Below are 57,671 nucleotides of genomic sequence, written 5' to 3'. Positions count from 1 at the left end.
TGGAAGAAATTGATATTACGAGAATTGCATACGAAAATAATACCTTTGATGTTATTTTATGTAGTCATGTATTAGAACACGTGCCTGACGATGAAAAAGCAATGCGAGAATTATATAGGGTACTAAAGCCAAATGGATGGGGAATTATTCAAGTGCCAATCGCAATGAACGTAGATTTTATTATAGAGGATAAATCTATTGTAACGCCATTATTGAGAAAAATAGCCTTTGGTCAAGAAGATCATGTTAGGATTTATAATCGATCGGGATTTATTCAACGATTAACAGATGTGGGCTTTAAGGTGGAATTGTATAACTTAGCTCAGAAACAAGGAATAGAAATTGCTAGGAAATTCGGATTATCTGAAACGGATATGCTCTATATTGTTCGAAAATGATAGAAAGGAATAGATGCATATGGAGAATATTCCTTTTTTACGTGCGTCAATTGTACCTGCAAAAGAGTACTTAGATGAATTAGAGCGAATTGATATCTCCCACATATATACAAATTATGGACCTATAAATCAACGTTTTGAAGAAACCATTATGTCGGAATTTTTTCAGAACAGGGGAGCAGTTACAACAGTAGCAAACGCAACGTTAGGGTTAATGGCGGCAATTCAATGTAAGAAAAGAAAAAAAGGAAAGTATGCGCTTATGCCTAGTTTTACATTCCCTGCTACTCCATTGGCAGCTATTTGGTGTGGCTTGGAGCCTTATTTTATTGATATTTCATTAGATGATTGGTGTATGGATAAAACGGTACTTTTGGATAAGATTGATGAATTAAAAGAAGAGGTTGCAGTTGTTGTTCCATATGCAACATTCGGATCATGGATGGACTTGAAAGACTATGAAGAATTAGAGAAAAAGGGTATTCCGGTTGTTGTAGATGCGGCACCAGGGTTTGGATTAATGCATGAGGGTATACATTACGGTCAGAATTTTAGTGGTATGATTGTATATAGCTTTCATGCAACAAAGCCTTTCGGAATTGGTGAAGGTGGTATGATATATAGCCATAATGAGGAAGAGATAAATCAAATTAAAAGAATGGGTAATTTTGGATTTGATCATAATCGTGAATGTACGATGATGGGGTTTAACTGTAAAATGACTGAATATGCAGCAGCTATTGGGATTACAACGATAAATAAATGGAATCAAAAAGTGCAAGAACGAAATCGTATCTCTGAATGGTATAAACAGTTATTACAAAGTACGGGATTAATAAAAAAAGGCTGGCAAGTTCAAAAGACAAAAGCAGTTATTCATCAATTTATGCCTATTCTTTGTTCAGAAAAAATTAACAATATGCAGGTAATAGAAGAGTTAAAAAAGCAAAAGATAGAAGCTAGATCATATTTTTCACCATCTTGTCATCAACAAGATTTCTTTAAAAAATATAAGTCTACGGATTTAACAAATACAAATAAAATAGAAAAACGAATAATTAGTCTACCTTTATGGGAAGGGATGACAAAAGAAATCGTAGAGAAAATTATAATGTGTTTAATGCAGAAGGTGGTGTCCACAGATGAATAGTTTTTATAGTCAAGAAGAGTTGAGCGAAATTGGCTTTTTATCTGTCGGGGAAAATGTATTAATAAGTAAAAAAACCAGCATATATAATCCAGGTGCTATCTCTGTTGGAAACAATGTAAGAATCGATGACTTTTGCATTTTAAGTGGCAAAATTACAATTGGAAGTTATTCGCATATAGCGGCATATACAGCGTTATATGGAGGAGAAATGGGGATTGAAATGCATGATTTTGCAAATATTTCATCAAAAACAATTGTATATGCAGCAATTGATGATTTTAGCGGAAATACATTAATGGGACCGACTATTCCACATCAATATAAAAATGTGAAAGCTGGAAAAGTTATTTTAAAAAAGCATGCCATTGTTGGTGCGCATTCTATTATCTTTCCAAATGTAGTAATAGGAGAAGGAGCGGCAGTTGGTGCGATGAGTATGGTAAAAGAAAGTTTAGATGATTGGTATATGTATGCTGGGGTACCTGTAAGAAAAATAAAAGCTCGTAAACAAAAGATAGTAGAATTAGAAAATGAATTTTTAAAAAGCATTAATTCCTGAGTGTTTAAAAGATTTTGTTGCAGCATTTCTCAAAAAAATAAAAAAAGACATGTATGAGGGGATATTATGGTGATTACTGTATTATTTATGGGGCTATCTTATAGTTGTCTTTTTGTAGTAAAGAGGGTTGTTGTAACACATTGCTATCCCCTTAAACATTTCCAATGTCCCAAAGTAAAAAAACGTTATTCTTTCTAGATAAGCTAAATAGGAAAGGAGGACGTTTTTTTATGAATTTCTCGATTGAATCACCTTATATGATTCAAGTAACAAACAATTATAAAAAATTGTTTGTTACTTGAATGTATTTTGATTTGTATAGAGTTAAGTTTCACCTTCTAGTGTTGCGATATATAATCTAAGCTTCTATTTTTTAGTTGCAGATAATACCTTATAACAATGTCTAAAATAACAACAGCCATAAGAAGTAAATTCAATACATACAAATATACGTATCTAGAAAAAAATCTAATGTAATTTATGTTAAAAGAAGGGTGGTAACTTTAAAAATGGAAAATGAAACAAAGTTACTGGAGGATGAGTTGAAAAAACTTTTGATTGCAAATATAAATGATCCTGAGACACTATTAAAGTTAGGTGAGATTTACTACTCTAGTGGTCGACTATATTTAGCAGCAAATTATTTATCCTATGTTATGAAAATGACTAACAATATTGATTTATCCAACAAAGCAAATCAATTATTGTTTTTAGCAGAACGTGCAATCCAAATTAACATTAACGATAATATGCATTCTACTTCTGGATTTTTAGATACACTTATAATGGAACTTCTTAATTGCTTAAAGAACCATTATTACTATAATATCGATATTGGTTTATTTGAACTTATGCATGTTCGTCCCTCCATTGATTCAATTGTTGTAAATATCCAAAATGAAAAAGAAGAAATTCTGAAGCACCTACAAGGACTTGAAGAACTATATTTCAAACTGAACGATCCCTTTTCCAAAGAGTTATTAATTAAACTCTTGTCATTTCGATTATTAGGGAATCATAAAGTAAAGTTACCTTTAAATACTATTAATTATTGGAATCAAAGAAAATCTATTCAAAACCTCATTCATTCTACAGAAACACTTCAAACTAATTATCATAATTGGACGCTACAATTGTTTGATTTAACTCCTTTAAAGTATAATTTGCGGTTATTTTATGTTTCGATGGGAATTAGTGCAACTTTTTTAGATAAGCAGTATGAATACAATAAAGTTTCACCCGCAATAAAAGTAAAAGAAGGAGACATTGTTATTGACGCAGGTGGATGTTTTGGGGATACTGCTCTTTATTTCGCCCATGAAGTAGGAGAAACTGGCCATGTTTATACAATTGAATTTATACCAAGCAATTTAGAAATTATGTCGAAAAACATCAATTTAAATGAAACACTTCAAAATCATATTACAATTGTTAAACACCCTCTTTGGAATGATTCAAATACTTCGCTATATTATAAAGATCAAGGTGCTGCAAGTTTTGTATCATTTTCTGAAGAATCAGGTGTTACAGATAAAGTTAGTACCATCACTATAGATAATTTGGTGATAGAACAAAAACTTCATAAATTGGATTTCATTAAAATGGATATTGAAGGTGCTGAAATGAATGCATTAAAAGGTGCTATCCATTCTATAACTACATTTCGCCCTACGCTTGCTATTGCGATTTATCATCAAATCAGTGATTTTGTTAATGTTATGAAATTTATTAACGATTTAAATTTGGGATATCAATTTTATTTAGGCCACTATACTATTAATGCTCAAGAAACAATTTTATTTGCGGTTGCAAGAGAGAAGATGGAAGTGAGTGGTTAAAAATGAAGAATAAATCTCAAAGACGTCTTGCGGTAATTGATACCAAATTCCCTTGGAAGTTAAGTGGATTTCGTTATTGGGAGAATTACCAAATCTATAAAGAACGACCTGATACTCTTTACTTTGCTACTGAGGTATATACGGATGATTTTCCAACAAAAGTACATGATTTTCAATTATTTAATAAGATAGCGAAAGAAGAAGGAATTACCGATATATATTGTGTTTTTTTAAATTTCGTGTTGAGTTTATTAGGCACTTGTTATCTTCCTGACGGGACACAAATGCCAGGAGCAAATCCCCAACATAATATAGCTACTTTTTTAAAGAAAAATCATATTAACATTCATACTACATTATATCCAGGTGGGGGATTGGATCCTTATACTTCTGTTGAATTTTTAAATATAGTATCTAAACATTGTAAAACAGTATTCTCTAATGCAAATGAGGTATTAAATACTATTCCCAATAGTATTTATGTCCCAGGAGTGATTAATACAGATTTTTATCATTATAATCAAAAGGTTATTTCTAAGCCAATACAGATCATATTTGCGGCTCACAATGCAGAAAGAAAAGGATTTCCTTTATTAGCGCAAGCATTTAATAAACTTGATGATCAATTTCATTTACATATTGTAGGAAACTGGGAAGGTAGCTTACATCTATTAACAAACAAGAATTATACTTTTTGGGGCATATTAGATTTCGAAAGACTAAAACACTTATATGAACAATCTCATATATTTATCTGTTGTAGTACAAAAGATAACTTTGCTATTGATGGATTTCCAACTACTGCTGCAGCTGATGCAATGGCGACAGGGTGTATTTTAGTTTCAACGAATCACCGAAACGATGATCATATACTTAAACATGGTGAGGACTATCTGAAGATAGAAGAAGATAGCAATTCCATATTAAACAACTTATTATGGATTAAGATGAATTTTGAAAAAGCATTAGAGATTGGAAAGAGTGGTTCATTTAAAATGGATAAATATTTTAACTATAAAACAAATGTAAATTTCAAGCTATCTCATATATTTTATGTTTAATGACAATAAAGTTGTTGAATTGATAATAAAGTCATTTGAAAAAAAATAAAGTTGTTTAAAAATGAAAAACGTTTTAATTCTTCACGCTTTTGGGATGGAGCAAGTTTTATACCATTTAACCATTGATCTAGTTCTGATTCATTTCTTTCCCCCTCGGTATCAAAAGCTCTCCCTAAAAGAAGATTAGTAGATACTTAATTTTTTTCCCCTGGTTCAAATAGATTTAATCTTATAGCTATACTCATTACATAATCGTTTCGTAGTCGGGTGAATACATGACAAACCAACAAAATGACACAAAACACAAGTTAAAAATATTTTGATCAAAAGAATGCCGATTTTTATATTCAACATATTGCATAAACTTAAACCTTAGTTATGGTTTTAAGTCTTTTTTGATGAAACACAAATGTAAAAAGTAAAGTGTTTTAAAGGTGTTGGCATATTTTCGATCGAATATTTATATTTAAAGGAGGTTAAGAGTCTATCAGGAAATCTATGTTAGTAAGAATTCTATATTTTAGCTCTATATTTTTGATCTGCCTATAACTATTAGATGTATCAAAAGTGACTTGACTTAATATTTGATATCATTTTTAAAATTAGGGGGAGCATGCATGTATAAATATAGTATGATATTTATGTTAAGTATTTTATGTATACTTTTTGGAGTATCTCATATAGCTTCAGCTGATAAATTATCTTATCCAGGGGATAGAATTGATATAACTACAAATTACATGAACAATGAAAACATTAACTTTGATCCATATAGTGGGAAATATATGGGAGATGTTTATAAAGTTACAAATGGAAAATTAGAAAAAGTTAACTTTCAAGAGTATTTAAATGATCAAGCAAAATCTAATGCTACTGTAAAAATGACAGAAGAAATGAAAAATCAAAATCAATCCATTAATAAATTAAATGATATTTCACCTATGGAGGTTAATTATCGTTGGTATGAGTTTGAGCGTACTGGCCAATATGAGTTTCACGCAGGGTGGGAGAGAGTGAGTGCGACGATTATGTGTCCATCGGCATCTGTAAACTGTAGCATAGCACAACAATATTCTCTTACTAAATCTCAAAGTTGGAATGCAGGTTTTGGTATAGATTTAACAAAAAAAATAAAGACTAATGCTGGGTTCACATGGACCGATTCTGCTACTGTGTCGTCAACATATACTTTTACTATAAAACCTGGGGCACAGGGGTATGTGGCTTTTAATCCTCGATACAATCAAACTGTGGGTTGGGCAAAAACGTATGATTCTATTCGAGGACTTGTAAGTAAGGATTGGGTTGATGCACGATCTCCTTATAAACTTAATAATGGTCAATTGGATGGATGGGTTACATTCTTTTATGAGTGATTTTATAATTGGTGCCCTTTGCTACATAAAATCCAATAGAGTAAATAAATATGCCTCTCATGGTAGGCAATAGATTTTACTAAGCTTGCATAATTAGTGTTATAAACCGCCAGAGATGGCGGTTATTTTTATTTTCTGTAATGGATATACTAATCCAGTGTCTACAATAACTAGGTGCAAAAGTACTATGGAAATTTATAGTTTGTTATTTCTGAATTAGCTGTAGAGCTTTCATCTGTTCTAAAAGAATTAAATTGTTTTGTTCAATCATCTTTGCCACAGCTTCAAAGTGAGCTTGATTCTCAAAAACCTCAATCTGCTTCTCTTATAGAGAGAAGTGTCTAAGTAAGTTGCTTTTATAGATGAAATAGTGGAGCGTATGAAATTAAAACATGTTAAAGCAAATATAAGAGTGATCTCGATAGGTTAGGCTTAGAAAGTGGCTATTGAATTCGAAGAAGTTAAAATGTGAAAAGTTTCACTTATGTTAATCTGAATATCTATTACTTATTTACTCTATATAAAAAAGTAGCTGCACAAAAGTACAGCTAGTCTTCTTCACAAATTTATATGGCTTTAATGACGAATTGAGATTGAGGTATATATAGTAATTGAGCTGCCAAGGAAGTTGTTGTATTAGCAAATGGGTATGCTTCCTTATAAAGAAAATTACTATACACTATTTCATTGATTTCATAGGTCGTACACAGTTTTTTTAGGATTTTTTGAGAAATTTTATTTGTACAAGCAGCAATAAAATCATAATCTCTTTTACTTATTTCTTGAATGGCATGTGAAAGAAGGGTAGTGACTATACCACTTCCCATCCAATCTGGATGACAAGCGCCCATATCTAGATAGACCAATTTTTCTTTATCTAAATGAGAAAACTCAATAGATTCTGTCTCTAATGTATCTAAAAGTTGAAAAATAGGTTCCATTTGCGGGCATAGTTCAATCGCTTTCTCTGTATCTATTAGTGGCTGAGTTACTTTTTTTGTTAAAAGAACTCCAACAATTTGAAAATTTTCTATTGCTACAAATGACATAGCTTGAGATACAGCTTGTTTCATCATTTCTTCGCACATTTTGTGAAAAGGAGCAAAAGGAATTTGTAAACTGCTTACAAGAGGTTCGTTATTCACAAAGGAATGTGCAAGTAAGTGTGCTGCATCTTTCACGTGGTGTGTATCTAGTAGTTCTATATTCATATGTTTTTCCTCTTTTCCTGATATAGTAATTAAAAGTATTATTTAATTTAGTTAAGTTTAATTATTAAAGCGCTTGCCAAAATGATTATTAAACATATGAATAAATCTGTTTAGTAGCAATCGAAATATGTTCATAAAGAAATGCTACAATCTCATCTATACATTCAACAGTTGTATATGGAGAGATAGAAAAGAATTTTAATGTGGAAATTGAATTTCTACCACAACTGTTTATTGCATCTACTACACAAGAACGAGTTGTATCACCAAAAAATACTTGATCGCGATTTTTTCCTAGGTAATTAAATAGTTCTATATTTAATCGGTTTGTATCCTCAATCTCTTCTTTTGTTGCAAGGCCTATTCGTTCTTTTTCCCAATTTTCTTGGCCATCTCCATTCATATAGAAACGGAAAGTTGTAATTGGCCCAAATGTAAAATCATTTGTGATTGCGACTTGAGGCAGGGCCTTGCGCAACTTCTCTCTAAATAATAGATTTACACGAATATAATTTGCTAATAATTTTTGATATCCATCAATTCCAAAGGCTAATAGATTGATATACATTGGAATAGCACTACCAGCTCGTGAACATTCTAAAGTATAGCCTGTATGATAACTCCCATATGATCTATTACCAAGATAAGGTGTATCATCTTGGTCAATGTCCATCAGTTGTAAATCAGTATGACTTTTTACGATTAAAATACTTGAGGCATAAGGTGTTTGTCCTAATTTATGAAAATCAAAACATACACTATCTGCAAGAGACATATATTGCATTTTATCTTGTACGTATTGTAAGGCATTTTTTACATTAGGTTCAAATGAAAGTGGATTTTCTTCAAAATTATAATTGTTAAAGAAGCTATAGAATCCGCCCATTGCAGAATCAGCATGGATATAAATAGGCTTTAATTTATATTTTTTCTGTATTGTTTCAGCGCTCTCTTTAATTTTTTTTATATCATCAATGGTAAATGTATCTGTGGACCCCATAGTAGCTAGAATATAGAGGGGGATACCGCCATTTTTAATAACCTGTATCATTTTATTCTCTAAATCTTCTATATCCATAGAATTTGTATAAGGATCAGTTTTTACTTTTATTAAGTGATTTGACCCGATGCCAGTTGCTTCAGCTGACTTTAATAAACTATAATGTGCATTTTCAGAAGCAAAGCAATATACATTTTGTGGAGCGCCATGTTCTTTTGCTGATGGGAATTGTTTAGAAATTGCTAAGCGCAAGCTCGAAAACACGCATCCTTGTCCACCCCATGTTGTATAGCCACCGCTATTATGTGGATTATAACCAATCAGTTTTGAAAGCATGGATACAACTTTTACTTCTGCTTCAGCTGCCCCTGGACCATATACATCCCAAACACCATTACCATTTAAAAGGGCCATGGTTATTACACCTAATAGTGAAGGTATACTTGGTAGTGGTACAGCGTTAGACAAGTAATATTTATTTGGATAAGGATGACCATTCATAAATTGGTTTAGCTCGTCTATAACCTCAGACATAGTGATTCCAGCTAGTGGAATATGACTTTGGTGAATTAAGCCATTGTAGTATCCTTCTGATTTTTCCTCACATTTACCTAAAGTAGCTCGCTCTTCATTTTTTAATCGGTCAAGATTTTTAATTATTTTCTGCATAGATTCTAATAAAAGTTGTTGTTTTTCTTCATTTCCGTCAACGCTCGGAAATAGTTTTAAAATATCTTGCATGCAGTCACTTCTCCTTGTAAAAAAATGGATTTTTATTTCACTTGGTTAAACATAAGGGTATAATGATTTGTAATTGCCCTTTCGAATACTTAGAAATGAGGAGCTATTTAGAAAAAAATGTAATTCCATAGAAGATTATATGAACTATGGAATTTAAAGTAAAGAAAAATTTTTTGATTTATTTTAAAAAAGTAATTGTGAGATAATGAAGTTTCTAAAAATATTTCTGAATTAATTGTTTATTTTGTTTGCATGTTGCCCTAGCATGTATTCAACTAGTGTAATAGATATTTTTATATAATGTAGAACTTATTATAAGGTAGTTGAATAAAAGGGTTCAAATACCTTATAAACTGTAGATATTGTTGGGAAAAGATAAAAGAAATAGATTGGAAGTGCTAAAGATATATTCTAGTGGAGAAGAAGTAGTAGTATGGATTTGGTAGAAAAATCAGCATAATTTTTTATCATTTTAGCCAAGAAGACTCCTTCCTCAAGGAACGCGAAGTGAGTAGGTGGGAGATGAATTGGCTTCGGACAAGGGATGGCAGGAAGCCATCTTAATTGTTCGACATACATAAAGTGTTACGTCACTATCCATCGAATGTACGTTTGGTATATAATAATCATATACCGAAATGGAGGTGAATCAAATGATAATTAATAAAGCCTTTAAGTTTCGTATCTATCCAAATCAAGCACAAGCAAATCTAATTAATAAAACGATAGGTTGTTCTCGCTTTGTATTCAATCATTTCCTATCCCTATGGGATCACACATATAAAGAAACTGGAAAAGGTTTAACATATGGTACATGCTCTGCCAAACTTCCTGCCATGAAGAAAGAGTTTGTTTGGCTCAAAGAAGTGGATAGTATTGCGATTCAGTCGTCTGTTCGCAACCTTGCGGATGCGTATACACGATTTTTCAAAAAACAAAATAGTGCCCCGCGTTTCAAATCCAAGAAGAATAACGTACAATCTTACACCACAAAACAAACAAATGAAAATATTGCCGTTGTAGGGAACAAAATAAAGTTGCCCAAACTAGGCCTTGTTCGATTTGCCAAAAGTCGTGAAGTACAAGGACGTATTTTAAATGCTACGGTTAGACGCAACCCTTCTGGTAGATACTTTGTGTCATTGTTAGTTGAAACAGAAGTGCAAGAACTTCCGAAAACACATTCTTACATTGGGATAGATGTAGGACTAAAAGATTTCGCCATTTTGTCAGATGGAACACCCTATGAAAATCTGAAGTTTTTCCGATCATTAGAAGATAAGTTGGCGAAAGCACAGCGTGTTCTTTCTAGAAGAATGAAAGGATCTTCTCGCTGGAATAAACAACGAGTAAAAGTAGCTAGAATTCATGAATACATATCAAATGCTAGAAAAGATTACTTAGACAAAATCTCAACTGAAATCATCAAAAGCCACGATGTTATCGGTATAGAGGATTTGCAAGTATCGAATATGTTAAAGAATCATAAGTTAGCAAAAGCAATTAGTGAAGTATCTTGGTCACAGTTTCGAACCATGTTGAAATATAAAGCAAAATGGTATGGCAAACAAGTCATTGTCGTATCGAAAACATTTGCTTCCAGCCAATTATGTTCTTGTTGTGGATATCAAAATAAAGACGTTAAAAATCTAAACCTACGTAAATGGGACTGTCCTTCTTGTCGTATGCACCATGATAGGGATATTAACGCAAGTATCAATATAAAGAATGAAGCAATAAGACTTCTAACCGCAAGGACTGCGGGGTTAGCCTAATCAATTAGAGTTCGATAGGACTCTTTACTTAGGAATCCCTCACTTCTAAACGAAGTGAAAGTGAGGGTAGTTCAATATCTAATAATAATGGACGAATTAAATGTGAAGAGTTTTCTTTAACCTGATTAGAATTTTTTGCACCAGGAATAGCAACTGAAATGGCTGGGTGAAGGAGAAAAAGATGAGAATAGATCTACCAGATAAAGTAACAAAATATGATCATGTAGATTTATATGATGAGAATGGGAGTAAAATGGATATTAAGAGTACAGATGCTCTTATTCCATATAAAAAGTAAGAATTGAGGTCGAAAATGAACGTAAGGAGAATACAAGCAGAATTTGAAAAGTTACACTATTTTGATGCATGGGTTACTAAATTAGTATGCGACTATTTTGGTGATGAGGTATACCTAACTTATAAGAATGAAAATGGCGACGTAGATTTTCAATTTAGCGGTTGCTATAGAATAGATTTCAAACATAGCATGGGATATGTAAAAGAAAAACCAATAAAAACATTTACATATGAACAGTTACCATATTTTCTTCATGATATTGAAATTGGTGAAGTAGAAAAAGAGGGCTTGAAATTATATACCTGTAATATAATTATGCCCCCTATGGAATTAGAAATATGGTGTAAGGATATAAAAATTGAAAGCTAAGTATTATAATAAAAAACGCTCCAATTATTGCGAAAAATTTACAAGCATTGGATGTGAAAATACTAGGATTTCCTACAGGTTTCAATATGAGAATAAATCTTGCAAATGCATTTACGGACTGAGCTAATAGAATAGCAAGCCATAAGATTGATATTCCAGCTGCGAGAAATATTGATAACATTGATTTATGTAATGTGCTATATAATCTGGGTGTTCCACTGGAAAAAACGCTGAGTTTATAGCGGGCTAAAAGTCTACTAATCAATTCATGACAACATTCATAGACTTTGCTCCTATACTGAGATGAAATCTTAGCTGAAAATGAAAATCTGCCTTCATGGTATCCAGCTGAATTGTTTGAAGTATCTAACCCTTTACAGCCTTTAGAATGGTATTTTGCAGATCATAAACAAAGTAAAGTGACAACAATAGAATATATATGAGGTTATAAAGAATTATCTTTAAATGATAGGCAAGCTCTTGGTTTAATGGAGAGAGTGAATAAAGATATTGAAATATTTTTAAAGCGTAAAGCCGAAATTGATGAATTTGGGAGATAGTAAATGAATGAAGTAATTAATCTATAAAAAACGTAGAATTAAATATTTCTAGTTTTTTTGTACATAACATTTAAATAAACAGCTTATTTTTGAAAAAGTTGAAAGATAGTATTTATGTTGGCGCAAATATCTATTACAATGTACCCTATATAAAAAAGTAGCTGCAAGTGCAACTACTTTTTTCACAAAAACATTATTATGCACATAACACCTTTAGCGTAGACTTGCGCTTAATGGTACTTGGGAATAAACTGTGAAATTGTTACCATAAGTACCGTGTCTTGAAAATGAGGAAGAAATTAAACCGTTCCAACTTTTGTAGGTAGATCCAGATGCATCTGCTCTTAGAAGTACATTTGAAAAGCTAGCCTGGCTAAAAGAATTACGTCCAGCATCTTCAACACCCTGAACCATTTTTACTGGTTCGTATTGAGAAAATGAGCCATATACAGGCTGATTTGCATATCTAGGGCTTCCATTTACATACATAGTAACCGTACCATTTCCGTTATTAATTATTTTAAGGTTTACCCGATCACCATCTTTAATTGATGTATCATATTGTGTGTTCCAATACTTACTGTTTTGACCTGATTCATTATATCCTGAATTAAGAAATACTTTATATCCACTTGGTGTTTTTGAAATACCACCCTCAACTTTAGATGCTCCAATACCTAAATACCAATTCACATATCCATCTTTAACAACAACTGATTTTGGTAGATTTATATCAGCTGCAATCCCGGTATAACTACTATTTGTAACACTTTTTACAGCACCTTCTGTAGCTGCAAAACTAGTAGTTGAAAACATTGATAGAGAAATTAGAAGTGAACCAACTAGATACATCATTTTTTTCTTACTTTTTCTAAATACTTGATTCATTTTAGATCCCCCATATTTTAAATTATTAAATTGTATGGAAAGTTGGCCAACTAACTACAACTTACAAATTAAAGATATATCAGGTTTCATTTAATGTATATATTTTCCTGTTATAAGTCATTGAAATGTCAAATAAATTTGTTCTTTTATATTTATCAATATAGATGGAGTTGACAGAATAAAGTGGTATGTCTATTTAAATGTAAGAAGATTTTGTTAAGAATACTATTAAAACCTATAAATGTGTTGGTGATAATATGTACTACGATTCATTTAGGAGAGAAATATGGAATGAAAATAGGGGGGGCAAAGGGGATATCTGAAATGTTTAGAAATGGATTAAAAACAAAGGAAATAAATGAATAATTTTTGTTAAGGAATTCATTGAAGTAGTTCGTAGATGAAGGGAAATATATGATTTTAAAAGACATGGATTTCCTATATAAAAGAAGAAAGGGATCCAGTTATGGGAAATAAAAATACAAGATTAAAGTTAGATAATGCAGCTATTGAAGGGATGATAGAGGCATTAAAAGATGAAAATGAATGTTTACGTATGGAAGTCGATTATTTAAAGAAGTTAAAGGACTTCGTTCAAAAAGAGATGGAATTACGGAACAAGACAAAGAAAAAGTAACTTATCTTACAAAATTCGAAGGTATGGAACTTATTAAGATAGTATTAGATAAGTATAATGTTCATTACAATCGCAAAAAAATCAAAGTTCATTTAAAAAGAATGAGTCCAGTATAATACTGGACTCACATTCAAACAGCCGCTTAATTTTTTGTTTAATTCTTCAGGTCCAGTTCATCATAGGCGATCGATTGTTGGCTTGCTACGCTCAGTAATTGTTATTCTTTAACTCATCTTATATTACATTAGTTTAAGTATTGAGAGTAAAAGAATAGGAATAGAAAAATTAATGTTTTGCTAAATAATCTATTAAAGAAACTTAAAGGAATAACAAGTTCTCCTATTGTAAGGATTTTAAGATTATCCTTATTTAGTCCTTTTATTAATTCTTTTAATGTTTGGAAATTTATTTTATTAACGAAAGACCAACTTGGCACAGCTTTTGTATCTGAACCTATTTTGAAAATGATATGAATACTATGTGCATGAAAACCGCTTATTATTAAAATAAGCATAAACCCTAAAATAATGAACCAAGTCATTTTTCAACATCTCCTTTCAGTATTTAATATTAAGATATTAAAACTGTTGAGAAAGTGTGCTGTTGTCCATGAAAAATATTGTGAATTTGTTGAGGAAATATTGAGAATGTTGCAATGCGATTGATTGTAGGGGAGTTAGAGTTAATAATGCTTGTCAGATTATATGCGTGAAAAAAGGAAATAGGAAAGAGAACAGTTGCGTAGACTGTTCTCTTAAGGAGCGGAAGTGCTGAACATTTTCAATGACAATGATTCAACCATTCCCCTAATAGTATGTGCAAATATTTATAATTTATACAAGAAAGACGGCTATTAAAAATAGCCGCCTTGCCCAGGGAGATTTCAAGAAAATTAGAGATTCATTATGGATACAGATTGGCTGTTACCAATCTACTCTTAGTATTGGAAATAATTACATGAATTATTCGTAGGTTAAAATCTTAATTCATTGTAGGATGAGTGACATGCAAAGTAAAAAGAGCACTTTTTAAAAGTGCTCTTTTTAAGGTGTGTATTAGGGCTTGAAAGAGGCATCAATGACAATTTAGAAGGAGATATTTCTATACAACATATGGAGGTACAATGGAAGGGTGACGATAAAAAATAAAAAGAGCAGTTAGAATGAACTAACTGCTCAGCTCTAGGGGAAATGAATGGTTTCAATTATCGAGACAATAAAAGGATAAGCAAAAAGGATTGAATTTGAAGAAAGTGTGTTGTTTTAATTGTATTAGGAGTTTTAATCATCGTATAACTATCTCCCCTATATGAATGGATAAATTGGAAAGAAGTCTTTGTATATCCTATAGGCTTAATTCTATGTATGATACTTGGACATTTTGGGTTACTAGAGTTTTATATATGAGTAGGGTTAGTATGTATTGTATGAGGTATCCTTAGGGCAATAGGAATTAGTGTTATATAGAAAGAATAAGTGCAGAGAGCATCTAAATGGGATGATTTTTTATTTTGCATAGAAAAAGGAACCCATAAGGGTTCCTTTTCTTATTCCGATCTATCTTAAGCGCATATAAGATAATGTTATTTTACATCTTAATATTAGGAATTACAATAAAGAAGTAAAGATTACCATGAGGTGGTGTAAATAGGAGAAAGAACCATAAGTATTACTGCGTGATCTGGTTGTAATGAGCCTTGCATGTGGATATTAAATGTCTATTAAGTAAATTGGTCGAATTTTTCTACAGGTGTTTCATAAAGGTAGATTAATTCGTAAATATGAAGCGTTACGCTATAAGATAGAAATACTTACAAATTTTAAAAGAATTCTATTTGTGTACCAAGAAGTAAAATCTATTTATGATAAAATATAGAAAAAGATGATTAAGAAGGGACAATTAAAGTGAAACCAACAATTTATGATGTTGCGGAAAAAGCAGGTGTATCAATAGCGACTGTATCCAAGGTAATTAATCAAACTGGGCGTATTAGTGAAAAAACAATAAACAAAGTAAATCAGGTAATGGATGAATTAGATTACCAGCCGAGTAGTGTAGCAGCAGCGTTAACAGGTAAAAAAACATATACGATTGGGGTACTTGTCCCAGATATCTCAAATCCATTTTTTGCAGAAGTAGCAAGAGCTTTTGAAAATAGCGCACGAGAATCAGGATATACACTCATTTTATGTAGTACGGACCATCAAACAAAACGTGAGCACGAATACATTGATTTATTATTTAAAAAGCAAGTAGATGGCATTATTATTGCGACGGAACTAAATGATTATAAACTAGTTAAAAAAATCGTGAACCGAGATTTGCCACTCGTATTATTTACCGTAGATCATCCTTCCATCACGACTCATGTTGTGACAACTGATGATATGAGGGGCGGCTATTTAGCTGGGAATTATCTAACGCAGAAGGGCCATACATCTTTAACGATTATGATGGAGAAGGATAGAAAAAGTAGCTTAGGAAGGCTGAATGGCTTTAAGCAGGCTCTTACAGATTCAGATATCTCATTAGATGATGATGCAATAATTAGCTGCTATTCGACTGTGGAAGATAGCAAACGTGCAAGTAAAGAATTACTTAGCTTGCCTAATAGGCCTACAGCGGTTTTTGCTTGTACAGATTTAATTGCGATATGCCTTATGAATGAAGCAAGAAAACAAGGACTTTCAATTCCGGAAGATTTATCAATAATCGGATTTGATAATACAATTTATGCTGAGATAGCAGATCCTGGGTTAACGACAATTGAACAGCCAATTACACAAATGGCAGCTTGTACGTTTGAACAACTCTTAAAAACGATGGAAATGAAGGAACATGCTAAGCAAAAAATTACTATTATTCCTCAATTAGTAGAGCGATCATCAGTAAAGGATATTACATGTTAGCGTTTTTGATATCCTACTTGAATGTAACAAAAAGAAGGTCATCTTAACCATATACAGTTATGATGACCTTCTATTATATAGAGGATTTATACAGAGAATTGCTCACTGCTTTTCGTATTTAAATCCTGCTCCATCCCATCTTCCTTTGGAATAGTAAGGAAATGAGTTAAAAATGCACCAAAGAAATACAAACCAGCAAAGATCCACATCACGCCGCCTACACCTAATGGACCGATGAAAGCAGTTACTACTAATGGTCCAACAAATGCTGATAATCCTGAACCTAAATTTAAGACAGACATTGCCGCTCCTTTATTTTCAGGAGATAAAGATGGAACTAATGCTGTAAGAGGTACATAACCAGCAAGTGTTGCTCCGTAGCAACATGCAACAAATAATATAGCCCAATAATTATGTCCTACCATTTGTGGTACATAATAGAGTGCAAGAGTTACAATGCCGCAACCGACTCCTCCGAACCATTTAATTGTATTTACCCAACCAAACTTGTCTCCAACAATACCAAAAATAATATTAAATACCATATTTACAAAGAATAGAGTACCCCAAATTTGAAGCCATTCCGTCATCGTAAAATTATATTTCATCATATAGGTAGGAAGGAAAACAACAAATCCAAACTGAGCGGCCGAATTTATAATTTTTACAATACCGCCTATACCAACCTTAGGATTTTCAAATGCGATGGTAATGCCTTTTAGTAACTCACTTGATTTGTTAGCGCTTACGGTTTGTGCTTTAAATCTATCCTTATTTACAACAATTGAGAACAATCCCCCGATGACAACAAAAATTAAAGCGCTCCATAATGTAGCGATTTCCCCGATTTTAGGAACCATATAGCTAGAATAAAAGGCTCCTATAACACTAAGCCCTAGCTGGAATACGAACCAGAACCAGCCAACTGCTCTTGAAAGCATTTGCTGAGGAGTACTGTAAGATACCCAAACTAGAAAAGAATAAGCAAATAAAGGATAACCGAACCCTCGTAGGGCATAACAAATTAATATTACGGGATAATTCATATGTTGAATTCCTATACCTATGAACCCGATTGAACCTAAAATGAATGATACTAAACCAAACGTCATGACTTTTCTTGGTCCCCACATTTGTACAAATACCCCTGAAAACCAAGAAGAAGCAGATACAGTTATTCCGTAAATAGTAAACAAAAATGCAGCATGTTCTAGCGTTAGGCCTCTCTCAACGAGATAAGGGGATAACCATCCTTGTTCTAAACAATCCCCAATCATAAAAACAATAATTCCTATGTATCCCCAAGTTAAATTAGAAGGGATACCAATCCTGTCCATAAATGTTTTGCTTGAACTAATAGCGTTCATTCTCCCACCACCGATAAGTTATTTTTGGTTAAGCGCTTAATTATTTTTGATAAAAAAAGTATACGCTTACATTTTAAGACCGTCAATGAAATTTTTTGACAATTTACAACTTTCTTTTATAGGGGCATTCTATTTACTTATCGGACAATAAAATAATAGTGAGTATGAAAAGAAAGGAATACCTTATAGATGGGAGTTTAGCCTTTAAAAGGCTTTGTTTCCTTTGTTATATCAGTATTTTAAAAGATTATTTTTGTAGTTGTTTAGATTATTTGTTTCTAATTATTAATTTGTATATGGACGTAGTACGTTTACTTACGAAATTTGAAATTCGGATGAAAAGAAGAGTATTCAAAAAAATAAAAATGTTTTCAATTTAGAATCAAGTGTGTATAATGAAGAAAAATAGGGAAAGCGCTTAACTTAATTTGATGTGCTAAACCTTATAGACTTTCATTTTTTTCTTAAATTTAAATAAAGAGGGAGAAATCATATGAATGTTTTAACGATTGGAATTATTGGTGCTGGACGAATAGGGAAACTGCATGTAGATAACTTGCAGCTGATGCCACAAGTAAAAATTAAAGCGGTTTCAGATGTTGTGATTAGTCATCTAGAAAAGTGGGCCGAGGATAAAGGGATTTCTACTCTGACTACAAACTATCAGGATTTATTAGCAGATCCAGAAATTGATGCTGTCTTTATTTGTTCACCAACAAATACACATGCGCAAATTATAAAAGAAGCGGCTCTTGCGAAAAAACATATTTTCTGTGAAAAGCCTGTTAGTTTCTCAGTAGAAGAAACATTAGATGCATTAGAAGTAGTAAAAGAACAAGGGGTATTTCTTCAAGTAGGTTTTAATCGTCGTTTCGATCCTAACTTCAGGAAAGTCTATGATCTTATTCAACAAGGAGAAGTGGGACACCCACATATTTTAAAAATTACGTCTAGAGATCCACAACCACCAAGTATAGAGTATGTTCGCTCTTCAGGTGGATTGTTTATGGATATGATGATTCATGATTTTGATATGGCTCGTTATGTGATGAATAGTGAAGTCGTTGAAGTATTTGCATATGGCACAACATTAATTGATCCATCCATTCAGGAAGTAAATGATGTTGATACAGCAATTGTCACATTAAAATTTGCGAATGGAGCTTTGGGGGTAATTGATAATAGCCGCCAAGCTGTTTATGGATATGACCAGCGTGTTGAAGTGTTTGGTGAAAAAGGCGCGGTTGCTGCGGATAATTGCTGTCCGACAACAGTACAAGTTTCAAAAACAGAAGGTGTTGTAAAAGACAAGCCGCTTTATTTCTTCTTAGAGCGCTACACGCAAGCTTACATTGAGGAAGTAACACAATTTACAAAGTCAATTATAGAAGGACAAGCTGTTATTTGCAGTGGTAATGATGGGTTACAAGCAGAACGAATTGCGAAAGCTGCGAAGGAATCATTACTAACTGGAAAACCTGTTCAAATTGAACATAAACAGCCTGCATTAAATTAATAAAGAGAGCGCTTACTTCTAGATAGATAAAGAGTAATGAATAGTAAGTTTATAAAAATATGAACTATGTCATTCACTCTTTCATAAAGCATGGGAGGTAGAAACAATGAATCCACTTATTTTTAAAGAAGATTGTCCATTAGACCTAATTGCAGTTGGACGTTTATGCGTTGATTTAAATGCCAACGAAACACAACGTCCTATGGAAGAAACAAGAACATTTACTAAGTATGTGGGAGGTTCTCCTGCGAATATCGCAATTGGTGCGGCGCGTCTTGGCTTACAGACAGGATTTATCGGTAAAGTTTCCGATGATCAAATGGGCCGCTTTATTACAGGATACTTAAAGGATAACAATATTAATACAGATCGGATACGTATCGATCGTACAGGTGCGGTGACAGGTCTAGCTTTTACAGAAATTAAAAGCCCTGAAGATTGCAGTATTTTAATGTACCGCGACAATGTTGCAGATTTAAATCTTGATCCAACAGAAGTTTCTGAGGACTATATTAAACAATCAAGAGCTCTCTTAATTTCAGGAACGGCTTTAGCGAAAAGTCCTTCTCGCGAAGCGGTATTTTTAGCACTAGAATATGCGCGTAAGCATGATGTAGTCGTATTTTTTGATGTGGATTACCGCCCTTATACATGGCAGTCAGAAGCTGAAACGGCTGTGTATTACAATCTAGCAGCTGAAAAATCTGATGTCATTATTGGAACGCGTGAAGAATTCGATATGATGGAAAAACTATTAAACTATGAACAATCTAATGACCAAGTTACGGCTGAAAGATGGTTTTCTCATCATGCGAAAATCGTTGTAATTAAACATGGCGGGGATGGGTCAATCGCTTATACGAGAGACGGTCAATCTCACAGAGGCGGTATCTTTAAAACAAAGGTGTTAAAGACGTTTGGCGCTGGCGACTCGTATGCTTCTGCATTTATTTATGGCTTAATGCAAGGGCTTGAGATCCCTCAAGCGATGCGATTAGGTGGTGCTTCTGCTTCGATTGTTATTTCTAAACATAGCTGTTCGGATGCAATGCCAACAAGGGCAGAGATTTCTGCATTCATGGAAACGGCTGAGGAAATTGTATAGAAACATCATAAACCATTAATTAAGCAAGGGCGTATCCTATTGGACGCTTCTACATTACATAAAAGGGAGAGAATGAATATGACAGTACAAACAGCACAAATTGTAAAAAACTACATTGGCGGCGAATGGGTAGAATCCATTTCAACTAAGATGGAAGCTGTATATAATCCTGCAACAGGAGAAGTAATTGCTCAAGTACCACTTTCAACAAAAGTAGATGTTGAACAAGCTGTATTAGCAGCAAACGAAGCGTTCAAATCTTGGTCTAAAACTGCTGTACCAAAACGCGCTCGTATTCTATTTAAATATCAACAATTATTAGTAGATAACAGGGAAGAGTTAGCGAAACTGATTACGATTGAAAACGGAAAAAGCTATAACGAGGCTTACGGTGAAGTTCTTCGTGGTATTGAGTGCGTGGAGTTTGCTGCAGGTGCTCCTACATTAATGATGGGAAAACAGCTACCTGATATTGCGACAGGTATTGAGTCTGGTATGTATCGTTACCCAATTGGTGTTATAGGCGGGATTACACCTTTTAACTTCCCAATGATGGTTCCATGCTGGATGTTCCCACTTGCGATTGCTTGCGGTAATACATTTGTGTTAAAACCTTCAGAGCGTACACCACTTCTAGCAGCAAGATTAGCAGAATTAGCTGAAGAAGCAGGCTTACCAAAAGGTGTATTAAATATCGTAAATGGCGCTCACGATGTAGTAAACGGTCTTCTGGAACATAAATTAGTGAAGGCAATTTCATTTGTAGGTTCTCAGCCTGTGGCAGAATATGTATACAAAAAAGGAACAGAAAACTTAAAACGCGTGCAAGCATTAGCAGGTGCGAAAAACCATTCCATTGTATTAAATGATGCGAATCTTGAACTAGCAACAAAGCAAATTATTAGTGCTGCATTTGGTTCAGCTGGTGAGCGTTGTATGGCTGCTTCTGTTGTAACAGTAGAAGAAGAAATTGCAGATCAATTAGTTGAAAGACTCGTAGAAGAAGCAAATAAAATTGTCATCGGAAATGGTCTTGATGAAGATGTATTTTTAGGACCAGTTATTCGTGATAACCATAAAGAGCGTACAATTGGTTACATCTATTCAGGTGTAGAACAGGGCGCTACATTAGTTCGTGATGGACGCGAAGATACGGCTGTAAAAGGAGCTGGTTACTTCGTTGGCCCAACAATTTTTGACCATGTTACAAAAGAAATGAAAATCTGGCAAGATGAGATCTTTGCTCCTGTTTTATCGATTGTTCGTGTGAAATCATTAGATGAAGCGATTGAAATTGCAAATGAGTCTCGCTTTGCAAATGGAGCTTGTATTTATACAGATAGCGGGGCAAGTGTACGTCAATTCCGTGAAACAATTGAATCCGGTATGTTAGGTGTGAATGTTGGGGTTCCAGCACCGATGGCATTCTTCCCGTTCTCTGGCTGGAAAGATTCTTTCTATGGAGATCTTCATGCGAACGGTACTGACGGCGTTGAGTTTTATACTAGAAAGAAAATGCTTACATCTCGTTGGGAAAAGTAATCATGAAGAGAGAAGTAGAATCTCTCTAGGTGCTTGGAAGCGAAAGTAAGGAAGGTAGTAAAACATAAGAAGGAAGTATTAGGAGTCTATCAAATTCCTGATACTCCTTTTTCATATGTAGAATGACTGATAGAGATAGAAAGGAGCAAACAATATGCAAACTGTTAGAATGACGACGGCACAAGCTTTGGTGAAATTTTTGAATCAGCAATACGTAGAGTTTGATGGAGAACAACAAAAGTTTATTAAGGGAATCTTTACGATTTTTGGTCATGGAAATGTAGTAGGCCTTGGTCAAGCTTTAGAAGAAGACGCTGGGGAATTAGAAGTATATCAAGGGAGAAATGAGCAAGGAATGGCAAATGCTGCGATGGCGTTTGCAAAACAAAAACACAGAAAACAAATTATGGCATGTACTTCTTCTGTTGGTCCTGGATCAGCAAATATGATTACCTCTGCTGCAACAGCTTCTGCAAATAATATTCCCGTTTTACTACTTCCAGGTGATGTATTTGCAACAAGACAACCTGATCCTGTTCTTCAACAAATTGAACAAACACATGACTTATCTATTTCTACGAATGATGCTTTTCGTGCGGTAAGTAAGTACTGGGACCGGGTAAATCGTCCTGAACAATTGATGACGGCTATGATTCAAGCCATGCGTGTTTTAACGAATCCGGCAGATACAGGAGCTGTAACAATTTGCTTACCACAAGATGTCCAAGGGGAAGCGTGGGATTTTCCAAGTTACTTCTTCCAAAAGCGCGTTCACCGTATTGAGCGTCGTCTACCTACAAAAGCCAGTTTAGTGGATGCGGTTGAAATGATTAAGAGAAAGAAAAAGCCAATTATGATTTGCGGTGGTGGAGTAAGATACGCAGAAGCGGCAGAGGAACTGAAACAGTTTGCTGAGGCATTCCGCATTCCATTTGGAGAAACGCAAGCAGGGAAAAGCGCGATTGAAAGTTGTCATCCATATAATCTTGGCGGCATTGGGGTAACTGGTAATTTAGCAGCTAATACAATTGCAAAGGAAGCGGATCTTGTTATTGGAATCGGGACAAGATTTACTGATTTTACAACGGCATCTAAGCAATTGTTCCAGAATAAAGAGGTTGAGTTTTTAAACATCAACATTTCGGAATTCCATGCGAATAAGCTTGATGCATTGAAGGTGATAGCAGATGCAAAAGAAACACTTCTTGCTCTAATAGATGAACTGCAATCGATTGAGTATCAATCTAGTTACACAGTAGAAATCACTGATGCAAAAGAGGCTTGGGAAACAGAATTAGCACGTCTACATAATATTCGCTTTACAGGTCAAGGTTTCACGCCGGAAGTTGAAGGTCATTTCGATGAGAATTTAAATGAGTATGTAGACGCACTTGGTACAGAATTAACACAGACTACGGTCATTGGACAAATCAATACATTACTTGATGAAGATGCAATTATTGTTGGCGCGGCAGGAAGTCTTCCGGGTGATTTACAAAGAATGTGGGCATCAAGAAAACCAAATACATATCACATGGAGTATGGATACTCTTGCATGGGTTATGAGGTTGCGGGCGCACTAGGTGCAAAGATAGCTGAACCATCGAAGGAAGTATATGCAATGGTAGGGGATGGTAGTTACCAGATGCTTCATTCTGAGCTTGTCACAAGTCTTCAAGAAAATAAAAAAATTAACGTCTTATTGTTTGATAACTCCGGATTTGGCTGCATTAATAACTTACAGATGGGAAACGGTATGGGCAGCTTTGGAACAGAATTTCGCTACCGAAACCAGGAAACTAGTAAATTAAACGGGGCTATTATGAAAATTGATTTTGCAGCTAGCGCGGCTGGATATGGTGTAAAAACGTATCATGTTACATCAATAGAACAATTACGGGAAGCACTTATAGATGCGAAAAAACAAACAATTTCTACATTAATTGATATTAAAGTATTACCAAAAACAATGACAAATGGATACGAGTCATGGTGGCATGTAGGTGTTGCAGAAGTATCTAAAAGTCAAAGTGTACAAGCTGCGTACGAGAGTAAAGTAAGTAACTTGCAACAGGCAAGGTCATATTAGATTAGGACACAAAGAGAGCTTTTATCTACATGCATATTGTCTAGGAAGCTCTCTTTTTAACAATCAGATAAGAGAAGTTGGCAAGTTTCTATCACATTTTGTAAAGAGGAGAGACAAGGGGATGTTCAAAGAAAATACAATTAAGCTTGGAATTGCACCAATTGCTTGGACAAATGATGATATGCCGGAGCTAGGAGCAGAAAATACGTTTGAACAATGTATTAGTGAGATGGCACTAGCTGGATTTAATGGAAGTGAAGTAGGGAATAAATACCCGAGAAATACAGTTGTATTAAAAAAATCTTTGGAATTACGAAACTTGGAGATTGCTAGTGCATGGTTTAGTACGTTTTTAACAACGAAGCCGATTGAAGAGACGGTAGAAGAATTTATTAAGCATAGGGATTTCTTGCATGACATGGGTGCAAAAGTCATCGTTGTTTCAGAGCAAGGGCATAGTATTCAAGGTTTAATGGATGTACCACTATTTAAAAATAAGCCTGTTTTTACAGAAGAAGAGTGGGAAAAGCTAGCGGATGGGTTACATCACCTCGGTAAATTAGCTCAGGAAAAGGGGCTGCATATTGTATACCATCACCATATGGGTACGGGTGTTCAAACAACGGCAGAAATTGAAAAGTTAATGGATATGACGAATCCAGAGCTTGTATCCCTACTTTTTGATACAGGTCATCTTGTTTTTTCAGGAGAAGAGCCGCTTTATATTTTGAAAAAATATTTACCTCGTATTAAACATGTACATCTAAAAGATATTCGCCAAGATGTAGTTGATGCTGTAAAGGAAAACAATTTAAGCTTCTTACAGGCAGTGAAGAATGGTGCATTTACAGTTCCTGGAGATGGTGTAATTGTATTTGATGAAGTGTTTAATACCCTTGCGAACTCTGAGTATAAAGGATGGTTTGTGGTAGAAGCAGAGCAAGACCCAGCTTTAGCAAATCCTTTTGAATACGCATTAAAAGCTCGAAAATTTATACAAGAAAAAGCAGGTTTGTAATTTAAGTATTTTAAGATTATCCCTAAGTAAATGGTATGGTAATCAACATGTCTTCTTACAAAAGGGGTAAAAAGACGTGACGGTTGGTTTTACATTTAATAAATAATATTGAAATAGGGGAGTATGTAATGCCATTAGTTCAAATGAAAGATATTTTAATTAAAGCAAATCAAGAGAATTATGGGGTTGGAGCTTTTAGTGTCGCTAATATGGAAATGGTAATGGGAGCTATTCAAGCAGCTGAAGAGTTACGTTCCCCGCTCATTCTACAAATTGCGGAAGTTCGTTTGAATCATTCGCCCATTCATATGATTGGTCCTTTGATGGTAGCTGCAGCGAAAAAAGCAACTGTTCCAGTAGCAGTTCACTTTGATCACGGTATGACGTTTGAAAAAATTAAAGAGACATTAGAAATTGGTTTTTGTTCGGTTATGTTTGATGGCTCTCACTATCCGTTAGAAGAGAATATCCAAAGGACAAAAGAAGTTGTGGAGCTTGCGAAACCGTACGGAGCGACAGTAGAGGCTGAGATTGGCAGAGTAGGTGGTAGTGAGGACGGATCAGAAGATATTGAAATGATGCTGACAAGTACTAAAGAAGCAAAAAGATTTGCAGAAGAAACAGATGTTGATGCGTTAGCTGTTGCGATTGGAAATGCGCACGGGATGTACAATGGAGACCCTGATTTACGATTAGACCGCTTGCAGGAGATTAATGGGATAGTCGATATTCCTTTAGTATTACATGGTGGGTCTGGCATTAGCCCAGAGGATTTCAAGCAATGTATTCAACATGGTGTTCGAAAAATTAATGTAGCAACAGCGACATTTCAGCATGTAATTACTGCGGTTAACACTGCTGCCCTAAATACTCCGTATTCAGATTACTTTACGTATCATCAAGATGTAATTGAGGCTGCATACGAAAACGTTAAAAATCATATACGAATATTCGGAAGTGAAAACAAAGCATAATCAGAAAAACTTTCTTGATTAATAGTTAGAGGAAACTCGGAATTTAGTTAGCTGACAAAAGTGGAGAATGCTAGAGAAGCCATTAATTAAAAGGAGGAGAAAGCCATGTTAGGAAAATTAGGTGAATTAAATGAGGGGTATAATGTATTAACAGAAATGAACGGTCAATGCAGTGATATGTTAATGGATATAGGCATATATAAGATGTCTAATGGAAAAGAAGAGTTGCTATTTGATAATAAGAACGAAACGGCAGTACTTTTACTAGAAGGGGCAATACGTTTAGAGTGGGATGGAATGGAACAAGTTATTCAAAGGCAGTCTGTTTTTGAAGAAAACCCTTGGTGTTTACATGTGGCTAAAAATGTGAAGGTTACAATTACTGCTCTTTCAGATAGTGAAGTGCTTGTCCAAAAAACAGATAATGACCAAGAATTTGCGTCCAAGTTGTATACTCCAAATGAGTGTCAAAGTGTTGTAGCTGGAGAAGGAGTATGGGAGGGAACAGCGCAGCGTGTTATTCGGACAATTTTTGATTATAATAATGCAGCATATTCTAACATGGTTGTAGGAGAAGTTATTTCTTATCCAGGGAGATGGTCCAGTTATCCACCGCATCATCATGATCAACCGGAGGTATATTATTATCGTTTTAATAAACCGCAGGGATTTGGATGTGCAATGGTAGGTGAGAATGCTTATCGCGTTGTACATAATAGTTTTATTACAATTCCAGGTGAACTAGACCACCCACAAGCAACTGCGCCTGGATATGCAATGTATTTTTGTTGGATGATTCGACATCTTGAGAATAACCCATGGAATGATCGTATCATGGAGGAAGACCACAAGTGGTTATTAGAACCAAACGCGAAAATTTGGCCAGAAAAGGAATAGACGAAAATAAATACGAGCACTCCTATTTTTAGTAATAGGGTGCTCTTTTTTCTGTTTATGCTCAGAAAGGAAAATCCTTCTTACTGTTATCGTCGGATTATCGTCCTGCACACATTAGAAGAAGGAGAATTTCAATCTAATAAAATTAAGATAGGATTTGATATTTTCTTAGTTTTGGTTAGGTAAGTTTATATACTTAAATTAAAGAACTTAATTTCAATTAAGGGGGAGAATAATTTGGAGGTATATAACTCAGCTGCTCCTGCGCAAACAAAAAACGAAGATTTACCATTCGATATTTCGTGGATGACTGATTGGATTATAGACTGGTTTAGTTCTTTGTTTAATGGCAGCAGTGATGTAATAAAAGATGGGGGAGACAAAATAGATGGGGCAGTTCATGCGAGTGTGCCTGCATTCTTTGATGTTATTTTCCTTATACTTTCTGTAGTAATTTTAATATCATTATTAGTTTTTGGGGCTTCGTTATGGTTTAAACATATAAAGTGGAAAAAAAGATCTATATATTTTGGAGTAGGTTCATTTATTCTCATACTTTTAATAAGGATTCTACCAGTGTTAATGTTGACGACACGTTCTTTTGATTTTCAAACCTTTATGAGTAATATGGTGGGCTTAATTACTTCTATAATTTTAGGAACAGCTGTATTAATGTTTTTGATATCTTTAGCATTAGGTATGCTTTATAAGAAATTTGAACATCCCAAATATGGAAAATGGAGTTCAAGTTTGAGATATAGTTCCATTTTTATATTTGTAACGACATTGTTAGTACCGGCCTTACTGCGACATTTATAATTTTGGTTTATATAAGGAGAAAGAGGAATAGCGAAGGTAACATTTATATTATTTCTTCTAAATATATTAGTACTTTTTCTCCTTTCGGTTTCTAATTTAAATCTAATAAGTTAAAAAGCTTTTTGTTGTATGAGGCTTTGGTAAGGGGGGATGGGTACTAGTGACTACGTTTATTGTAATGGTTAGTATTTTCTTAATTCTATTCGTAATTGGTCCTAAAGCGACTAAGAGAAAAGAAGAAAAAGAAAGAATAGAAAAGGAACATAAGCAGAAAATGGGGGATTTAGAGGAAGAAAAGATTGATTTAGATATTAATGGGGCTAAAGTACGTTTACACAAGAAGCCTAAGCTAAAGAACAGTATATATAAAATAAAGGATAACGGGTAATTACTCAATTTTTTCATTTTGGCCAAGAAGACTTCTTCCTCAAGGAACGCGAAGTGAGTAGGTGGGAGATGAATCGGCTTCGGACAAGGGATGGAAAGAATTAGAACGTCACAAAATTTGTAATGTAACACAGTTAACAGAGTTATTAAATGTACCTCAATCTACTGTTTCTCAACATTTATCTAAAATGCGTGGAAAGATTCTGAGTTCAGAAAGAAAAGGATTAAAGATGTACTATCATATTGTGAATTCCAAAGCATGTCAGATTGTTAGTGTTTTAAGTCTATAAAGATTATGGATAAAAGAGTGAAAGAATGTTTATTAGTAAAATGGAATAAAGCTTAAATAGAAAATAATAAGGTTGAATTAAATTTGAAAGTATCAACGTATAATCTTATATCGAAACGTTATAGCACCATATACTAGCAAAACTGATCTTGTAAAATGTTTCTCAATATTCTTAATATATGAAATGTGGTAACATGAGAATAAAACTTATCTATACTAAGGATAAAGGGGGAGACAAAATGAATATTCAACTACAAGAAAACGATAAAGTTACACAGAAGTTAAATAGTTGGTATCATGAAATTCGTAAAAGAAATATCGAGAAATCTCGTGAATTAAAAGCTGAAATTGATTTATATATGCAAAACATAGATAAGAATCCAGATTTAGCTTTATATTATGCCTTATTAGAATTTAGGTTTGAATATTTAATAGGCCATTTAAATATTGGCAAAGGTAGCTTTGATAAAATTGAAGGACTTGAACAGTCACCGGATAATTTATTGTCCTATTACTATCATTTTTTTAAGGCTATGTATTTGGCGATAACTGGAGAGTATAAGTTGGCGAAAAAACACTATGAAGAAGCTGAAGTGAAACTGCAGCATATTCCAGATGAATTAGAACATGCAGAATTCTATTATAAAATAGCTACATTTTACTGTCATAACCAACAATATGTTTTAGCTCTACAACAAGTAGATAAGGCTAAAGAGATCTTTAGTAAGCATAACGATTATGAATTAAATATAGGATACTGTAATAATCTTTATGGATTACTTTGTATTCATTTAAAAGAATATGAATTAGCTGAAGAGCGTTTAGTTTCTGCTTTGGATATATTTAAGAAAAATGAAGATAAGCATGCTAGTCTTATCGGTCGTCATAATTTAGGGTTTCTATACAGCAATCAAAATTTATCAGAATTAGCAATCCGTCATATATCTGAAGTAATTGCCGAGTCTCCTAACAATTATAGAGCACTTTTAATTTTGGCTTGTGAACTTGCAAAAGTGGGGGAAAAAGATAAAGCATTAAATGTATTTGAAACAGGATTGGAAATTAGTAATGATTTAAAAAATATAGAATATCAGCATCATTTCCAAATCTTAAAAGGCATACATCTAGATATTTCAGGAGAAGAGTTAGAAAAACTTATAGTATCTGGGAATGATTATTATACAAAGGAAAATTTATATGAATATATTCAAGAATATAATGAAAAATTAGCCATAAAATATTATGATGAAGATAATCATATGAAAGCATCTAGATACTTTTACTTAAGTTCAAAGGCAAATAGTGTGAATAAAGAAAGGGTGGGGTTAAAATGAAAAAATTAATATATTTATTGGCAGGAATCTCTACCGTTTTCGTTTTTAGTTTAGCGAGTGCAAATATTCAAAAAGAAACTTCAATAGTAACACAAGAAGTGACGCAATACTCACATGGAAACACTGGTGGTTAATAGAAAGGCTGCACTGGAACTTAGCGGAAAACCTTGCAATTTTGTAGGAATGCAAGGTTTTTTTCTTTATTCCAATTTCATTTCACCTTTATACTGATGTGAAATGAAATTGAGGATTTACAAAGAATTTAATATACGAATAAAAAACAACATTGATTGTTAGCTGTATGCCTGACAAATTTTGAATTCGTTAGAAAAGGACGTTGAAATGTAAAATAGTATGTGAAATTTTAAAGCTTATTGGAGTTTTAGATTTATTATTGTTTTATTTATGAAGCTATTTGTAGTTGAGAAAATGTAAAAGCCCTGTTATGAAAGACAGGGCTTTTCAAAAAGGAATGACAGTTAACAACTGAAGGCACCTTTATATTACCATTATTAGTATTTTAATTCTATTTAGTTATGTTGAGAAATAATATATGTTTTGACACTCCCGCGTATAAAGCCACAAGCTGACTAACGTCAGTGGGATTCTTGCTACTAAAGGCGAATTCTATTTCTAGTATCGCTGACGTGCAAGATTGCGGTGTGCCATCACCACTCCGTATCCAGTGCATATAGCAGATACGGCACTCATTTTATTACCAAACGAGTCAGATTGTGAGTTCTCAAATGTGTTTTAGCGTCTTGTGCTTGACGACTCAATACATTTTACGGAGTAGAAGAATTTGTTACTCCAACCTCCTATGTATTCTGTTTTCAGAGAACAAGGTTATTTTAGAGACTTTTACTTGTCTATTATGAAAATGATACCATTTCAAATTCTTGATGTACGGAACGTACCTTCGTTTTTTTTATTTGTACATCGTATTTGACCTCACTCTCATCCCACCCCTAAAGTGGGGGCTATCACACCGTAGTGGGCTTTCTCGTTCGGAAAATCTGTAAAAGGTGGGATGAACAGAGATTTCTTATACGTGTTACAATATAAAAAGTTAAATATCGAATTTAAAATTGTCTTTAAAGAAGGAGACAATTGCTTAATGAAGCTTATTAAGCCTTATTCAAAGTTATGTAAAAGAATAATTTCATAAACATTAATAAAATTAACAAAAAATATTCTAGCTAAAAATTAGAGGACATCCATTCATTGAAGCAGAAAAAATGTTTTCAGGATAGATGTCCTTTTTGTATTAAAAAAAGAATATATTTTCTCAACAGGATAAATAGTAATTATCTATAAGTGTTACTTATAAGGATAATAGGAGAATAGAAATTAATGATAAAGGAGAATGCGAAATGTTAACAGTAATATCTAATAGTGATCTAGCTAAAATCCGTGAAGAAGATGTAGATGTATTAAAGGTAATGTCGCATACGGTTCGATTAAAAATCATAGGTGAATTAATGCATTATAAAATGTGTAATGTTACACAGTTAACGGAAATATTAGGACTTCCACAGTCCACTGTTTCACAACATTTAGCAAAATTAAAAGGAATCGTACTCCGTGCAGATAGAAGAGGTTTAGAGATGCACTATTATATTGAGAATGCTAAAGCTCTTCAGATTGTAGAAATTTTAGGATTATAGGTCAATTTTTCAGAGTGTGGGGAACCCTTTAAGATTTCCCACACTCTGAAAAAAAGACATCTTTCGAGTGTCTTTTCTTGTTGGTAAAAAGCTCACTCACATATTGATGAATTAGATAAGAAACCATAACTCTACTATGGAATAAACAACATAAGAAATTCTAACATCATCTGGAAAGAGAATAATATGTAATATTGCATTTGTTAGTCTGTATCTATATTGGTAGATAAAAGCCACCAATATAAATAAAAAGGACATGCAGTCGTAACTGCCGCCCTTTTAGGAGGAATTCAAGATACCAACAGGACGCTTATTGGTAAACAGGTTCAAAAATAGTATATGTGTTAAGAAAAAGTCCTATACAAAAAAACTACTGTAAGCAAGCCTATTTGTATGTGAAATAAAGAAGGGCCGTCCTATTTGGAGGGCTCTTCTCGTTTGAAGAATTAATATTCAAATAGTTTATCCATTAAATTTTGAGTTTCACGCCTTCTTTTTTCTATTTTCTTTTTATCAATTGTATACTAATTACCCTCAATTATTAATTGATGGTAAAGAAGTAACTGTTGAGACTAAGTTTACTGAAAAAGAAAAAAGGTTTTGTAAAGCTAGCCATTACTTTCGTTGGTACTAAACAGCAAGAAAGAGAAATAGTAGTGTTTGAATACTTATTACATAAAGGTCAAGTAATTGTAACATACCCTGATGTTAATCAGATTTGGAAAAAGAAAAACAAATTTACACACTATACTTGGCATCTAGATGAGACTTATATCAAAGTCAAAGGAGAGTGAGGTTATCTTTATTGTACAAGGGAGCAAGATGGAGTTAATGATGAATAGTTAATTTCATAATTAAGAAATAGTTAAGAAATAGTTAAGCCCGGTTTAAAATTTGCTTTCTATACTAAAAACATAAGCATACAAGAAAGTTGGTGTTCTTACATGAGCGCAATAATAAAGACTACAAATTTAACAAAGATTTATGGCAATCAGAAATCAGTGGATAATCTTAATATAACCGTAAATCAAGGAGAAATTTACGGCTTTTTAGGTCGAAATGGTGCAGGGAAGACGACTACAATTAGAATGTTATTAGGATTGATAAAGCCCACCCATGGAAAGATTGAAATATTTGGAGAAGATTTATTAAAAAATCAAAAAGAAATCCTTAAAAGAATTGGGTCTATTGTTGAAGTTCCTGGATTTTATGAGAATCTTACAGCACGGGAAAATCTACTAATTAATGCGAAAATTATTGGGATACACAAAAAAAATGCAATTGATGAAGCGTTAGAAATCGTGGGATTGCAACATGAAACTAAAAAGCTTGTGGGTAAATATTCTTTAGGGATGAAGCAAAGATTAGGGATTGCTAGATCTCTTCTTCATTACCCAGAATTATTAATATTAGATGAGCCTACTAATGGTTTGGATCCAATAGGAATTAAGGAAATTAGAAGATTGATACAAAATTTGGCTAAAGAAAGAAAAATTACTTTATTAATATCCAGCCACATTTTATCGGAAATAGAACAGTTAGTAGATCATATGGGGATCATTCATGAAGGTAAGCTCTTAGAGGAAATCGAATTTAACAGCCTTAGAAAAAAGAATCGCAAATATATTGAGTTTCAAGTATCGAATGACAATAAAGCTACAAAAATCTTAGAGAAAAACTTTGGTATTTTTGATTATGAAGTTCATAATGAGGGGATTATTCGCGTGTATTCTAAACTTGGGCAACAAGGAGATATTAATAAAATATTTGTACAAAATGATATTCAGGTTTTGAAAATCTTGATGAGTGAAGACAGATTAGAAGATTACTTCACAAAATTAGTTGGAGGTGGAACAATTGGTTAATCTGTTATATACAGAATTATTAAAACTAAAACGATCCCATATGTTCTTAATTAGTATTCTCGGTGCATCGGTAGTACCTTTTATGGTAGTAGTAGCATCATTTGTAAGCTTAAAAACTAAACATCCTACTCCTACTATTGTATTTAGTCAATTGTTTGGTGAAGTAAATTTATATACTGTTCTAATAATAGGAGTACCACTATATGGGGTAGTAACCGCCTACCTATTTATTCGGGAATATACAGAAGATACATTAAAGAATTTATTAACTATACCTGTATCACGTATGAATTTTCTTATAAGTAAATTCCTACTTCTATTTTCGTGGATTATGATGTTAACTTTTGTAGCATGGGGATTAACATTATTATTAGGGATAATATTTCAATTTGATGGACTAAGTTCATCCTTAATAAGGGAATCTTTTGTACAGTTTTTGATAGGTGGATTATTGCTTTTTATTTTATCAACACCAATCATACTTTTAACAATTGTACTTAAGAATTACGTACCGACCATTGTATTTACAGTTGTAATAACTATGATTAATTTAATGACAGCAAATTCAGAACATAGAGGATTGTTTCCATGGGCAGCAGCAGGTGATATCTCAAGAAATACGCTTCAGCCCACTTATCCTCCCGAGTACTCCTATATAGGTATATTCGGAACATCTATTATTGGATTAGTATTATTGATTTCATATTTTAAAAAGGTAGATATTCATTAAGAAAAATAAAATGGGACCATCTAAAACTATTAGGTAGTAACAAAAAGTAGATTAAAAAATTTTAATTAGCGTTTGATTTATATATATGGTAAGGAGGAGTTTGAAAATGTCTTTTTCTCAGTTCAATATTGATGCTTTTCGAGCCGTTAACGATTTAGGTAAACAGTACCCATTTCTCAATTCTACTATGACGTTCGTGGCAGAATATATGGTATATTTCTTAGCTTTAATTATTGTAGTGTATTGGTTTACTCGATCTAACCAAAATCGAATGATGATTGTTCAAGCGATGATTGCTTTTGTGATTGCTGAGGTTATCGGGAAAATAGCAGGGAAGTTTCATTCAAATTATCAACCATTTGCAGAGTTACCCAATGTTAATAAATTGGTAGAGCATGCTGTTGATAATTCATTTCCAAGTGACCATACAATTTTATTCTTTTCAATTTGTTTTTCATTTTGGCTTGTTCATAAAAAGATTGGTTGGTTATGGATTACACTTGCATTCTGTGTAGCCATTTCTCGTATTTGGGTAGGAGTTCATTATCCTTTCGATGTTATAACAGGTGCTATATTAGGGATTGTTTCAGCGATAATTGCTTATTGGTTAGTACCAAAAGTTACTTTCTTGAAAAGAATACTTTCTATATATGAAAAAGGGGAAAACTACATTTTACCTGCAAAAGATAAATCAAAAAATTTTTAAGGAAAAACATCTGAATTATAAGTAGCTTTTTGCTTATAGTGTTAATTTGATGTTAGATAAAGATGCAACATTTCTAGGACAATTGAAGTGGCTTAAACTTGCCACTTCAATTGTCCTAGAATGACTGATTAAAAATATGGTTTATATATGTATCATAAATACGAATAACGTTTTCTTGGTAAGAATTTACTCATTACAATTTTTTTGGAAGATTAAACCTCATAGACATACCCCATATCATTTTCGCTTCAAAAATGAATTTCATACTTAAGTTAAAACAGTTATAAGGGATAGGATAACATTGGTGTTCATTCCTTTTTGTAATAATTGTGGATATACATAAATATTTTTTGGAAAACAATTTACAGTAATATTACGTTTTTTAGAGGAGAAATCAAGTTGTCAAAATCACTAATAAATCATATTTATTAGTGATTTTGACAACTTGAGAAAATAATTCGTTTATTATTTTGATTACAATATAAGGTAGTATTAGAATGTAGCGTGGAAAGTTAGAGAAAATAAACTGCATATCAAAAGGAGGATGCTTTTGGATAGTTATGTTTGGATTATGAATATCAGAATGAAAAAATATACAATTTAATGAGTGGTAGTGTACATTTGGACGTGTAATCCGCGATAGAAATCCTAATGGCAAATTATATCTTAAAGCAGTGTGTTAGGCTCTAACCAAAGTAACTGCGATGAACGTTAGGGATTTAGATATTCTACGTTTCAAACATAGCAAAGGTGTTAAATTCTGAATAATTAGAATTAAGTCAAATTAAATGGGGAGTCCTTATGAAGAAAATTTTAGTTATATTTCAAAATGGGAATTACTCGAGGCTATTTTTTGCATCTTTTACTTCACAAATGGGTAGTACAATTGGTTTAACTGCACTTATGTTTTATTTTTTAAATCGTTTTTCGCACCAACCTGCATATGCTACTATTACGGAGTTGATGTTGTCTTTGCCCACATTAGTAGTATTTTTTCTTGTTGGTGTAGTTACTGATAGGATTGATCGACAAAAAATAGCTCAAAATTGTGATTGGATCTGTTCTATATTATCGCTTTTATTATTGTGGTCTCTTTTTCTAAACTGGATGCCAGTAGCATTTGCGCTGTTATTTTTAAGAAGTATGGTAAAGAGCTTTTTTACACCCGCGCAATCATCCCTTGTACAGGGTGTTTTAACAAGAGATGATTATGCTACTGCAGTTGGTTTGAATCAGATGGTTACAAGTTTGTTTATGCTTTTTGGTAGTGGTATCGGGATTTATTGTTATTGGGTAATCGGTATTTATGGTGCAATCTTAATTGATGCAATTAGTTTTTTTATTAGTGCTCTTCTTATAAAATCTTGTAGAATGTCAGAAGAAATTCGTATGCCAAACGGAAAACATAATATCAAGGATTTGAACATTTCAATTGTAATGAAGGATTTTGTGAAGGGAATACGTTATATTTTGAACCACAACTTGTTACTTACACTTATCTCCGGATTTATAGTTTTCGGAATTTTAAATGGAGGGCTCTCAGTGATGCAGGTATTTATTTTAAAATACAAACTAGCCCCAAGAAACTATGAAGAAGTTTCAATTATATTAAGTATAGTCTTTGGTATCGGGATTTTACTTGGTAGTGTTATAGCATCTATACTTTCTCAAAAAATAAAGCTTTATCATTTACTAATTTTAGCTTTGTTTATTGGAGGAGGAGCGACTATATTGAGCTCATTAGTCAATACAGTTTGGCTGTATGTTATTTGTACGGGCATAGTTGCCCTAGCACTTCCGATGATTAATGTAGCTATTGGAGGTTGGATTCCGAAAATAGTAAATCCAAAAATGATGGGAAGAGTACACGGGTGTATTAATCCTTTGATGATGCTCTCACAGTCACTAACCTTACTTTTTATTGCTGGATTTTACCCAGGTATTCTTGCAGTTGAAACTCTTTTTTGGATAGTTGGCGGATGTTTAATATTTGTAGGAGTTTTTTACATGATTAGCATTCCACGATTAATGAAAGTAGAAAAATCAGCTAGCATAACGCTCGAATAATTGTAGTTGATCAATTAATTTAACTAGGATTTGCGAGGGGTTTTATGGAAATTTTTGTTACCAAAATTAAAGATATGAATGATCGGAAATTAGAAAAAATTTGTTCGTGGATAGATGAAGAGAAAAGATATAGGATAAAAAAATTTATTAATAAAAAAGATAAAATTAGAACCTTGATTGGTGAATTACTAGTAAGGACTCTAACAAATAAAAAGCTTAAAATCGGTAATGAAAGAATAGTATGGGGGAAAAATAATTATGGAAAACCTTATTTAAAGGGGTATCCGAATTATTACTTTAACATTTCACATTCGGGAGAATTTGTAGTATGTGCAATTAGTAATAACCCTATTGGAATTGATATTGAACAAATAAAACATATTGAATATGAAGAAATAGCAAAAAGTTTTTTCTGTGATAGTGAATATGCTTATATACAAAAAGGTGATGTTAATCATCAATTGAGGAAGTTTTATGAGGTATGGACACTGAAAGAGAGTTATATTAAATGCTATGGAAGCGGATTATCAATGTCACTAAAATCATTTTCTATTAATATAGATAGTCACAAAGCTGTTCATATACTTTTCGATAATAGAGAAAAGAGTAATTCTTATTCAATGGCGATTTTTGATATAGAGTTAGAATACAAAATGGCTGTATGTTCATTAAATGAAGAAATTTCTAGTAATATAACAGTGATTAACCAAGATATTATTATTAATGATTTTTACAAACTTTTATCAGATAGAGGTGCATTTTAATGATGTTATTTTGTTTGCCTTATGCAGGAGGATCCGAAGCGTTATATTATAAATGGGGTGATTATCTAACCCCATCTATAAATCTATGTCCAGTACTGTTAAAAGGAAGAGGGAAAAGATTCAATGAACCATTTTATAATAGCTTAGAAGAAGCGGTAGATGACATCTTTGATAATATTCGGGACAAAATATGTGAGGAAGATTATGCAATTTATGGACATAGTATGGGGAGCCTATTAGCGTATGAATTATACTATAAAATAATAGGAATGGGATTCAAGAAACCCAAGCATATCTTTTTTTCTGGATACAAAGCACCGAGTGAAAGGGAAAAGAAGGAGATAACTTATAATTTACCAAATAACGAGTTTAAAAATAGAGTTATAGAATTAGGGGGAACACCAGAAGAATTAATTCGTAACGAAGAATTGTTCGAATTTTTCATTCCTTTACTAAAACATGATTTTAAAATAGTTGAAACATATGAATATAAAGAAAAAACGGACAAAATCACATGCGATATTACTGTATTAAACGGAATAGAAGATTTAATTAGTCTAAAAGGCATAATTGGTTGGAAGAAGCATACTTGTGGAAATTTTAAGATTTATAATTTGGAAGGAAATCATTTCTTTATAAATAACAATGTAAAAAAAATTACAACAATAATAAATGATACGTTAACTGAGGTTGAGAACTACTCGCCACTTAGCAAAGCTTGAAGTGGGAGCTTCTCAGTTCCACGACGAAAGTAACCTTTCGTCTCCCTGAGCGTTACTTCGGGGTGTTCCATCCCTAGATGTCCAACGCATGGATGCTCTGTTGGTACGGTTGATATTTTACGCAGGAACCGAATGGCTTGGTTTTCGCACTCTATTTTCTTCCTGCAACCTTCTATATCAAGTTATCAAAGAACTTCATATAGCAAGTTTATCAAAAGTTTTTGGCTATGCCAAACCGAAAGTCATCTCCGACCTATCGTAGGGCTACGCCCTTCACACGCTTGAGGAAGGAGAATTCTTTCGGGGAATACGTTAAATTAGATTCCTCAGATATATACCAATAGTTATCTTTACTTATTCATTTTCTTAATTATGTGCTGTAGTAGCGTTATCTGTAACTTGTGATATGTGGTTTAATATTTGTCTTTAATTTAATTATCGTAAAAAAATTTCTGATTATTTTAATTTTTTAGATAAATTTTTATCATATGTTTTTTGCATGAAAATAAGGAAATTTTTCTCGTAGTAAGTTAAATTCTTTTATAGAGTTCCTTTTAGTAACTTCTAAATAGGGGGGATTGTATACCTTGTTATGAACGATGAATTTTTTATTTAATTCATTCTCTATATTTTTAACAGTAATAAAATAATAAATAATTTTGGTAATGGATAATTACTAAAAAAGGGGAAATCCAACATGTCTATTAAGAATTCTGGTGAAATAAACAAGGGTGGTATAAGAACTTACGATGAGATTACAGTAGCAGAGCAAGATATGATATTAAATAAATTCAATTCTACAAAAACCGAATATCCAAGAAATAAGACCATAAACCAGCTATTTGAAGAACAAGTGGAGAGAACACCTGAAAATATTGCAGTTGTGTTTAAAGATAAACAACTCACATACAGGGAACTTAACGAGAAATCCAATCAATTAGCAAGGATGTTAAGGAATAAGGGTGTTAATACAGATGCTATTATAGGATTAATGATTGATAGATCACTTGAAATGATAATTGGAATAATGGGTATTTTAAAATCTGGAGCAGCTTACCTCCCAATTGATCCTGATACTCCAAAAGCAAGAATTGATTATATGTTACGGGATAGTCATACCATGATTTTATTGACTCAAGAGAAATTCATTAAGAAAATCGAATATGATTTAGAAATAATTAATTTGGACGAGCTAGATTCAAGTGACTTAAGTACAGATAATCTGAAACATGTAAATCGTTCTGATGATACAGCTTATATTATTTATACATCGGGTTCTACTGGAATACCAAAGGGAGTTATCATTTCGCATTATAGTGCTATCAGAGTCGTTCGAAATACAAATTACATAGAAATAAAAAATAATGATACCATTCTGCAGCTTTCGAATTATTCTTTTGATGGATCAATTTTTGATATATATGGTGCGCTGTTAAATGGGGCGAAATTAGTAGTGATAGAAAAAGATACAGTCACGGATATAAATAAGCTTGGAAATATAATTAAGCAAGAAAACATAAACGTGATGTTTATTACAACTGCTTTATTTAATGCGCTTGTAGATATGAAAATAGATTGTTTAATCAATATAAGAAAAATATTATTTGGTGGAGAAAGAATTTCAGTCTCCCATGCAAGAAAAGCATTAGAATTTCTGGGGAAAGATAAACTCATTCATGTATACGGACCAACGGAAAGTACTGTTTTTGCCACATATTACTTTATAAATGAAATAGATGAGAATGTTGACACTCTACCTATAGGTAAACCGTTAGCAAATACTTCAGTTTACATAGTAGATGAAAAGAAAAATTTACTTCCTATTGGTGAACCTGGAGAACTTTGTATTTCTGGTGATGGATTAACTAAAGGGTACTTAAATAATGAGCAGCTAACATTAGAGAAATTCGTTAAAAACCCATTTGCAGAAGGAGAGCGTTTATACCACACAGGAGATTTGGCTAGGTGGTTACCTGATGGGAATATTGAATTTATAGGAAGAATTGACCATCAAGTAAAGGTTCGGGGATTTAGGATTGAACTTGGAGAGATAGAGAGTCAGTTATTAAAGCATCAAAATGTAAAAGAAACTGTAGTTGTAGCAAGAGAAGAAAAGGACAAGAGCAATTATATTTGTGCATATCTAACATTAGTAGGAGAAGTTACTGTTGAAGAATTAAGAAGATTTTTAGGTGAAAAGTTACCTGATTATATGATTCCTACTTATTTTCTTAAGTTAGATAAAATGCCGTTAACAGCAAATGGAAAAATAGATAAAAAGTCTTTACCTGAACCAGATCGAAGTTTTAATACCGAGGTTGAATATGAGGAACCAAGAAATGAGATTGAAAAACAGCTCGTTTTAATGTGGCAGGAAACTTTGAATCTAAATAAAGTTGGTATTAATGACAGTTTTGCAGTTCTTGGTGGGCATTCAATAAACGCAATGGAGCTTTTATCTAAAATGAATGACAGGTTAAGTGTTGATTTACCATTAAAGGAACTGTTTAAATTATCTACAATAAAGAAAATAAGTGCTTACATCGAAACAAACAAGGGAGAAATTATAGAGAACCGACAATTTACAAAAACTACAGATTTAAAGAATTTACATGAACCTTTCCCACTTACAGGTATACAATTAGCCTATTTAATAGGTAGAGATCCGGCTTTTGAAATTGGTGGAGCAGCTACAAATTTAACGGTTGAATTTGAAATAGATATTAATATAGATAGGTTTAATAGTGCATTACAAAAATTAATTAATAGACATCCAATACTAAGAACAATAGTTTTTGAAAATGGAACACAAAGAATCTTAGAAGGAGAACTATTTTATTCTGTAGACACAGTAGATGTAAGGAATTTAAATCAAGAAGATATAATGATACGTATATTGGAACAAAGACAAAAAATGATAGCTAAAATCATAGATCCAAGTACTTGGCCATTATTTGAGATAAAAGCATTTATATTACCCAATAATCAAAAATATTTTTGTTTAAATATAGATCCACTAATTTGTGATGACAGTAGTATGAAAATATTAATCAAGGAATTTAAAATGTTTTACAATCAGCCAAGTCTGCAGCTGCCTGAGCTGGAGTATAACTTTAGAGACTATGTTTTAGCAACCAATGAATTTAGGCAATCTAATCGATATAAAAAAGATGAGAAGTACTGGTTAAATAAATTGGATAATTTCCCAAGTGCACCAGCATTGCCTTTAAAATGCAACCCATTAGAAATTGAGAAACCTACATTCAATAAATGTTCGGAATTTTTAGAACGTGAAACATGGGATAAATTAAAACAAAAAGCAAGAGAAAAAAATCTTACCCCTACATCGGTTTTATGTGCTGCATATGCTTATGTCCTAGCATATTGGAGTAATCAGAGTCAATTTGCAGTAAATTTAACTGTTTTTAATCGGATACCGTTTCATCAAGACGTAAAAAAAATCATTGGGGATTTCACAACTCTAATGTTATTAGATATTAATGCGAAAGATAGTATTGATTCATTTTGGAAATTTGCTGCGAAGGTACAGGATACATTGTTAGAAGCTCTTGAACATAGACATTATGATGGTGTGGATTTTATAAGAGCTATTGGGAAAAAACATAGAATGGTTAATCAAGCTATAATGCCTATTGTATTTACAAGTGTATTGAGTGAGGACTCAGATGATTCATTTAATCATTTGATAGATTTTGAAAAAATTAAATTTTTTAGTACAAGAACATCCCAAGTTTATATAGATAACCAAGTTTATGAATTAAATGGAGGTTTATATATTACATGGGATTACGTTGAACAATTATTTGAGATTAATGTTATTAAATCAATGTTTGAACAATATATAAATGTATTAAATCAGGTTATATTTAATGATCAAGTGTCAGGTATTAACCTTAGTGAGAATAGCATAAAAGTTATTGAAACCTATAATGATACAAACAAAAAGTTTGATAAGTGTACTTTACATGAAATGTTTGTGAATCGAGCAAAACTAGTACCAGATAAGGTAGCTGTAATTCATCATGATGATTCGATAACTTATAAAGAACTAAATGAAAAATCGAATCAAATTGCAAGATACTTAATGGATAAGGGAGTTAGAAAAGGTGATTACATTGGTGTGATAGGTAAGCGATGTATAGATACCATTATAAATTTGTTTGCTGTTTTAAAGGCTGGAGCAGCATATATACCGCTTGATCCTGATTATCCTGAAGAAAGAAAAGAATATATAAAAAAGAAAAGTAATTGTAAGTTCTTTATAACACCTTCTACCTATAAAGATGAAAATATTAGGGAATATTCTGGTGATGAAGTCAATATAAAAGTAGATGAAACAGATATGGCATATGTTATTTTTACTTCTGGTAGTACAGGGAAACCTAAAGGAGTTCAAATAACTCATGGTGCAGCAACAAATACAATTATAGATATTAACGAAAAATTCTGTGTGACAGAAAATGATAAAATTATGGGGATTTCTTCACTGTGCTTTGATTTGTCAGTTTATGATGTTTTTGGTGCATTGAGCTGTGGAGCGGCCCTTGTAATTATAGATGATCAAAGGGATGTATATAACCTAAAAAAAGTTGTAAAGAAAGAAGGAATCACAATTTGGAACTCAGTTCCAGCAATTATGGAACTGACAGTGGACTTATATAATGATAGTGAACAGGATGATAGTCTAAGGCTTGTATTGCTTAGTGGGGACTGGATACCGCTGGAACTTCCTCAGAAGATAAAGAAAACTTTCAAAAATGCGGAAGTTATTAGCTTAGGTGGAGCAACTGAGGGGTCAATATGGTCCATATATTACCCTATTAAGGAAATTAAGGGTGATTGGAAAAGTATACCATATGGAATGCCGTTGGCTAACCAGAAAATTTATGTATTAAATCAAAATAAGCAATTGTGTCCCGTAGATGTAGAGGGAGAATTGTACATTGGTGGAGTGGGAGTAGCAAGTGGGTATATAAATGATATTGAAAAAACTAAGATGTCATTTATTTCGCACGAAGAATTAGGATATATTTACAAAACAGGTGATTATGGTGTGTTAAAAGAGGACGGATATGTCGAATTTTTAGGAAGAAAAGACAGTCAAGTTAAGATAAGGGGATATAGGGTAGAATTAGGGGAAATTGAAAATTGTATAATCAAATATAAAGGTGTAAATAAAACAGTAGTAATTGACTATACAAACGATAATAAAATGAAAAGCCTGTATGCTTTTGTAGTTTCAGATGAAGACATAAACCCAAATGAACTAAAACAATATTTGCAAAATCAGCTCCCAAATTATATGATTCCATCAAGATTTTTCAAAATAGATGAAATACCATTGACTGTAAATGGGAAAGTAAATAAGAGTATTTTGGGGGAATTAATAAAAAATCATGAACTAGATGAAGTTGCAGCAACTACATGTGAAGAAGCAGAAAATGAAATTCAAGCCCAAATATTAGATATATGGAAAGATGTATTTGGAATAGAAAACATAGGAATAGATACTAATTACTATGAAATAGGCGGAGATTCATTAAAAGCGATATCGATTGTTACTGAAATTAAAAAGAGAATGAATATAGAGGTGCCTATAGGAGAAATATTTAAAAATGACACTATAAAGGTATTAGATCAATATTTGAAAAATAGCCAAGACAATCATAGGGGAAATATGATTGAAAGGGTATCGAAAAAGGATTATTATGCTACATCGCCTTCTCAAAAACGAATGTACATGCTTTCTATGATGGAAAATAATAGAGGAGCATATCATATTCCTATGGCGTTACTTGTCGAAGGTGAAATCGAATGTAATAGACTTGAAAATGCATTTAGAAAATTTATAGATAGACATGAAATCCTGAGAACAGGATTTGAAGTATTAGATAATGAATTAGTTCAAAAGGTTTATGATAAAGTTGATTTTGATTTGGAATACCAATGTTTAGATATAGTCGTAACAGATGATGAAGGTTTAAGAGATTTAACTAGCAAAATGTGTAAGGAATCAACAAAGCCTTTTGATTTAAGTAAACCATCATTAATGAGAGCTAAACTAATTAAAATCGGAGTAGAGAAGCATATATTGGTTGTTAACTTCCATCACATAATAGCAGATGGGGTATCACAAGGAATATTTATGAATGAAATACTCGATTTATATAACAATCTTGATTTACCTAAGATAAATATACAATACAAGGATTATGTAGAATGGAATAATACGTATAATCAATCTAATGCTATAAAAAAACAAGAGCAATATTGGCTGAATTTATACAGTCATCTGCCATCTAAATTAGAATTACCTTATGATTATAGAAAAGAAAATATTGATACCTTTGCAGGAGAAAATGCATACTTTCATATAGAAAAAGAGTTATCTGAACAGATAAGAAGGGTAGCTAAGGATACAGGGTCAACTTTATATATGCTTATGCTTAGCGCTTATCATATATTACTTCATAAATATACTGGAAAAACTGATATCGTTGTCGGAACAGCAGCATCAGGTAGGTTACATCAAGATTTACAAAATATTTTTGGTGTGTTCGTCAATACTATTGCTTTAAGAAACAATATAGATGCTACAAAAAGTTTTAAAGAAATTTTGGAACAGGTAAAAGAAAATACAATTACAGCATTTGAAAACTCAGAGTATCAGTTTGATGAACTAGTTCGCAGTATAGACTATGAAAGAGACTCTAATAGAAACCCTTTATTTGATACTATGTTTGTATTGGAAGACGCTAAATTATTTACTAAGAAGCAAGGTGCTTTAAATCTTAGTCCAATAATATTTGAATTAGATAATGCAAAATTCGATATCACTTTTAATATTTTAGATTATGACGATGAGATCGTGTTAAATGTCGAATATAGTACTGGATTATTCAAAAGAGACACAATATTAAGAATGACAGAAAATTATATTAATATTCTGAGGGAAATATCAAGGAATCTTTCGATAAGTGTAAATAAAATAGATATGATCCCACAAGAAGAAAAGCACTTTTTATTGTATGAACATAACGATACAAATGTAGATTTCTCTAAAAACCAGTTAATACACAAGTTATTTGAAGAACAAGTAGAACGAACGCCAGATAGCATTGCAGTTGTTTTTGAAGATAAGAAATTGACATATAGGGAGTTAAATGAAAAATCTAATCAATTGGCAAGAGCGTTAAGAGAAAATGGTGTTGGTTCTGATAAAATAGTAGGAATATTATTAGAACGTTCAGTTGATGTGATTGTGGGAATTATGGGGATTTTAAAAGCTGGTGGTGCGTATTTACCAATTGATCCTACATATCCTATAGATAGAATTAAATATATACTTCAAGATAGTCAAACTGAAATATTATTGACCCAGGATAAATTAATTAATTTAGTTGATTGTACAGAAGTTGATGATATTAGCATTATTAATATTCATAATGAGCATTTGTTTAAATACGGAACCGAAAACTTACGTATTGATAGCAGCAGTAAAGATTTAGTCTATGTCATTTATACATCTGGTTCTACTGGAAAGCCAAAAGGAGTTATGGTGGAGCATCATTCATTGGTGAACTTATGTAATTGGCATAATTCCTTCAATGAAATAAGTGAAACGGATAAAAATGCTAGTTATGCAAGTATAAGTTTTGATGCATTTGCTTGGGAAGTATTTCCTTATATCATAGCGGGTGCAGAGATTCATATTATAAATGATAATTTAAAATTAGATATTACGAAATTAAACAAATATTTTATTGAAAAAGAGATTTCAATAAGCTTTTTACCTACACAAGTATGTGAACAATTTTTAATGCTTGAGAATACATCTTTAAGAAGATTATTAACAGGTGGAGATAAACTAAATTATTTTGAAAATAAAAGTTACCAGATTGTTAATAACTATGGTCCTACAGAGAATTCAGTAGTAACAACAAGCTTTATTATAGAAAATTCTTATGACAATATACCGATAGGAAAACCAATATGTAATACAAAAGTCTTTATTTTAAACGAATCTAATGGGCTTTGTCCATTGGGAGTGCCAGGCGAGCTTTGTATCAGCGGAGAAGGTTTGGCCCGTGGTTATTTAAATAGACCAGAGCTCACAGCAGAAAAATTCATTCCAAATCCGTTCATTCCAGGAGAGAGAATGTATCGAACAGGAGACCTTGTGAGAATGTTACCTGATGGAAATATTGAGTTTTTAGGAAGAATTGACCATCAAGTGAAAATTCGTGGTTTTAGGATTGAACTGGGTGAGATAGAGAGTCAACTTCTAAAACATAAGGAAGTAAAAGAAGCTGTTGTTATCGCAAGAGAAGATAATAGTCATCATCAATATTTATGTGCGTACTTTACTTCCGAATCATCGAAGGGCGAGACTAGGGTTCAAGAAATTCGAAAGTTTTTGGCAAAAGAGTTACCAGAGTATATGATTCCTGCTTTTTTTGTTCAGCTAGACAAGCTACCACTTACTACAAATGGGAAAGTGGATCGAAAGGCTTTACCAAGTCCTGATGAAAGTTCGGTTGCAGGAGTAGTAGAGTATGAGGCACCAAGGAATACAGTCGAAGAAAAGCTTGTATCCATTTGGCAAGATATTTTAGATATAGAAAACATAGGAATTCAACACAACTTTTTTGAAATTGGAGGCCATTCACTGAAAGCGACTACGATGGTTTCTAGAATCCATAAGGAACTTATGGTGGAGCTACCTTTACGACAAATCTTCCAAACACCTACTATAAAAGGAATTGGAGAATATATTGACTCTACGAAAGAAAGTGTATATGCATCGATCAAAAAAGTAGAAGAACAGGATTATTATCCGCTCTCATCTGCCCAAAGAAGACTCTACATTTTAAACAAAATAGAGGGTAGCGGAGTATCTTATAATATGCCTTTCGCTATGAAAATAAAAGGTGATTTGGATGTTCATCAGCTTGAGAATGCATTCTATAAACTAATCAAAAGACATGAGGCCTTAAGAACTTCTTTCTTAATGGTAGATGGTGAACCAGTTCAAAAGATTGAAAAAGAGATAGATTTCCAAGTGACGTATAGAGAAATGGGTACCAATAAGCTAGATGATATGATTAATGGATTTGTTAAACCGTTTGATTTGGAGAAAGCTCCTCTTTTACGGGTTGAAATTATACATGTCACAGATGATGAGCACGTGATGGTTCTAGATATGCACCATATCATTTCAGATGGAGTTTCAATGAACATTTTAAATAGAGAGCTCTGTAAACTGTATGAAGGGAAAGAGTTATCCCCATTGGACCTACAGTATAAAGATTATGCAGTATGGCAAAAAGACTTGTTTACTCAAGAGGAAATGAAGAAGCAAGAAGAATATTGGATAAATGTTTTTAAAGAAGAAGTACCTATTTTAAATATGCCAACAGATTATAAAAGGCCGCCGACACAAAGTGTTGAAGGGGCCCGAAGAAGTTTTGAAATAGATAGTGAGTTGACAAAGAGGCTTAATAGAATTGCAAAAGAAAATGGGGTTACCATGTATATGCTTCTGTTAGCTGGATATACAACTTTACTTTCAAGATATACGGGTCAAGATGATATTGTGGTAGGATCTCCAATTGCAGGAAGAAGCCATCATGATTTTGAAAATATTGTCGGAATGTTTGTGAATACCCTTGCGATGAGAAATTATCCAAATGAAGATAAAACATTTCGTAATTATTTAAGAGAAGTAAAAGAAAATGCATTAAAGGCGTATGAAAATCAAGATTATCCTTTGGATGAACTGGTTGAAAAGCTGGACTTACAAAGAGATATGAGTAGAAGTGCATTATTTGATACGATGTTTGTGCTACAAAACTTAGATACCTCTAATGAAGAGATTAAAGGGTTAAGTTTTGAAACATATGATAGTGAACTTAATATAGCAAATTTTGATTTGACATTATCAGCAGTAGAAACTAATAACATCATAAAATTTGATTTAGAATATTGTACAAAATTGTTTAAGAAAGAGACAATAGCTAAAATATCAGAGCACTTTGTTAGTATTTTAAGAGAAATTACTAATAATCAGGAAGTTTGTTTAGGTCAAATAGATATGCTTTCGGGAGAAGAAAAGCACATTCTTTTGAATGAATTTAATGAAACTTATATGGATTATCCAAAGAATAAAACCATTTATCAATTATTTGAGGAGCAGGTAGAGAGAACTCCAAACAAGGTTGCCGTAGAATTTGAGGGGCAACAAGTTACTTATAAGGAGCTCAATGAAAAATCCAATCAAGTAGCTAGAGTACTTTATGATAAGGGTGTTCATCCAGAAATGATTGTAGGAATTATGGTGGAACGTTCTTTAGATATGATTGTCGGTATCATGGGGATATTAAAATCAGGGGCAGCGTATTTACCAATAGACCCTGAATATCCTGAAGAGCGAATTAAATATATGGTAGAAGATAGTAACACAAAGTTCGTATTAACGCAGACTCATTTATACGATAAACTTCATTTTATCAATAATGAATGTATAACTAAAATCTCAATTAATGATGAAACAATAAAAAATCAAGAGCAAATTAATATGGAGAGGCGTAATAATAGAAATGATTTAGCCTATGTCATTTATACGTCTGGTTCCACGGGTTTACCAAAAGGGGTGTTAGTGGAACATCATTCCTTAGTCAATTTATGTAATTGGTATGTAGATTTTCATAAAATAACAGAAAGAGATCGAATTACAAACTATTTGAAAGTCTCATTTGATGCATCTATTGGAGAAATTTTCCCTTGTTTAATCACCGGAGCTACTTTGCATGTTTTAGGAAAAGATATTAGGCTTGATCTAGATAAATTAAATGAATATATGAATAGTAAAGACATAACAGTTGCAACATTCCCATCTAAGGTAAGTGAACAATTTATATTACAAGATAATCATTCTTTAAGAATGTTAGTATCCGGTGGCGAAAAGTTAATTTTAAATAAGAATACCCGCTATCAGCTTGTAAATGCCTACGGTCCAACCGAAAATACAGTAGTAACTACAAGTTTCTTAATGAATAAAAATGATGATAATATTCCAATTGGAAAACCAGTGTATAATACTAAAGTTTATATAGTAAATAAGTATAATCAGCTTTGTCCAATTGGAGTAACAGGAGAGTTATGTATATCTGGAGTTGGATTGGCAAGAGGTTATTTAAATAATCCAGCCTTAACTGCCGAGAAATTTGTGGAAAATCCTTTCGTCAGTGGGGAAAAAATGTATCGTACAGGTGATCTTGTAAGATGGATGCCTGATGGAAATGTTGAATTCATAGGAAGAATTGACCATCAAGTAAAAATACGTGGGTATAGAATAGAACTTGGTGAAATAGAGAGCCAGTTGTTAAAACATCAAGATATAAAAGAGGTCGTAGTAGTAGCAAAAGAGGATAAGAAAAATCATACGTATATAAGTGCTTATATTGTGTCTGAAAAAGCAATATCTTCAGCCAAGATAAGAGAATTTTTAGAAAAGGAACTTCCTGATTACATGATTCCCTCTTATTTTGTTCAACTTGACCAGTTACCACTTACATCAAACGATAAAGTGGATCGAAAAGCACTTCCAGAACCAGATAGAAGTAGTCAATCAGGGGTAGAATATGAGGCACCAAGAAATGAAGTTGAAACACATCTTGTTGAGATTTGGAGGGATATCCTAGGCATAGAGGATATAGGGATAAATCATCATTTCTTTGTATCAGGTGGAGATTCTATTAAGGCTCTGCAAATTGTGTCCAGGTTGTCTAGAATAAATCTTAAGTTAGAAGTGAAAGATCTATTTGCAAACCCTAAAATTAAAGATCTTAGTAAGTATGTAAAAAAGCAAATCAAACAGTTAAAACCTTATGAAATAGTTACAGGAGAAGTAATATTATCTCCAATTCAAAAATGGTATTTTGAGAAAAATAAAGAAGAACTAGATCATTTTAATCAATCATTTATGCTGTTTAGGGAAGATGGATTTGATCGAAAGAGAATAGAGAGAGTCTTTAATAAGATATTAGAGCAGCATGATGCCCTTAGAATGATTTATAGAGAAAATGATGGAGAGATTATTCAGTATAATAGAGGCTATAAGGATAACCTCTTTGATTTATACGTTCATGATGTTGAGGGAGTAGAGAATAAGGAAGAGAAAATATATGAATTAGCGACAAATATCCAAAAGAAATCTTCCATCAAAAATGGTAAACTCGTTAATCTTTGTTTATTTAAAACGAATCAAGGTGATCATCTGCTTATTACCATTCATCATCTTGTAGTAGATGGAGTATCATGGAGAATAATATTAGAAGATTTTGAAACTCTATATTCTCAGGATTTAAGAGGTGAGAAGTTAGACGTTGGATTCAAAACTGAATCCTTTAAAGAATTTTCCTCTAAGCTGAGGGAGTATGCTAGTAGCAATAAATTATTAAAGGAAAAAGAGTATTGGCAAGAGATAGCAAATACTGAGGTTGCATTTATACCTAGAAAAAAAGAGCTCAAAAGTGACACATTCGAAAATAGTAAAACAGTTAGTATTTCTTTAAATAAGGAAAAGACTATAAGTTTATTAAGAGAATCCAATAGAGCATACAATACAGAAATAAATGACATATTGTTAACTTCCTTATTATTAGGTGCTAGAGAGATAACAAGTGAAAATTGTATAAAAATAAATATGGAGGGACATGGAAGAGAAGATATCTTAGAAAATGTAGATATTAGTAGGACTGTAGGTTGGTTTACAACTATGTATCCAGTACTTATAGATTTAGGCAATGAGACCGATCTTGCTACTAATATAAAAATGGTAAAAGAAATTTTAAGGAAAATTCCTAACAAGGGAATCGGATTTGGTATACTAAAATATTTATCAAAAGAGAAGTATCTATTAAATGAACAAAAAGCACCAATTTCATTTAACTATTTAGGTGAAATGGATAATGATGTTAACAGAAATGAATTTTCTGAATCAAAATTTTCTTATGGGGAAACAATTGGAGGAAAGATTTCAAGAAATAATTCGATAGAAATCAATTCGATAATTATTAATAATGAATTGGTTATAAATACTACCTTTAATGAGCTAGAGTTTGATGAACTAACAATCAGGAAATTAAATGATAAGTTTAAAGAAAGTCTTGAAACTATAATTGATCATTGTGTTAGTCAAATAGAGGTGGAAAAGACGCCTTATGACTATGGGGATACTAAATTAACTCTAAGTGAACTTAAGGATATTAAAGAGAAGTATAAAGATTTTGAAATTGAAAAGATTTACCCGTTAGCAAATATGCAAAAGGGAATGCTGTTCCATGCTTTGGAAAACAAAAATTCAAAAGCATATTTTGAACAAACTGTCATGGATATAACAGGATACATTGATGTAGAGATATTAAAAACAAGTTTTAATAAAATCATGCAAAGATACGAAATACTAAGAGCATCATTTGAATATGAAATAGTTGAGGAGCCTAGACAAATAATAATAGCGGATAGAGAAATAGGTTTTCAATATTGCGATATAAGTGAAAGAGGAACTATAGAAAAAGAGTTATTCATAAAAAATTATAGAGAAGAAGATACAGAAAAGGGATTTAACTTAAGTAAAGATACTTTAATGAGAGTATGTTTGATTAGAACAGATGAAAACTTATATAAATTGGTATGGAGCCATCACCATATTTTATTGGACGGTTGGTGTCTTGGAATCGTATTAGGTGAGTTATTCACTGTATATGGAAAATTAATAAATGGTGAAGAATATAAGTTAGAAGAAACGAAACCTTATAGCGATTATATAAAATGGCTGGAAGAGCAAGATAAAGAAGAAGGTAAAAGTTATTGGGAGCAATATTTAGATGGTTATGAAGAGAAAGCGCAAATACCAAAATTACAGATTACTAAGAATAATAGTGAGTATTTAAGAAGAGAAAAAGTAATTGAATTTTCGAACGAACTAACAAATAAGATTACACAGCTTGCTAATAGGAATAGCGTAACCTTTAATACAGTATTCCAGAGTATTTGGGGTATTATTTTGGCGAAGTATAACAATACAGACGAAGTAGTATTTGGAACTATTGTATCGGGAAGGGAAGCACCAGTAGACGGAATTGAAAAGATGATTGGTTTATTTATTAATGCCATTCCAACTAGAATAAATCTTGGAAAGAATCAGAAGTTTAAAGAGGTTTTAACGGTTGTACAGAGTGAAGCTATAGCTAGCAATAATTATAACTATATGAATTTAGCTGAAGTTCAAGCAATGAGTAAATTAAAGAATGATCTTATTGATCATATAATTGTGTTTGAGAACTATGCTGTTGATAAACGTATTGCCGGAAATGAAAAAATGGATATAGGTTTTGAGGTAGAAGATATACACGCAGAAGAGCAGAGCAATTATAGTTTTAGTATTGCTGCAACTCCAGGTGAGAAGTTAAATTTAGTTTTAACTTATGATGGCAATATTTATGATGACAAAATAATAGATAATATCGAAATGCACATTAAAAAAGTAACTGAACAAGTGATTGCAGATGAGAATAAGAAAATAAATGAAATAGACATAATTGCAGAAGAAGAAAGAACAACTTTATTGTATGAATTTAATGATACAAAAGTAGATTACCCAAAAGAGAAGACGATCCATCAATTGTTCCAAGAACAGGTAGAAAGGACACCTGAAAATATTGCAGTTGTGTTTGAAAATCAACAATTGACTTATTGGGAACTGAACGAAAAATCTAATCAAGTCGCTGCTCTGCTAAGAGAAAAAGGTGTGAAATCTAATACTGTGGTTGGTATTATGGTTGAACGTTCGATTGAAATGATAGTTGGTATGATGGCGATATTAAAAGCCGGGGGGGCATACCTTCCAATTGATCCTGAGTATCCAGAGGATAGAAGAAGATATATGTTAGAAGACAGTGGTATAGAAATATTGTTAAAACAAGAAAATAAACATGTAGATTATGATTTAACTTGTATTGATATAAATGTACAAAAGATTAAGGATAGATTTACAGAAAACTTGCCTAGTCTAAATAAGTCCTCTGACATGGCTTATATAATATACACTTCAGGTTCAACTGGAAAACCAAAGGGTGTTATGGTGAATCATAAATCTATTCTCAATACGTTATGTTGGAGAATAGAATCATATCAATATAGTGAAAGTGATATTACGTTACAGATGCCTTCTTTCTCTTTTGACAGCTCTGTTGAAGATATTTTTACTACTTTGCTTTCTGGAGGTAAATTAATTTTAATAGAAGATATAAGAATGAATTTCAGTAAATTTATAAATATTATTCAAAAAAATAAAGTAACTAATTTGTTAGCTGTTCCAAGTTATTATAATAATCTATTAAACACTATTGATAAGCCTTTAGTAGATTTGAGATTTGTGACAATTGCAGGTGAAGGTTTTAATGAAAATCTAATTACAAAACATTTTCAGAAAATGCCTCACGTAAAATTGTTTAATGAATATGGTCCAACAGAAAATAGTGTTTGTTCTACAATATGTGAATTAAAACAGGAAGATCAGAAGGTACTTATTGGTAAACCAATAAGTAATAACAGGGTTTATATCCTTGATATGGAAAATAATTTAGTGCCATTAGGAGTTGCAGGTGAACTTTGTGTAAGTGGGGAAGGTTTGGCACGTGGTTATTTAAACAGACCAGAGCTCACAGCGGAGAAGTTTGTTCCAAATCCATTCATTCCAGGGGAAAGGATGTACCGGACAGGAGATCTTGCAAGGTTATTACCTAATGGGAATATCGAATTTTTAGGTAGAATTGACCATCAAGTGAAAATTCGAGGTTTCAGGATTGAACTTGGTGAGGTAGAGAATCAACTTTTGAAACAGAAAGAGATTAAAGAAGCCGTTGTCATCGCAAGAGAGGATAATAATGGTCAACCATATTTATGTGCTTATTTTACGTCTGAAACACGTAAGAAAGAATCCAAATTACAAGAAATTCGGAAGGATTTGGCGCAAGAGCTTCCAGAGTATATGATTCCTGCGTTTTTCGTTCAGTTGGATAAACTACCACTTACAGCAAATGGAAAAGTGGACCGAAAGGCCTTACCAGAACCTGATGAAAGTGCCGTTGTGGGAGTAGAGTATGAGGCACCAAGGAATGAAGTCGAAGAAAGACTTGTATCCATTTGGCAGGAAATTTTAGGAGTAGAAAAAATCGGTATCAACCAGCACTTTTTTGAAATAGGAGGTCATTCTCTTAAAGCAACTACGATGGTTTCTAAAATCCATAAGGAACTTATGGTGGAGATACCTTTACGACAAATCTTCCAAACACCTACTATAAAAGGGATTGGAGAATTTATTGACTCTACAAAAGAAAGTGTATATGCATCGATCAAAAAAGTAGAAGAACAAGATTATTATCCACTTTCATCTGCACAAAAAAGACTCTATATTTTAAACAAAATAGAGGGTAGCGGAGTATCTTACAATATACCGTTCGCCATGAAGATAAAAGGTGATTTGGATGTTCAGCAACTTGAGAAGGCTTTCCATAAATTAATCGAAAGACATGAAGCTTTAAGAACTTCTTTTGTAATGGTAGATGGTGAACCAGTTCAAAAGATTGAAAAAGACATAGATTTCCAAGTGACGTATAGAGAAATGGGTACCAATAAGCTAGATGATATGATCAATGGATTTGTTAAACCGTTTGATTTGGAGAAGGCTCCTCTTTTACGGGTTGAAATCATACATGTTACAGATGATGAGCACGTGATTGTATTAGATATGCACCATATTATATCAGATGGTGTATCAATGGGGATCTTTACACAGGAATTAGCTGAGTTATACAACGGGAAAGAATTATCTCCATTAAGCATTCAATATAAAGATTATTCTGTATGGCAAAGAGAATTGTTTACTCAAGAAGAAATGAAAAAACAAGAAGAGTATTGGATGCATGTATTTAAAGAAGAAGTACCAGTACTAAATATGCCGACAGATTATAAAAGACCGCCAATTCAAAGTACAGAAGGTGACCTTGTACATTTTGAAATCGATAGTGACATATATGTTAATCTTAAGAAGATGGCGAAGGAACATGGTGTGACGCTGTATATGCTTCTGTTAGCGGGATACACAACACTGCTTTCAAAATATACGGGGCAAGAGGAAATCGTAGTGGGATCTCCAATCGCAGGAAGACCTCATGATGATTTGAAACAGATTATGGGTATTTTTGTTAATACTCTTGCAATGAGAAATTATCCAAAACGAGACGTTTCATTCCAAGATTATTTAAAAGAAGTTAAAGAGAATGCTTTAAAAGCCTATGAAAATCAGGATTATCCATTTGATGAATTAGTTGAAAAATTAGATTTAAAGAGAGATATGAGCAGAAGTGCTTTGTTTGATACAATGCTCGTCTTACAAAACTTTGACTATGATGATTTTGAAATACAGGGTTTAACTTTCTCACCATATCAAATGAAGGCGCATGTTTCTAAATTTGATTTAACACTTACCGCTGTTGAAGAAGAGCGTAGTATCAAATGTGTATTAAATTACAGAACTAAATTATTTAAGAAGGAAACTGTAGAAAGATTAGCTAAACATTTAATCCAGGTTTTTAAAGAAATTATTGAGAAGCCAGAACAAAGCATTCAGGATATTATGTTGCTTTCAGAAGAAGAAGTGCAGATGTTATTGCAGGATGATAAAGATACAAAAGCTGATTATCCGAAAGATAAAACAATTCCACAATTATTTGAGGAACAGGTGAAACGAACACCTCACCATGTAGGCGTGGTATTTAAAAACCAGAAACTTACGTATCTGGAACTGAATGAAAGAGCGAATCAAATGGCAAGGTTGCTTCAAGAAAAAGGAGCAAAGCCAGGGATAACAGTAGGTATGTTAGTGGAAGAATCTCTTGAAATGATTATTGGAATTATGGCCGTATTAAAAGCAGGAGCGACTTACTTACCAATAGATCCTGAACAACTGGATAAAAGAACGAATGTCATTTTAAAGGATAGTAATGCTAGCCTATTGATAGTAAAAGGAGAAAGGAAAGAAACGCTCCAATTTAATGGAGAAATAATCTCCATGGAAGATGATTCTATAAAAGAGAGGGATACATCAAATTTATTAGTCAATTATAAATGGAATCATAATGCGTATATCATCTATACATCAGGTTCGACTGGTACACCTAAAGGTGTATGTGTTCAGCATAACAACGTTGTAAACTATATGACTTGGTTTACAAAGGAAGCGAATCTAAAAGAAACAGATAAGGCAATGTTAGTATCTTCCTATGCATTTGACTTGGGCTATACAAGTCTATATTCATCACTTTTAAATGGATGTGAACTGCATCTCGTTACAAAAGAAGTATATACTAATGCTCAGAAGGCATTACAGTATATAGAAGAACAAGGGATTTCTTATTTGAAATTAACACCGTCTCTCTTTAACGTCTTGGTGAATGATCCGAGTTTCTCAAATAATCAGAGCTGTAAAACTTTGAGATTAGTCGTGTTAGGTGGAGAGAAAATCAATCCAATAGATGTTGAAAAATTCTATACACATTACCCAAATCATGCGGTAATGAATCACTATGGACCTACAGAGGCGACAATTGGTTCGGTATATCAAGTTATTGAATATGATACAATGGCAGCTTTCAAAGAATGCCCTGTGATTGGAAGACCAATTCAGAATATGAAGGCTTACGTAGTGGATCAACAAATGAAACTTGTCCCAGAAGGTGTTTATGGTGAATTATGCTTATCAGGAGATGGCGTAGCAAGTGGATATTTAAACAGAGCAGATTTGACAGAAGAAAAATTTGTTCAAAATCCGTTTGAACCAAATAAAAAAATGTATCGGACAGGGGATCTTGCTCGAAGACTATCAGATGGTAGAATTGAGCTTGCAGGTAGGATTGACGGTCAAGTGAAAATAAGAGGTTATCGAATTGAAACAGAAG

Annotated in this window: 35 protein-coding genes and 5 pseudogenes (2 of these 40 cut by a window edge); 34 read left to right on the top strand and 6 right to left on the bottom strand. The window is 32.7% G+C overall.

The genetic code is table 11. The annotated features are described in order from the left end of the window. The 5 genes from N2V80_RS28010 to N2V80_RS27990 form a co-directional block, all read left to right on the top strand. Window positions 1–398: the 3' end of a glycosyltransferase gene (locus N2V80_RS28010; protein ID WP_061655965.1), read on the top strand. It extends 2,161 nt beyond the left edge of the window; only the last 398 of its 2,559 coding nucleotides appear in the window; the start codon falls outside the window, past its left edge; it ends in the stop codon at window positions 396–398. A 19-nt stretch (window positions 399–417) separates the two neighbouring features. Beyond that, the gene (locus tag N2V80_RS28005; RefSeq protein WP_061655966.1) at window positions 418–1,548 is read left to right on the top strand and encodes an aminotransferase class I/II-fold pyridoxal phosphate-dependent enzyme; all 1,131 of its coding nucleotides are present in this window, start codon (window positions 418–420) and stop codon (window positions 1,546–1,548) included. After that, window positions 1,541–2,107 (top strand): acyltransferase, encoded by a 567-nt coding sequence (locus tag N2V80_RS28000; protein ID WP_061655967.1) that lies wholly within the window; start codon window positions 1,541–1,543, stop codon window positions 2,105–2,107. The genes N2V80_RS28005 and N2V80_RS28000 overlap by 8 nt, the downstream gene beginning before the upstream one ends. 509 nt (window positions 2,108–2,616) lie before the next feature. Next, complete coding sequence (locus N2V80_RS27995) at window positions 2,617–3,945, top strand: FkbM family methyltransferase (RefSeq protein WP_061655968.1); 1,329 nt, start codon at window positions 2,617–2,619, stop codon at window positions 3,943–3,945. 242 nt (window positions 3,946–4,187) lie between these two features. After that, complete coding sequence (locus N2V80_RS27990; RefSeq protein WP_061655970.1) at window positions 4,188–5,006, top strand: glycosyltransferase; 819 nt, start codon at window positions 4,188–4,190, stop codon at window positions 5,004–5,006. Here the strand turns inward: N2V80_RS27990 and N2V80_RS27985 are convergent. Further along, window positions 5,003–5,200: pseudogene (locus N2V80_RS27985) on the bottom strand (hypothetical protein); the annotation flags it as partial. The gene N2V80_RS27990 and the pseudogene N2V80_RS27985 overlap by 4 nt on opposite strands. 423 nt (window positions 5,201–5,623) lie before the next feature. Here N2V80_RS27985 and N2V80_RS27980 point away from each other — a divergent pair. Continuing rightward, on the top strand, window positions 5,624–6,382 hold the full coding sequence (locus tag N2V80_RS27980) for a DUF6060 domain-containing protein (RefSeq protein WP_061655969.1): 759 nt from the start codon (window positions 5,624–5,626) through the stop codon (window positions 6,380–6,382). Window positions 6,383–6,948: 566 nt separating this feature from the next. On the opposite strand, the gene N2V80_RS27975 is transcribed toward N2V80_RS27980, so the two are convergent. Both N2V80_RS27975 and N2V80_RS27970 read right to left on the bottom strand, forming a co-directional pair. Further along, window positions 6,949–7,593: a hypothetical protein gene (locus tag N2V80_RS27975; protein ID WP_061655342.1), complete on the bottom strand. Its 645-nt coding sequence runs from the start codon at window positions 7,591–7,593 to the stop codon at window positions 6,949–6,951. An 88-nt stretch (window positions 7,594–7,681) separates the two neighbouring features. Then, window positions 7,682–9,334 carry a pyridoxal phosphate-dependent decarboxylase family protein gene (locus N2V80_RS27970; RefSeq protein WP_061655343.1) on the bottom strand — a complete coding sequence of 551 codons (1,653 nt, stop codon included), beginning with the start codon at window positions 9,332–9,334 and terminating at the stop codon, window positions 7,682–7,684. 653 nt (window positions 9,335–9,987) lie between these two features. On the opposite strand from N2V80_RS27970, the gene tnpB reads away from it, so the two are divergent. The 4 genes and pseudogenes from tnpB to N2V80_RS27950 form a co-directional block, all read left to right on the top strand. Continuing rightward, window positions 9,988–11,109 carry an IS200/IS605 family element RNA-guided endonuclease TnpB gene (gene tnpB / locus N2V80_RS27965; RefSeq protein WP_340981009.1) on the top strand — a complete coding sequence of 374 codons (1,122 nt, stop codon included), beginning with the start codon at window positions 9,988–9,990 and terminating at the stop codon, window positions 11,107–11,109. A gap of 313 nt (window positions 11,110–11,422) precedes the next feature. After that, window positions 11,423–11,776 carry a hypothetical protein gene (locus N2V80_RS27960; RefSeq protein ID WP_017658203.1) on the top strand — a complete coding sequence of 118 codons (354 nt, stop codon included), beginning with the start codon at window positions 11,423–11,425 and terminating at the stop codon, window positions 11,774–11,776. 11 nt (window positions 11,777–11,787) lie between these two features. Next, window positions 11,788–11,988, top strand: a pseudogene (locus tag N2V80_RS27955) (hypothetical protein); the annotation flags it as partial. Window positions 11,989–12,084: 96 nt separating this feature from the next. Next, window positions 12,085–12,336: pseudogene (locus tag N2V80_RS27950) on the top strand (hypothetical protein); the annotation flags it as partial. Window positions 12,337–12,549: 213 nt separating this feature from the next. On the opposite strand, the gene N2V80_RS27945 reads toward N2V80_RS27950, so the two are convergent. Further along, complete coding sequence (locus N2V80_RS27945) at window positions 12,550–13,224, bottom strand: hypothetical protein (RefSeq protein ID WP_061655345.1); 675 nt, start codon at window positions 13,222–13,224, stop codon at window positions 12,550–12,552. Window positions 13,225–13,690: 466 nt separating this feature from the next. On the opposite strand from N2V80_RS27945, the gene N2V80_RS27940 reads away from it, so the two are divergent. Next, window positions 13,691–13,861 carry a hypothetical protein gene (locus N2V80_RS27940; RefSeq protein ID WP_017657691.1) on the top strand — a complete coding sequence of 57 codons (171 nt, stop codon included), beginning with the start codon at window positions 13,691–13,693 and terminating at the stop codon, window positions 13,859–13,861. Between the two features lie 244 nt (window positions 13,862–14,105). Here the strand turns inward: N2V80_RS27940 and N2V80_RS27935 are convergent, their stop codons facing one another. After that, window positions 14,106–14,402 carry a hypothetical protein gene (locus tag N2V80_RS27935; RefSeq protein WP_061655347.1) on the bottom strand — a complete coding sequence of 99 codons (297 nt, stop codon included), beginning with the start codon at window positions 14,400–14,402 and terminating at the stop codon, window positions 14,106–14,108. 1,363 nt (window positions 14,403–15,765) lie between these two features. Here N2V80_RS27935 and N2V80_RS27930 point away from each other — a divergent pair. Then, the gene (locus N2V80_RS27930) at window positions 15,766–16,770 is read left to right on the top strand and encodes a LacI family DNA-binding transcriptional regulator (RefSeq protein WP_000805145.1); all 1,005 of its coding nucleotides are present in this window, start codon (window positions 15,766–15,768) and stop codon (window positions 16,768–16,770) included. A gap of 86 nt (window positions 16,771–16,856) precedes the next feature. On the opposite strand, the gene N2V80_RS27925 is transcribed toward N2V80_RS27930, so the two are convergent. Next, window positions 16,857–18,137, bottom strand: coding sequence for an MFS transporter (locus N2V80_RS27925; RefSeq protein ID WP_061655348.1), 1,281 nt, complete (start codon window positions 18,135–18,137; stop codon window positions 16,857–16,859). Window positions 18,138–18,630: 493 nt separating this feature from the next. Here N2V80_RS27925 and iolG point away from each other — a divergent pair, with 493 nt between their 5' ends. From iolG to N2V80_RS27815, 22 genes and pseudogenes are all read left to right on the top strand, one after another. Continuing rightward, a complete protein-coding gene (iolG, locus tag N2V80_RS27920; RefSeq protein WP_061655349.1) occupies window positions 18,631–19,653 on the top strand; it encodes an inositol 2-dehydrogenase in 1,023 nt (340 codons plus the stop codon). Window positions 19,654–19,759: 106 nt separating this feature from the next. After that, a complete protein-coding gene (gene iolC / locus N2V80_RS27915) occupies window positions 19,760–20,758 on the top strand; it encodes a 5-dehydro-2-deoxygluconokinase (RefSeq protein WP_061655350.1) in 999 nt (332 codons plus the stop codon). Window positions 20,759–20,836: 78 nt separating this feature from the next. Continuing rightward, window positions 20,837–22,300 (top strand): CoA-acylating methylmalonate-semialdehyde dehydrogenase, encoded by a 1,464-nt coding sequence (locus N2V80_RS27910; RefSeq protein ID WP_061655351.1) that lies wholly within the window; start codon window positions 20,837–20,839, stop codon window positions 22,298–22,300. 154 nt (window positions 22,301–22,454) lie between these two features. Then, window positions 22,455–24,389, top strand: a complete 1,935-nt coding sequence (iolD, locus tag N2V80_RS27905; protein ID WP_061655352.1) for a 3D-(3,5/4)-trihydroxycyclohexane-1,2-dione acylhydrolase (decyclizing) — start codon at window positions 22,455–22,457, stop codon at window positions 24,387–24,389. 121 nt (window positions 24,390–24,510) lie between these two features. Next, complete coding sequence (iolE, locus tag N2V80_RS27900; RefSeq protein ID WP_061655353.1) at window positions 24,511–25,407, top strand: myo-inosose-2 dehydratase; 897 nt, start codon at window positions 24,511–24,513, stop codon at window positions 25,405–25,407. 128 nt (window positions 25,408–25,535) lie between these two features. Further along, window positions 25,536–26,381 carry a class II fructose-bisphosphate aldolase gene (locus N2V80_RS27895; RefSeq protein WP_061655354.1) on the top strand — a complete coding sequence of 282 codons (846 nt, stop codon included), beginning with the start codon at window positions 25,536–25,538 and terminating at the stop codon, window positions 26,379–26,381. Window positions 26,382–26,486: 105 nt separating this feature from the next. Further along, entirely contained in the window at window positions 26,487–27,278 is a 792-nt protein-coding gene (locus N2V80_RS27890) for a 5-deoxy-glucuronate isomerase (protein ID WP_061655355.1), read from the top strand. A gap of 219 nt (window positions 27,279–27,497) precedes the next feature. Beyond that, a complete protein-coding gene (locus N2V80_RS27885) occupies window positions 27,498–28,097 on the top strand; it encodes a hypothetical protein (protein ID WP_172793969.1) in 600 nt (199 codons plus the stop codon). A gap of 160 nt (window positions 28,098–28,257) precedes the next feature. Then, the gene (locus N2V80_RS27880; protein ID WP_061655357.1) at window positions 28,258–28,485 is read left to right on the top strand and encodes a hypothetical protein; all 228 of its coding nucleotides are present in this window, start codon (window positions 28,258–28,260) and stop codon (window positions 28,483–28,485) included. A gap of 61 nt (window positions 28,486–28,546) precedes the next feature. Further along, window positions 28,547–28,774, top strand: coding sequence for an ArsR family transcriptional regulator (locus N2V80_RS27875; protein ID WP_061655358.1), 228 nt, complete (start codon window positions 28,547–28,549; stop codon window positions 28,772–28,774). Window positions 28,775–29,012: 238 nt separating this feature from the next. Next, the gene (locus N2V80_RS27870; RefSeq protein WP_061655359.1) at window positions 29,013–30,107 is read left to right on the top strand and encodes a response regulator aspartate phosphatase; all 1,095 of its coding nucleotides are present in this window, start codon (window positions 29,013–29,015) and stop codon (window positions 30,105–30,107) included. Continuing rightward, window positions 30,104–30,241: a hypothetical protein gene (locus tag N2V80_RS27865; RefSeq protein WP_170925766.1), complete on the top strand. Its 138-nt coding sequence runs from the start codon at window positions 30,104–30,106 to the stop codon at window positions 30,239–30,241. The genes N2V80_RS27870 and N2V80_RS27865 overlap by 4 nt, the downstream gene beginning before the upstream one ends. 1,239 nt (window positions 30,242–31,480) lie before the next feature. Further along, window positions 31,481–31,774, top strand: coding sequence for an ArsR/SmtB family transcription factor (locus N2V80_RS27860; protein ID WP_061655360.1), 294 nt, complete (start codon window positions 31,481–31,483; stop codon window positions 31,772–31,774). 538 nt (window positions 31,775–32,312) lie between these two features. Further along, window positions 32,313–32,493 (top strand): annotated as a pseudogene (locus N2V80_RS27855) (VaFE repeat-containing surface-anchored protein); the annotation flags it as partial. Continuing rightward, a pseudogene (locus tag N2V80_RS27850) lies at window positions 32,482–32,565 on the top strand (IS6 family transposase); the annotation flags it as partial. The pseudogenes N2V80_RS27855 and N2V80_RS27850, both read left to right, overlap by 12 nt. Window positions 32,566–32,718: 153 nt before the next feature. Beyond that, window positions 32,719–33,639, top strand: coding sequence for an ABC transporter ATP-binding protein (locus tag N2V80_RS27845; RefSeq protein ID WP_001273092.1), 921 nt, complete (start codon window positions 32,719–32,721; stop codon window positions 33,637–33,639). After that, entirely contained in the window at window positions 33,632–34,369 is a 738-nt protein-coding gene (locus N2V80_RS27840) for an ABC transporter permease (protein ID WP_000247702.1), read from the top strand. The genes N2V80_RS27845 and N2V80_RS27840 overlap by 8 nt, the downstream gene beginning before the upstream one ends. 106 nt (window positions 34,370–34,475) lie before the next feature. Further along, window positions 34,476–35,075, top strand: coding sequence for an undecaprenyl-diphosphatase (locus N2V80_RS27835; RefSeq protein WP_000010573.1), 600 nt, complete (start codon window positions 34,476–34,478; stop codon window positions 35,073–35,075). Between the two features lie 801 nt (window positions 35,076–35,876). Next, window positions 35,877–37,142: an MFS transporter gene (locus N2V80_RS27830; RefSeq protein ID WP_000722986.1), complete on the top strand. Its 1,266-nt coding sequence runs from the start codon at window positions 35,877–35,879 to the stop codon at window positions 37,140–37,142. Between the two features lie 44 nt (window positions 37,143–37,186). Then, complete coding sequence (locus N2V80_RS27825) at window positions 37,187–37,906, top strand: 4'-phosphopantetheinyl transferase family protein (RefSeq protein WP_000402330.1); 720 nt, start codon at window positions 37,187–37,189, stop codon at window positions 37,904–37,906. Then, window positions 37,906–38,628 carry a thioesterase II family protein gene (locus N2V80_RS27820; RefSeq protein ID WP_000979067.1) on the top strand — a complete coding sequence of 241 codons (723 nt, stop codon included), beginning with the start codon at window positions 37,906–37,908 and terminating at the stop codon, window positions 38,626–38,628. The genes N2V80_RS27825 and N2V80_RS27820 overlap by 1 nt, the downstream gene beginning before the upstream one ends. A 697-nt stretch (window positions 38,629–39,325) precedes the next feature. Then, window positions 39,326–57,671 carry the 5' portion of a non-ribosomal peptide synthase/polyketide synthase gene (locus N2V80_RS27815; RefSeq protein ID WP_340981001.1) on the top strand. 5,738 nt of this gene lie beyond the right edge of the window, so the window shows 18,346 of its 24,084 coding nt (coding positions 1–18,346); it begins with the start codon at window positions 39,326–39,328; its stop codon lies beyond the right edge, outside the window.

It is taken from the genome of Bacillus sp. FSL W8-0640, assembly GCF_038007725.1.
GTDB lineage: Bacteria > Bacillota > Bacilli > Bacillales > Bacillaceae_G > Bacillus_A > Bacillus_A cereus.
This window is presented reverse-complemented; position numbering and strand designations above follow the sequence as displayed.

Coding starts and splice junctions, on each gene's coding strand:
- N2V80_RS27925 (WP_061655348.1), bottom strand. CDS start 18,137: ATGAACGCTATTAGTTCAAGCAAAACATTTATGGACAGGATTGGTATC.
- N2V80_RS27830 (WP_000722986.1), top strand. CDS start 35,877: ATGAAGAAAATTTTAGTTATATTTCAAAATGGGAATTACTCGAGGCTA.
- N2V80_RS27995 (WP_061655968.1), top strand. CDS start 2,617: ATGGAAAATGAAACAAAGTTACTGGAGGATGAGTTGAAAAAACTTTTG.
- N2V80_RS27835 (WP_000010573.1), top strand. CDS start 34,476: ATGTCTTTTTCTCAGTTCAATATTGATGCTTTTCGAGCCGTTAACGAT.
- iolC (WP_061655350.1), top strand. CDS start 19,760: ATGAATCCACTTATTTTTAAAGAAGATTGTCCATTAGACCTAATTGCA.
- iolD (WP_061655352.1), top strand. CDS start 22,455: ATGCAAACTGTTAGAATGACGACGGCACAAGCTTTGGTGAAATTTTTG.
- N2V80_RS27910 (WP_061655351.1), top strand. CDS start 20,837: ATGACAGTACAAACAGCACAAATTGTAAAAAACTACATTGGCGGCGAA.
- N2V80_RS27895 (WP_061655354.1), top strand. CDS start 25,536: ATGCCATTAGTTCAAATGAAAGATATTTTAATTAAAGCAAATCAAGAG.
- N2V80_RS27935 (WP_061655347.1), bottom strand. CDS start 14,402: ATGACTTGGTTCATTATTTTAGGGTTTATGCTTATTTTAATAATAAGC.
- N2V80_RS27945 (WP_061655345.1), bottom strand. CDS start 13,224: ATGAATCAAGTATTTAGAAAAAGTAAGAAAAAAATGATGTATCTAGTT.
- N2V80_RS27960 (WP_017658203.1), top strand. CDS start 11,423: ATGAACGTAAGGAGAATACAAGCAGAATTTGAAAAGTTACACTATTTT.
- N2V80_RS27865 (WP_170925766.1), top strand. CDS start 30,104: ATGAAAAAATTAATATATTTATTGGCAGGAATCTCTACCGTTTTCGTT.
- N2V80_RS28005 (WP_061655966.1), top strand. CDS start 418: ATGGAGAATATTCCTTTTTTACGTGCGTCAATTGTACCTGCAAAAGAG.
- N2V80_RS27970 (WP_061655343.1), bottom strand. CDS start 9,334: ATGCAAGATATTTTAAAACTATTTCCGAGCGTTGACGGAAATGAAGAA.
- N2V80_RS27870 (WP_061655359.1), top strand. CDS start 29,013: ATGAATATTCAACTACAAGAAAACGATAAAGTTACACAGAAGTTAAAT.
- N2V80_RS27940 (WP_017657691.1), top strand. CDS start 13,691: ATGGGAAATAAAAATACAAGATTAAAGTTAGATAATGCAGCTATTGAA.
- N2V80_RS27980 (WP_061655969.1), top strand. CDS start 5,624: ATGTATAAATATAGTATGATATTTATGTTAAGTATTTTATGTATACTT.
- N2V80_RS27860 (WP_061655360.1), top strand. CDS start 31,481: ATGTTAACAGTAATATCTAATAGTGATCTAGCTAAAATCCGTGAAGAA.
- iolG (WP_061655349.1), top strand. CDS start 18,631: ATGAATGTTTTAACGATTGGAATTATTGGTGCTGGACGAATAGGGAAA.
- N2V80_RS27825 (WP_000402330.1), top strand. CDS start 37,187: ATGGAAATTTTTGTTACCAAAATTAAAGATATGAATGATCGGAAATTA.
- N2V80_RS27890 (WP_061655355.1), top strand. CDS start 26,487: ATGTTAGGAAAATTAGGTGAATTAAATGAGGGGTATAATGTATTAACA.
- N2V80_RS28000 (WP_061655967.1), top strand. CDS start 1,541: ATGAATAGTTTTTATAGTCAAGAAGAGTTGAGCGAAATTGGCTTTTTA.
- iolE (WP_061655353.1), top strand. CDS start 24,511: ATGTTCAAAGAAAATACAATTAAGCTTGGAATTGCACCAATTGCTTGG.
- tnpB (WP_340981009.1), top strand. CDS start 9,988: ATGATAATTAATAAAGCCTTTAAGTTTCGTATCTATCCAAATCAAGCA.
- N2V80_RS27820 (WP_000979067.1), top strand. CDS start 37,906: ATGATGTTATTTTGTTTGCCTTATGCAGGAGGATCCGAAGCGTTATAT.
- N2V80_RS27975 (WP_061655342.1), bottom strand. CDS start 7,593: ATGAATATAGAACTACTAGATACACACCACGTGAAAGATGCAGCACAC.
- N2V80_RS27845 (WP_001273092.1), top strand. CDS start 32,719: ATGAGCGCAATAATAAAGACTACAAATTTAACAAAGATTTATGGCAAT.